Source organism: Nocardia sp. NPDC047648 (assembly GCF_040642815.1).
GTDB lineage: Bacteria > Actinomycetota > Actinomycetes > Mycobacteriales > Mycobacteriaceae > Nocardia > Nocardia gamkensis.
On sequence record NZ_JBEYSX010000001.1, the window covers coordinates 1 to 57,164 of the forward strand.

The following is a 57,164-nucleotide window of genomic DNA, read 5'->3' on the forward strand; positions in this document are numbered from 1 at the left end:
GGGCTACCAGCGGATCGCGGCCAACGTCGAGCGCCGCTTCCTGCCCTGACCCGGGATCCGAGGAACGCCGCGCGCCGCGGGCATTCACGTCGGGATCAGTGCCTCGGCCTGCTGATCATGTCTTTGGCTCGGTCCATCATCGCGGCGAACGGACCGACCAGCACGTTCGCGGTAGCCGATTCCACGCCGGGATGCGGCCTGGTCGGCGCCATCGTCTCGGCGAGTTCGACCGTCTTTCGCAATCGCCGCAGGGCTTCGTCGTCGAGTTCCTCGCGCAGCCGAGTGAATTCTTCCCGTTCTTCGTGGTCGGCATGCGCCAGCACCGCTTCACGCAGCTTCGCCAGCCGCACCTGGAATTCCATCGAGCTGATGTCGAGCGATTCCATCTCGGCGAGCTGTTTTTTCGCCTTGTTCTCTTCTTCCAGCCGTGCGTCGACGATGGAGGCGCCATCACCGATCTCCCGCCGGGCGCGGGGGTGGATGATCTCTTCTTCGGCGGTCTCGTGCACGGCGAGCAGGCGCCGCAATTCGAAGAACTTGCTCTCCCGCTCGATGGGGTCGGAGGTGTCGGCGGTCTCGATGAACAGTTGCTTGATCCGGCCGTGCTGATGGATGAGGAAATCGATCGCGTCGGTGGTGGAGTCGATCGTGGTTGCCATAGTTGATCTCCCCTCGGGCTCTCGAGTCGGGCTGACGAACTACGTCCGTCGCGGCGGTACCCGGCAGCGCGCACGCGAAACCGCGGGACCGGCCGGTCAGTTGCTGGTGGTGCCCGTGATGGGAGCGGGATAGACCGAGGTGGGCACGCTATGGCGCCACGGGCGATGGATCTCCGAACCCGGCAGCGAAGCCAGTTCCGGTATCCAGCGCCGAACATAGTTACCGTGCGGGTCGTAGCGTTCGGCCGTGCCGAGGGCTCCCCGGTACAAGTGCCCCGCCTGCTGCCAGGTGCAGCGGTCGCTCGCTGCGTCGGCATCGAGCAGCCACCGCCGGAAATGGTCGGCGCCGACTCGCCAGTCCACCCGCAGCGTCGTGGTGAGGAAACTGGCGGCGATCGCCCGGGCGCGTTCCGGCATCCATCCCTGCGCGGCCAATTGCCGCATACCCGCGTCGACGATCGGGTATCCGGTACGGCCGTCGCACCAGGCACGGGCCGCGACCGGATCGTGCGCCTGCGGGTCACGTGGTCGGTCACCGGACCGTGCGATGCCTGCGCGGGCGGCGAGGAACTGGAGCCGGAAATCGCGCCGGGCGAGCAGACGGACGAAGGCGCGTCCGTCCGCCGTCGTCATGTCGGTGCGATACACCATCTCGGCCGCGGACAGGCAACCGAAATGCAGGTAGGGCGTCAGGCGGGAACATCCCTCCCGGGTGAGGTCGCCGCTGGAGGGGTCGCGTGGTTGTTTCCGGTCGGCGGTGCAGCCCCGCCACAGCGCGCGACCGGTGATCTCGCCGCCGACGGCCAGTTGCGGTGAGACAGCGGCGTCGCCGAGTTCGTCGAACTTCGGTACGGGATCACTGTCGACGCGCGGGACGATCAACTCGGTGGGCGTGTCCAGCGGACGCCGCTTGGGAACCTCCAGCCACCGGCGAAAGTAGGTAGCGAAGTCCGGAACCGGGTCGTTCGGTCCGCGCGAGGCGCAATCGAACGGATCCACGGCGGTGAGGGTGGCGGAATGGGTGTGCAGCAGGCAGCTGCGTCGCGCCAGCCGTTCGCGCAGCGCTCGTGCTCGGCACCGGCCGTACCACGTGGCGTCGTCGGCGATGTGGACACTGTCGGCGTGCACCTGTGCCGCCACCCGATCCACCGCGTCGACGTAGTCACCGTGCCGGATCACCAGTTGCCCTCCGGCGCAGCGCAGTTCGGCATCCAGTTCGGCCAGCGCGGCGGAGAGGAAGCGCAGCTGATTCCCGGCCGGGTGGGCACTGCCGATGATCCGGTCGTCGACGACGAACAGCGGAACCACCCCGGCACCCTCGCGCACCGCGGCCAGTAGGGCTGGATTGTCGTGCACGCGCAGGTCACGCGTGAAAAGTGCGATTGTTACGGCCATTCGATGGTCATTTTCGACGACAGGCATCCGTCGCGATCGACGACGGCGGTATCGGACATTCGGCTGCGGTGCCACGCGGATGCGGGCGGGTATCGGAGTAAAATTCTTTACGCCAATGCTGAGGGACGGTGACTGTCGTGTCAAGCCAGCGACGCGATCGTCTCAGCGCGCGCGGAAGAGATCGGTGAGCCAGGGTTCCAGGTCGGCGCTGAGCGCGGGCAGATCCGGTGCGTCCGAGTCGTCGAGCGCGTCGGCGGTGAGCTGGCGAACGGCGTAGACCACGCCCATATAAGCCGTGACGGACAGCACTGGTTGCCGATTGCCGGTCGCGGCCCCCACCAGACCGCGAATGAACTCGGCGAACAGCCGGATCGAGCGCCGTCTGCGCCGCCGCACCGCAGGCCCGAGCGCGTCGATCTCCACCTGGTAGGCGCGAGCGACGACCAGGTCGTTCTGCAGGGAGCGAAGGTACCGACCGAGCGCGTCGGCCACGATGGACCGGCGGTCTCGGCCCCTGATGTCAGCGCCGGTCAGCTGGGTCAGCAGCACCTCGATGAAGCGGTCGTATCCCGCGAAGACACATTCGTCCTTGTTGGCGAACGCGTCGTAGAAGGCCGCCAGCGAGACGCCGGCCCGCTTCGCGACGTCGGTGGGCCCGAAGCCGGCATAACCGCGAGCGGCCAGCAATTCGGTGACCGCGGCCAGCAGCCGTTCCCGCTGGGCCGCCATCACCTGCTCGCGCCCCAGATTGTGCCGACCGCGCGGCAATGCCGCCGGAAGCGTGAAGAACACTCCGTCTCGCACCGGAACGATCGGTGCGTCGGCGTCGGCAGGCGCGGCAGACACCTCTGCAGACTACCGAGCCGGCCGCCGCCGCGCGCCCGGGCCGCGACCGATGCCGGGCGCGTCCGGCTCCGGCTCCCGGCGATGCTGCGCTCGATCGCTCGATCGCTCGATCGCCGACGGCACGGGACGCCCCGGCCGTCACCTCGGACGTGGCCCGGAACCGATGGCCGCCCCGGGCCACGCGCAGCGGTCAGCCGAGCGGCAACTCCAGGCAGGAGGGAGCGCCATCCGGGGAACTGATGGTGATCCGTGCGCCGACACTGTTGGCGCTGGAATACAAGGGATCCAAGCCATCGATGACCAGCATCAGCCGGTGACCGTCCGGGACGTCATAGGCGGCCGCCTGCAACTCCCACGAGACGGTGGCGGGCAGGTCCGACTCGATGGTCTTCGGCTCGTGCGTGACGATCGTCGCCGAACCGTCCTCGTCGACATCGAGCAGGTAGGCCACCACGGTCGCCGATTCGTCGGTGCTGTCCACGGTCACCTGCAGCCGGGGGATCCCGCGAATCTGCCGCGCTACACCACCGCGCGCCGCGAGTAGCGGCCCCGTCGACCAGACCAGGGCGTGGGTGCGGTCGATCTCGGCGGTCCGGTAGATCTTCGGGTTGCCCGCCCACTCCTCCTGTCCGGTCACCATGAGCTTGTCCATGGCGACGACCTCGGGCTGCTCGCCCACGATGAAACTGCGTTCCCATCCGGAAGCGACGTCGTCGGGGCTCAGCGCGCCGTCCCCACCCTCGCGCTCATCGGTCAGGGCCAGTGCTTCGCCGTCGGTCGTGACGTCGGCCCACGACGCCTTCTCCTCGCGGCGCGCAGGCTCGATGATCACGTTCTGATCGTTCCCGGAGGGCGTGGTCACGTAGGTGAACATGACCTGATTGCTGATCTCCGGCCACCCGTCGACACCGTTCTGCTCGTCCTTGAGGTAGTGATCGAGCCAGGCGTACGCCTCGAGCAGCGGCACGTTCGGCCCGGCGCCTGCCGCGGGCGGAGCGATCAAGCCGGGACCTTCCGGCGCGGCATGGTCACCGATCCACATGTTCAACCGTTTCCGGCCCGGGATCTTCTCGAAGGTCTTCAGAACCTGGTTGACCGGGAAAAGGCCCTCGTGCCAAGTGTTCGAGAAGAAGGTCGGAACCTCGAGGGAACCGACGTAACTTTCCGGAGCGCGTTCTGTGCCCCAATCGACCACCGGGTCCATGTCCTCGCCCTCGGCGAATTTCGCCAGGATCTCCAGCGCCTCTTCGTCGAACTTGTCCTCTTCGGCTCCGCCGGTCAACCCGATCAGCGCTTCGACCGCCCTGAGGTGGCGGGTGCCGTTGTCGTACAGGCTCGTGGCGAGGTTGCCCCAGGTACTCAGGGCGACGACGACGTTCACTCGGGGGTCGTGCGCGGCCACGATCTGGCTGATGCCCGAGCCGTAGGACTCGCCCATGAAGGCGACGCGGCTGGGGGCGAGCTCATCGATCGCGTAAGTCAGCACCGTGGAGCCGTCCAGCCGGTCCCGCGGACCCGCCACGTCGACCGTGCCTTCGGACGTGCCGAACCACGGGATGTTCGTTCCCGGCAGGGCGGACAAGCCGATGCCGCGTGGGGTGTACGCCAGCACGTGATAGCCCTTGGACGCCAGCACGAGGTAGGCGTACTCGAACAACGGCCACCCGAACGGCGTCCATCCGGCGGGAACGACCACCAGCGGGCACGGCCGGGTGGTGGTCTGCCGCAGCATGTGCGCCGAGAGCCCGATTCCCCCCGACGCCTCGATGCGGGGAAACGACGGCACGGCAACGTTCAGCGCCCGGCTCACCAGATCCGCGACGTCGTCGGGCACCAGCCCCTCGCCACTGCGGTTCCGCACCGCGGTCACCAGGTTCGATGCGAACTGCACCGCTTCCGGGCGCACCTGCCCCCGAGCGTCCCAAGCTCCCTCGACGGCGATCCGCGAGAGCTGTTCGGACGTGGTCCCGACGATCGGATCTCCTTGCGACATGGACGTCATCGATCCTTCCGTGCCAGTTTGCTGCGAATTTGCGGACCGCAGCAGCGTGGCATGGCGTGTGATCAGTTGTCCCAGGAATCGCCGATGCGTTTCTCGTTCGCAACAGGCCGATGACCTGCGGAAAAGTTGCAAGATTCGACTACCCGGCCGCAAGTGCGCCCGCTTCGCCCAGCCCCCGTGCGCTTCCGGTCTCCGCCACTCGGCGAACCCGGAGCGCCGAATCCGGCGCGGCCCACGCCGCACACTGCTAGCTTCCGGGCCGTGGATGACTTCTCACGCTCCTGGACAGCGTTGCGCACGGCGGTCGCCGACCTTTCGGACGAGGATTTCGCGCAGCCGTCCGGCTGCACCGGCTGGCTCGTGCGAGACCTGGTGTGCCATCTGATCATCGACGCCCAGGACATCCTGATCACCCTCGTGACCCCCGCCGAAGCCGAACCGACGCGCGACGCGGTGACCTACTGGGAGGTGGCCGATACGGCGCCGACCGGCGACGACCCGCTCGACGCGCTGATCGTGCGGCTGGCCGCGGCGTACCGGGAGCCGCGGTTGCTGAAGATTCACTTCGAGGATGTCGGCGCGGCCGCCGGGCGCGCGGCCCGCCTCGCCGACCCCGACCTGCGGGTCGGCACCCGCGATGAGGTCCTCACCGCGGGCGACTACCTGTGCGCGTACGTCCTGGAGAGCACCTTGCACCACCTCGACCTGATCGCGCATTTGCCTGGCGCGGCCGAGCCGCCCGCGGAGGGTCTCGGCCGGTCACGCGAGATGCTGGAGAAGATCGCCGGGGCCGCGTTCCCCCTCTCGTTCTCCGACACCGACGCGCTGCTGACCGGCACCGGTCGACGGACGCCGACCGAGACGGAGAAGGCCGAACTGGACGAGCTGGCCGCTCGGCTCCCTTTCGTCCTCGGGTGAGCGTTACCGCGCTGCACCACCCAGTTTGACCGGCACGGACAGCGGACCGATGGTGAAGAAGGACGGCGAGTACGGGATGTCGGCGGGGTCGATGGCGAGCTCGAGGTCCGGCAGCCTCCGGTAGAGCGAGGCGAGCGCGAGCCTGCCCTCCAGACGGGCCAGGCCCGCGCCGATGCAATAACGCGGCCCGTGGCCGAACCCGAGATGTCCGCCCCGCTGCTCGCGGGTGATGTCGAATTCGTTCGCGGTCTCGCCGTATTCGGCGGGGTCGATCCCGCAGGCCTGGTAGGCGACGCCGACCGCCTTGCCCTTGGGGATGGCCACGCCGGCCACCGTGACGTCGGTCAACGTGAACCGCCAGCTGGTCATCATCACCGAATGCCGGTATCGCACAGTCTCTTCGACCACGTCGGCCCAGCGATTCTCGGCCTTGGCCAGCGCGAGCTGATCGGGGTGTCGCGACAGCGCCAGGATGGCGTATCCGAGCATGTGCACGGTGGTTTCGTGGCCGGCGACCAGCATGATCCACAGGACGGCGACCAGTTCCTCGGCGGTCAGCTTGTCGCCCTCGTCGCGGGCTTGCACCAGGCCCGTGGTCAGGTCGTCGCCCGGCTGCTGCTGCTTGCGATCGGCCAATTCGTACAGGTACAGCATGAGCGCGTTCTGCGTCGCGAACGCCTCTTCGGGCGGAGTGGTGTGCGCCAGCAGTGTCGCCGTCCAGCGCCGCAGACGATCCCGCTCGTGCTCGGGCACGCCGAACAGTTCGCAGATCACCGCCATCGGCAGCGCTTCGGTGAAGGTGGGCACCAGGTCGACGCCGTCACCGGCGGCCACCACCTCGTCCAGCAACCGGTCGACGATCTCTTGGACCCGCGGCTCCAGCGCCTTCACCCGGCCGGGGGTGAAGGCCTTGCTGATCAGGCCGCGAAGCCGCCGATGGTCGTCACCGTCCTTGGTGGACAGGTGATCGCCCTGCACGATGGCGCGCAGGGGCCAGTCCTCCGGAATGGAACCGTCGTACATGGCCGGCCAGTGCTTGGGATCCCGGGCGAACGTCTTGTTGTCCCCGGCGAGGATCTCGCGCACCGCGTCGTGCGTCAGCGCCAGGTAGGCGGGCACGCCGCCGGGAAACTCCACCTCGACCACCGGCGCGATCTCCCGGAGCCGGATGCAGGTGTCCAGCAGATCCTCGTTCGGGGCGGGGAATGCGGGCAGGCTGGTTGTCATGGGGAATTCCCTTCTGCGCGTGAACCCTTCAGCCGTCGTAGGGACGGTCGTGCACGAGTATCACGGCGCGTTCGGCCGCGCAGCCGAGCAACGGACGGAATCCTGCCTCCAACCCGAACTCGAGCGTCGGAAAACGAAATTCCGGACCTGTCGAACAGCGAGTGCCGGCCGGAAGGGGCGAGGGCACGTCGACCGAACGACCGCCCTGCCGAGAACCGGTGTGGCGGTTAGAGTGGCGTGTTCGGATTTGTCCGCGGGACCGGCCGGGAGGAAATTGTGGAACCGAAGACAGCGCTGGGACGCAGCGTGGGAGCGCTGAACGCCGGGGTGGCTTCCCTCCTCGACCTGCCGCTGCTCGGGCGGCTGCTGGGCAAGGGATTCGTGGTGATCACCTACGTGGGGCGGCGATCAGGGCGGACGTTCAGCACGCCGGTCAACTACCGGCGCAAGGGAGACGAACTCGTCATCGGGGTCGCCATGCCGGACAAGAAATCTTGGTGGCGCAACTTCCTGGACGACGGCGGCCCGATCACCCTGCGGCTCGACGGCGCTGAGCGGCACGGGCACGCGGTAGCGCAGCGCGACGAGCGCGGGCGGGTGCTCGTGAAGGTGCGGCTGAACGACGCGAGCTGATCGCCGCGCCTCCCCCGCCGGTATCGGAAGCGCGTGCGACGCGGCCGCGACCGAGGGGTGCCACCCGGCGGCGCTAGACGCTTGCGGACGGCTTCAGCTGGGCGATGATCGCCGCGCCCATCCAGCGGCGTAGATACCGCCGCAGCTCCTCCTCGCCGCGGGGTGGATTACCGGGGGAGATGAAGAACGACTGCATCGTCCGCAGGACGTATTCGACGAGTTCGTGCAGCGACTCGTCGTCGTAGCCGTACCGCTCCCAATCGACGTCGAAGCGTTTGATCATCGTCATTCCGAAGGCTTGCGCCTCTTCGGAGGTCAGGCTTTCGGGGTGGACGTTCGAGTAGGTACTCGACAGCAGGATGCCGAGATGAGGTGTGCGACGCACCTCGGCGAGGGTGTACACCACTCCCTCGGTCATCGCTTCCACCGCGTCCTCGATACCGCTGACGTGTCCTGCCAGCCGATCGAGGAAACCGTCGACCGACGCGATCGCCGCGGCCGTCATCAGCGCATCGGCACTGGGAAAGTATCGGTAGACGGTCTGACGGATCACGCCCAGCGACTCCGCGACGTCGGCGATGCTGATCTCCGACCCCGTCCGGCCGATCAGGTCGACGGCGGCGGCGACTATGCGACGAGACGCCTCCTCGTCGTCTTTCGGCGGGCTCCCGCCCCACCCGCGCCTTCCTGCCACTGCCCGCTTCCTCGACTCGACACCTGTCGCTTGCGAACCCGCTGATCAGAGCGCCTTCCGACACCCCTGACCAAGGGCTCGACGGTATCACAAGGCGGTGTCCTCGACCCGCCCGCGATTCGAGCATCGATTCTGATCATACACAAATGCAGTTGTGTGTATGATCACGTCCAACGCGGCTCGGCGGCACCGGAACACGCCACCGGACCTGTTCGATCCCGAAAGACGAGGTACAGCCCAGTGACCGATCTTCAAGTCCGGAAGATGCGCTTCGCGTTCGCGGACTACGACGTGCCCTTCTTGTGGAACGAGGAGAACCCGGCCTTCTCCTCGATGGCCAATGCGGTGTCCTTCCTGGCGATCGGCTTCGAGAAGATGATCGTCAACATGATTCGGGAGGCGATGCCCCTGATCACCGATCCCGAGGTCGCCGAGGAAGCCGACGCGTTCGTGCGGCAGGAAGGCCAGCACTCCACCGCGCACCGCCAACATGCCAACGCCCTGATCCGGCGATACCCGGGGTTGCAGGAGACGCTCAACGAAGTGATCGCGGAATTCGACCGCCTCACCGTGAACACCTCGGTCGAATACCGGCTCGCCTACACCGCCGATCTGGAGGCGACCTTCACCCCGGTGTTCAAACTGATGCTCGACAACGACTCGACCCTCTTCCGGCCGGGAGACGACCGAGTCGCGTCCCTGTTCATCTGGCATTTCGTCGAAGAAGTCGAACATCGCAGTTCGGCGCTGATCATCTTCGACTCCGTCGTCGGCAGCGACATGTATCGGATGCGCATGGCGCCGTCGATCTTCCGTCACGTGCTGAAGGTGATCAGGGTGGCCTGCGCGGGCTTCAACCGGCACGTTCCGCTGGAGGAGCGGAAGGTCGACGCGTTGTCGATGTTCGCGTCCCACCGTCGCAAGCAGCGACTACGCACGTGGTTGCCGTTCCTCCGGGCGGAAGACCACGGTCCGATGCCGCGGGCGTTCGATCATCTCCCGCTCCGTGAGCAACTCGTCGCGTTGGTGGGCGTCGTGCGCAGTCAGCTGCCCAAGCACAACCCGGACCACGAGAAGCTGCCCGCGCTCGCCGACGTGTGGTTCCAGCGCTACGAGGACGGCTACGACGTCTCGCACTGGTACACCGCCGGCACGGTCGCCCCCTAGGAGCCGGACCGATGGCTGATCATTGCGCACCCACCTTCGACCGGCTCGCCACGGCGCTCGGCTTCTCGTGCGAGGAGGCAGGCGGACCGGTCGAGGTGCGAAACCCCTTCGCGTTGGAGAACTGGACACTGCCCGTTCTCGAGGTCACGATCGTCCTGGGCGCGGTACTCGCGCTGATCTACGCGATCGTGCGGTTGCGCCGCCACGGAGATCCCACCAACCTGGTGCTCTGGTTCGGCGCGACCGCGTACCTGTTCATCATCGAACCCCCGCTGTACTTCCCGGCGGCCTTCGGCATCGACGAACACGTCGACACGATGTTCGCGCACAACTTGTTCACCGTGGAATTCCTCTGGGGCCGATTACCGCTCTACATCGTCGCGATCTACCCGTTCATGGCCACCCTGGCCTTCGAGATCGTCCGGATACTCGGAGTCTTCCGGCAGCACGGGGTGCTCATCGGGTCCGCTTGCGTGGGCTTCGTCCACCATGCGTTCTATGAGATCTTCGACCATCTCGGCCCGCAACTGCGCTGGTGGGAATGGTCGGTCGACAATCCGATCAATCAGCCGATGTTCGATTCGGTGCCGCTGCCCAGTGTGGTCGTCTTCGCCGCCCTGTGGCCGATGTCGCTGGCATTCTGTGTCCAATGGTTCGTCGGCCGCCACGTCGATCAGGGGCAGACGTTCTCCGGGGTGCAATTGGTCTGGCGTACGGTCGTCATCGGCGTGCTCGCATCGTTGGGCACGGGCGTGTTGCCGATACCCGCAACGGTATTCGGCATGGGGAGTACCACCGTGCGCGGAGTGCTCTACGCCGCCGAACTGGTCGTCGTCACCGTCGTCGCCGTCCTGATTCTCACCCGCCGATGGCTCCGGCTGCGGCGCGACGGCGCGGACAGCGCGGCCTATTCGAACGACTTCGTCCGTATCTACAGCGTGGTGTACCTGGGCGAGATGGCGTTGCTCTGGGTGACGGCGCTGCCCGATTTCTTCGGCGCCGTCGACGGCAGGACCAGCGGGGGAGACCCGATCGGAAATCTCTGGTACACACTCGCCTGCTTCGTGGTCGCGATTCTCTGCGTGATCGCCGTGTTCACGGCGCCACGGCGGAAGACCGCGGAAAGCGCGGTTGCCACCGCTCCGGAAACAGCCGCGAGTCCCACGGCGTAGCCGGTCGGCGCGGAACCGGAGCCGCCGGTACCGCCGAGGTGGGGCGGCCCTGCCATGCGGTCGGCCCGGCCGTGGTGTGACGCCCGGCTCGCCCGGGATTTTCCGGGCCTGCGCCCGGGTTGTACGTGGGGCCGATATGAGGAGGTCATGTGGCACGGGAGTACAACCGGAATCCCGCGGCGGTCGCCGCCCTGTCGCCTGAGCAGTACCACGTCACTCAGGAGAACGGGACCGAGCGGGCGTTCACGGGCGAGTACTGGGACAACCACGAGCCGGGCATCTATGTGGATGTGGTCTCCGGTGAGCCGTTGTTCGCCTCGGTCGACAAGTTCGACAGCGGATCGGGATGGCCGAGTTTCACCAAGCCGATCGACGCCGGGAACGTGGTGCAGAAGCGGGACTTCAGTCATCTGATGGTCCGCACGGAAGTGCGTTCGGCGCACGGAGACAGTCATCTCGGGCATGTGTTCACCGACGGTCCCCGCGAGGCGGGCGGCTTGCGGTACTGCATCAACTCGAAAGCGCTGCGGTTCATCCACCTCGACGACCTCGAGGCGGAAGGCTATGGGCAGTACAGGACTCTCTTCGCGAAGGAGGAGGCGTGAGCGACACGCGGAAGGCCATCCTGGCCGGTGGATGCTTCTGGGGCATGGAGGACTTGATCCGCAAGCAGCCGGGGGTGGTGTCGACACGCGTCGGCTACACCGGTGGGCGCAACGACCATCCGACCTACCGGAACCACCCGGGCCATGCGGAGGCCGTGGAGATCGTCTACGACCCGGCCAGGACGGACTATCGGGAACTGCTGGAGTTCTTCTTCCAGATCCACGACCCCTCGACGAAGGACCGCCAGGGTAACGACATCGGGACCAGCTATCGGTCGGCGATCTTCTATCTCGATGAGGACCAGAAGCGCGTCGCCCTGGACACCATCGCCGACGTGGACGCCTCCGGGCTGTGGCCCGGCAAGGTGGTCACCGAGGTCACCCCGGCGAGCGAGTTCTGGGAGGCCGAACCGGAGCATCAGGACTACCTGTTGCGCTACCCGGACGGGTACACCTGCCACTTCCCCCGCCCGGGCTGGAAGCTGCCGAAGCGGCAGACCACCGCGCAGTAGAACGCGCGGACTCGGCGGCGCCGCACCCCGGTAACCGCCGAGACGTCCGAGCCGAAAGCATGCGACTGCGCCATCCTCCCGGGTGGCGCAGTCGCCGCGTTCAGGCCCGTGCCGGGGAATTGCCGGGGCGGAGGCGGGAACGCGAGATCGTCGTTCCATCCGGCGGACGGAAAGACTTGCGGTAGAGAGTTTTCGACCGGCTCCGACTCCCCCGCCATGGGGAGAAGACGCATGCGTACGCCGATATGATCGTCGGCGCCTGGATGTCCGGACCTTCATGCCAGTCGACCCGAGGTAGGCAGATGACGCGCAGCGGCGCAAGGTTTCTCGATGTGGTGGGTAGCCGCCGGATGGCGGTGGCGACACTGGCCACGATCACCGGCTTCTACTATCTGTTCGTCGCGTTCACCAACTGCGTGGACACCGACACCAATCGCAACGGGGTCGCCGCCGTACTGTCGATGAAGGCGACGATCCACAATCCGGGAACGGACTGGCGCGCGATCACCAACGGCAACGTCGCGCTCGTCGCCTACATTCTGGTCGTGATCTGGGAGTTCCTGATCGCCTTCGTGCTGCTGGCCGCGGGAGCCGCGTGGGTCCGGGTGCTGACCGGACGGCCGCGCCGGCTTCGAGCCGGTCTCGATGCGGCCGTGCGGCTGTCCAGCCTGGGCTGGACCATGGCGGTGCTGCTGTTCCTGGGCGGGTTCCTGACCGTCGGCGGCGAATGGTTCCGCATGTGGGCCAACGACGATGTGAACGCCTCCTCGGCCGCGCTGCAGAACTTCCTCATCGCGGGCATCGGCCTGATCCTCGTTCACCTACCCGACGCTCAGCCTGGCCCCGGACCCGAAAGCACCTCGACGGCAACGCAAGCGGACCAGGTTCTGCCGCGATAAGCGGTGACCGACGGCCGCGTCAGCGACCGTTGCGGTCGAGTTCGCTCAGCTGCTTCTGCAGGCGTTCGAGGGCAGCGCGGATCTCATCGATCTGCCTGTTCAGGTCGGCGATCTTCGCTTGATCCACCGGCGGCGGCCCTTGCGTCTGCGGTTGCCCCGACGGCGGCGCCACCGGCTGCTGGCCCGGTGGCAGTGGAGCGCCGGGGCCGCCGCCGGGTGGTGTGGCGAGCCGGCCGGTGCCGGGGCCGAACACCTGGTCGAGCGCCTCGGCGAGAGTCGGCGCGTACCCCACGAGGACGCCGCCGGTGCCGGGTTCGCGATAACTGACCAGCACCCGCGCCAGCTGCGGGAAGGTCGAGGCGTTCGGCGCCGTCGAGATCCGCTCGGTGAACAGCGGCTCGGCGTAGAGCACGCCGCCGTCGGCGATCGGCAAGGTGAGCAGATTGCCGTATTGGATCCGGTTCGAGCGCTCGAGCAGGGTGCGCTCTGATGCCACCCTGGTGTCGGAGATCATCGAGTTCTGGATCTGCTGCGGCCCCTGGGTGAGGGTGTCGGTGGGCAGTTGCAGGACGGTGATCTTGCCGTAGTTCTCCGGATCGGAGCGGGCGGAGACATAGGCGGAGAGGAATTCCCTGTTGTAGCCGACCATCGCGCTGGCCAGCCGGAACGACGGCTCCGCGCTGCCTTGGCCACCGAGCAGGACGTAGAACGGCGGTTGGTGCGGGTTGGTCTCCACGGTGGGATCACTGGGTACCGACCAGAAAGCGTTGGTGGTGAAGAACTCCCGCGGTTCGTCGACGTGATATTTGGCGAGCATCTCGCGCTGGATCGTGAACAGGTCCTCCGGATACCGGAAGTGGGCGCGCAGTTGCGGGGTGATCGATTCCTCGGGTTCGACCGTGCCGGGGAAGACCTTCATCCAGGCCGCCAGGACGGGGTCGTGCCGGTCGATCTGGTAGAGCCGCACTGTGCCGTCGTAGGCGTCGACGGTGGCCTTGATGGAGTTGCGCACGTAGGAGACCTGCCGAGCCGATCCCCGGTCGGTATCGTCACCCGGTTCGAGCGCTTCGAGCGAGCTGCGTTTGGCGTAGGGGTAGCCGTCGATCGAGGTGTAAGCGTCGACGATCCAGACGATACGGCCGTCCACCACCGCGGGATAGGGATCGTTGTCGGTAGTCAGCCACGGTGCGACGAGTTCGACGCGGTGGCGCGGATCGCGATTGAAGATGATCTTCGACCCGGGACCGATCGCTTTGGAGAAGACGATGTTGCGCTCGGTGTAGGTCGCGGCGAAGGCGAGTCGATCGAGCCAGTTCCCGATCGGGACGCCACCGGCGCCGGTGTAGGTGTACGTAGTGGTGTCGGTGTCGTACTCGCGTGGCTGCGTGCCGCCGCCCACGATGGCATAGTCCGGACTCGCATGGGCGATCACTTCGCCGAAGTAGACGCGGGGCTGATCCACTCGGATCACCTGATGCCCGGCGGCTTGGGAAGCGATGTCGCCGACCGCGTAGATCGGGTATCCGCTGTTGCTGCTGGCGGCATCGCCCGCGGCCTCGCGGACCGCCGCGTTGACCCGGTTGGCCGGTGCGGCGACGAACCCGTTGCCGTGCGTGTAGACGGTGTGGCGGTTGACCCAATGGCGCTGGTTACCGCTCAGCGCGCTCGGCGTCAACTCCCGCGCCGCGACCACGTAGTCGCGCAGTTGACCACCGATGCGGTAACGGTCCAGGTCCAGATGCGATGGGAAGCTGTAGAAGTTCTTCAGTTGTTGCTGCTGGGTGAACGTCCGGGACAGCACGTTCGGGTCCAGCAGCCGCACGTCGGCGAGCGTCGTGACGTCCGAGGGAACCTCCGACGGCGGCTTGGTTCCGACGCCGGAATACGGCTGGTACTCGACTCGGTCGCCGCCGATCCCGTAGGCCTGCCGGGTAGCGGCGATATTGCGTTCGATGTAGACGCGCTCCATGTCGGCGGCGTTCGGGCGGACGGAGAACTGCTCGACGGCCAACGGCCAGACGGCTCCGACCAAGATCGACGACAACAGCAGCAGCGCGGCGGCCATCGCCGGGATCCGCAGATCGCGCAGCACGATCGCCGCGAAGACCGCCGCCGCGCAGATGAGCGCGATCGCGAAGAGAATCAGGCGAGCGGGCAGCACCGCGTTGATGTCGGTGTAGCCCGGGCCCGCGAACGTGGGTTCCTTGCTGCTACTGGAGAGCAGCGAATACCGGTCGAGCCAATAGGCGACCGCCTTCAACACGATGAAGCTGCCCGCGAGTACCGCGAGCTGGACGCGGGCCGCGTGGGTCAGGCCGCCCGCCTTTCCGGACAGCCGCAGCCCCCCGAGCAGGTAGTGCGTCGCGAGCCCGGCGACGAAGGCCAGCAGGACGGCGACGAACAACCAGTTGACGACGAATCGGTAGAAAGGCAGGTCGAAGACGAAGAACCCGACATCGTGCCCGAATTGCGGGTCCGACACACCGAACGACCCGCCGTGGACGAACAGCTGGACGGTCATCCAGCTCGACTGCGCGGCGAGGCCGCAGATGAGTCCCACCGTGACAGCGACACCGAGACCGAACCGCCGCGGACGCCGGATCACCATCGCCCGAAACGGCCGGAGGCTGTCCTCTTCCCCGGACTCCGGCAGGAACAGTGGCCGGAACCGGAACGCGAGCCACATCGCCACGAACAGGACACCGCCGATGACGAACGCGATGACGAAGAACAGCGACAACCGCGTGAGCAGCACGGTGAGCCAGACACCACGGAAACCGACTTCACCGAACCACAGCCAGCTGACATAGCCCCTGATCAAACGGGGCACGATCAACAACGACACGACGAACACCGTGGCGGCGATCACCAGCACCCGGGTGCTGCGATGCCACCGCCGCAGGCTGGGGCCGTCGCGTGCGCTCATTTCCCACTCCCGTGGCTGCCGCCCGGCCGATGACGGTACGGCCGACGCGAAACCGCTGAGTCCGATACTACCGGGGTGGGGAAAACCGTTCGGGCCGGTCGGCCGGGCGCTCGATCAGCTCCCACAGGTACGCCACGTGGTCGGCCATGTCCACGTCCGGGTCGTACAACCATTGCGTTTGCAGGCCGTCGAGGAGGGCCGAGGCGATGACGGCGAAGCGCCCGGGGTCGAGATCGGCGGGTAGGCGGCCGGATTCGCGGAGGTCGGCGACGGCGCGGGTGAGGGCGTCCCGGACGGTGCGGTAGCGGTCGCGGAAGTACTCGTGGGCGGGGTGGCCCGAGCGGGTGGCCTCGGCGGAGAAGCGAGTGTAGAGCTCGACCAGGCCGGGGACTTCCGCGTTGTGCCGGATCAGGCCCAGCAGTGCGGCGGGCAGGTCGGGTGGCGTGGCCGGGGTGGCGAAGGCCGCACGGTCGGCCTCGTCGCGACGCGCCAGGATGGCGGCGAAAAGCTGCTCTTTGCTGCCGAAGTAGTGCAGTAGCCCGGTCTGGCTCAGGCCGACGGCCTCGGCGAGTTCCCGCACGGTCGTCCGGCTGTATCCGACGCGTGCCACGATCTCCAGCGCCGCCTCCAGGATCTCCTCACGTTTGGCGATCCCTTTCGAATACGCGCCGCGCCGAACCACGCCGTGACTGTACTCGGAACAGCCCGGCCACGAAAACCGAATGGCATACTGTTTTCGGTACCGGTTTCGACCCGAGGAGCCTCGATGACGAGCAAGCCCGACCTCGCCGATCTGACGCCGGAGCAGCGCGCCGCGCTCGGCAGCGGCGCGGACTTCTGGACCACCAAGGCGATCGGTCCCGTCGCCTCGGTGACCATGACCGACGGCCCGCATGGTGTGCGCAGACAGGCGGGGTCGACCGATCACCTCGGGCTGGCCGAGAGCCTGCCCGCCACCTGCTTCCCGCCCGCGGTGGGGCTCGCGCAGAGCTGGGACACCGACCTGGTGCGCCGGGTGGGTGCGGCACTGGGCCGGGAGGCCCGCGCCCTGGGCGTGGACGTGCTGCTCGGGCCGGGCGTCAACATCAAGCGGGATCCGCGCGGCGGCCGCAATTTCGAGTACTACTCGGAGGATCCGCTGCTCACCGGCCTGCTCGGCGCGGCGTGGGTCACGGGGCTGCAGAGCACCGGAGTGGGCGCCTCCCTCAAGCATTTCGCCGCCAACAACGCCGAGCACGACCGGATGCGGTCGAGTTCCGACGTCGACCCGCGCCCGCTGCGCGAGATCTACCTGCGCGGGTTCGCCCACATCGTGCGCACGGCCCGGCCGTGGACGGTGATGTGCTCCTACAACCGGATCAACGGTGTGCCCGCCGCGCAGAATCGCCGGCTGCTCACCGACGTTTTGCGCGGTGAATGGGGCTTCGACGGTGCGGTGGTCTCCGACTGGGGCGCGGTGGCCGACCGGCCCGCCGCCGTGACGGCCGGACTGGATCTGGAAATGCCGGGCGGCAGCGGCGTCTCCGACGCCCAGGTGATGGCGGCGATGGAAGCGGGCACCCTCGACCCGGCGGACGTCGATCGTGCCGCGCGGAACGTGGCGACGCTGGCGGCGCGAGTGGTGGCCGGTCGCGCTACGGCCCACACCGTCGACACCACCGATGACCACCATCGCCTGGCCCGCGAGGTCGCCGCACGCTGCGTCGTCCTGTTGCGGAACGACCGTGGCCTGCTGCCACTGACACCGGGGCGCTCGCTGGCGGTGATCGGCGAATTCGCGACGGAACCTCGATATCAGGGCGGCGGCAGCTCACACGTCAACCCGGCCCGGCTCGATGTGCCGCTGGACGAGATCCGCGCGCTCGCGGGCTCCGGAACGGTCTCCTACCGCCGGGGTTTCGCCACCGACGACACGGACGCGGACAACGACGCGTTGCGCGCGGAAGCCGTCGCCGCCGCGGCGACAGCGGACGTCGCGGTGCTGTTCCTGGGCCTGGCGGCCACCCAGGAATCCGAGGGCTTCGATCGTGAGCATCTCGAGCTGCCCGCCGAGCAGCTGGATCTGCTGGACGCGGTGGTGCGGGTACAACCGGACACGGTGGTGGTGCTCGCGCACGGCGGCGTGGTGCGGCTGGGCCCGGTGGCCGCGTCGGCGCCCGCCATCCTGGACGGCGGGCTGCTCGGCCAGGCCGGGGGCGGCGCACTCGCCGACGTGCTGTTCGGTGTGGTGAATCCGTCGGGGCGACTCGCCGAGACGGTGCCGGTCCGCTTGCAGGACACCCCGGCCTATCTGAATTTCCCGGGCGAGAATTCGCACGTGCGCTACGGCGAGGGCCTGTATGTGGGCTACCGCTGGTACGACAGCCGGGAGATGGACGTGTGCTACCCGTTCGGGCACGGCTTGTCCTACACCACGTTCGATTACTCCGATCTGACACTCACCGCGAGCGAAGCGGGCATCACGGTGCGCGTCGGCGTCACCAACACCGGTTCCCGCGCAGGACGCGAGGTGGTGCAGGTGTACACCGCGCTGCCCGGCTCCTCCGTCACGCGTCCGGCCCGCGAGCTGAAGGGCGTCGCGGTGACCGCCGAACTGGAACCGGGTGCGCGCGAGGAGATCTCGATGCTGCTACGCCGCGACGATCTGGCCTATTGGGAGACTCGCGTCGACCGCTGGATCGTGGAGGGCGGCGCCTACCGGGTCTGGGCAGGCGCTTCCAGCCGGGACCTGCGCGTCAGCGGGCTGGTCGACGTCGCCGGAGAAGAACTGCGGATCCCGATCACGGCGGAGTCGACCCTCGGGGAGGCCTTGGCCGATCCCAGGGCGGCGGCCGCGCTGGCCGACGTGTTCGGCGGCATGGCCGAGAGCATGGGCGACGCCTCGGCACTCGGGGTGGACATGATGCGGATGATCGCCTCCATTCCGCTGAATCGCCTCACCGGCTTCGGCGTCGACCCGCAGAAGCTCGACGCGCTCCTGGCCGCCACCGGCGACTGATCGCCCGGACCCGTTCATCCGGCGACGGCGGGCGCGCCCACGGCGGGGGCGCTGCTGAGCGGCGCTGTCGCGCGGTGCAGTCCACGGCGGTCGTAGGCGTACGTGGCCGTGACACCGAGGACCAATCCGATTCCGAGGCCGAGCAGCGTCATCCACAGCCCGTGGCCCAAACCAGCTCCGGCGTGGGCGTCGAAGAACATGATGGCGCGCACGGCCAGGTAGATCTGGTGCATCGGCTCGAAGGCGGCCAGCTTCGCGATATAGACCGGCGTCGCCTCCAGCGGGACCGTGGCGGCCGACGACGGCAGGCCGAGGACGACGAACAAGATCAGGTTGACCAGCAATCCGGCGGTGCCGAAGGTGGCCAGGACGGCCAGCGCGGTCACGCCGACGGCGACGATGGCGAGTATTCCGTAGAGCCACAACAGCAGGGGGCTGCCCAGCGGAACACCCAGCGCGGCGGCCACGGCGAGGAATATCCCGGACAGGATGGGCGCCGCGGTGAGGACGACCGCCCATTTCACCAGCAGTGTCCGGAATCGGGAGATCCCGGTGGCCGGCTGGTGGACGAACCACGGACCGTACTCGGTCGGCGTGAAACCGAGTACCGAGTCGACGAGCGTGTGGATGATCATGGCGCCGGTGAAGCCCGCCAGCAGCAGGATCAAGGTGTAGAAGAAGGCGACGAGGCCTTGGCCCGCACCGTCGTCCATGGGGCGGTACGGCGCGGTGACGATCTGCACCGGGTCGGCGAGCATCAACCTGGCCGCGCCGGTGAGCTCGACCGGCGCTCCCGGCCCCGCCGCGAGGGCGGCGTTCACCTGGCCGGTCAGGTTCTTACCGACGGTCTCGTCCACCTGGTTCAACGCGCGATCGGCGACGCGCTGCATGATGCCGGTGGTATACGGACCGATGCGCGGATTGGTATGGACCGTGATCACCGGCCGCTCGATCTCCCCGGGGACCACGGCGGCCGCGCCGAGAATGGCCAGACGCTTGGTGAAGTCGGACGGGATGACGATGGCGCCGTACACCTCGCCGTCCTGCAACTGTTCACGCGCCTGGGCGATGCCCAGGACGCGCAGGTCGATCTTCTCCGCCGGGATCCCGGCGACCAGCGCGTCGGTGACCTGGGCGCCGACGTTGGCGGGTTTGCCGTCCAGCGTGTCACCCACGTCCTGATTGACCAGGGCGATCGGGAAGTCGTGCAAGTTCTTCTCGGTATTGCCCGCGTAGCCGAGGTACATGGTGGCGAGCAGCGCCGCGAACACCGTCAGCACGGCGATCGGGGCGGTGAAGGTCCGAACCGTCATGCGAGTAAATGTAGTCACCGCCTACAAAGTAGGCAATGCCTACATTTTGTTATCCTGCAAACACCATGCCGATCACTCGAAGCCGGTCTTACCACCACGGCGACCTGCGCGCCGAACTGCTGCAGCGGGCCGAGGCGACGCTGCGCGAGTCCGGCGTCGACGGCCTTTCGCTACGCGGGCTGGCCCGTGACGTCGGAGTCAGTCATGCCGCTCCGACCCGGCATTTCAAGGACAAGCAGGCATTGCTCGACGCCATCGCGGTGTCGGGCTTCCAGCGTCTGGCCGCCGCCTTGGAACAGACCGCGGCCGGGAGAGCGATCGAGGAGCGCTTCCGCGCTCTGACCCGGACCTATCTCCGGTTCGCCACCGAGAATTCCGCGCTCATGGCGCTCATGTTCGCCCGCAGGCACAGCCCTGCCGCGGGCGATGTGATGTCGCGGGCCGTGGACGCGGCGTTCGCTACGCCGGTCGCGCTCATCGCCGAAGCGCAGCAGCGCGGTGAGGTGATCGCAGGCGACCCGCGGCGCATCGCGCTGTCCGCGGTCGCCGCACTGCAGGGCCTGGCCACCTTCGTCGGCTCGGGCGTGATCGAAGTGGAGGCCGCCGACGAACTGCTGGACGAGACCACGACGCACATGATCGAGGGTCTGCGTCCGAGGCCGTGATGCTCCGGGCACGCCCGGAGCTCTCGGTCAGTACGCGATGAACAGGATCTCGTCTCGCGAGTAGTCGTGTCCGGGGTGCTTCTCCGCCAGGTGCGCTTGCGTCTTCGCCACGAGATCGTCCTCGTCGGTTCCGACGATCGATTCTCCGCAGGGGCAGTTCAGATTTCGCTTCATCAGCGTTCCTTCCTCCTCGAATCGCCAGTCTAAGTCCTCACCGCGTGACCGCCCCGCCGGGTCAGCCACGAGACCACTCGTGGCCCCAGTAGCTGTCCGCGGTGATCTCCTCGGCGCTGTAGGTGGATTCGTCGACCAGCACGCCCTCGGTGCCGTATTCGAGATCCCAGCCGCCGGGTGTGCGGACGTAGAAGGAGATCATCTTGTCATTGGTGTGGCGGCCCAGGGTCGACGACAACGGATAGCCTGCCCGCATGACGCGGTCCAGCGCGCGGCCGACGGCGTCGAGTTCGTCGACCTCGACCATGATGTGCACCAGACCCGGACCGTCGGAGCGGGTGCCGGGGATCAGGGCGAGGCTGTGGTGACGCCGGTTGACACCGAGGAATCGCACGCGAATCGGGCCCACCTCGGGCGGGGTGGGCACCCGGAACGATCCGCGCGGCAGGAATCCGAGCACCTCACAGTAGAAGCGGTTCGCCTCCTCGAGGTCGGGCACCGGCAGCACGACATGGCCGAGCCCCGATCCGGCCGTCACGAAGCGGTTGCCGTGCGCGGTCACGACCGGGCTGTGGTCGAGCACCGGGCCGTGGAAGACCTCGACGGTGAACCCGGCGGGATCGGTGAAGGTGAAGGCGTCTTCGACCCGCAGCGCGTCGACCTGATCCCGGCCGAGCGGTGCGACGGCCACGCCCGCCCGCTCCAGTGTGTGCCGTACCAGGGCCAGGGCGCGGTAGTCGCGCACCTCCCAGCCGACGGCGAGCACGCGGTCCTGTTGCGCGGGAACGAGTTCGAAGCGGTAGGCATGCTCGTCCATCCGCAGGTACAGACTGTCCGGATTCGGGCCGGTGCCCTGCGCGAAGCCCAGAACGTCGAACGCGAAGGCCCGCCAGGCCGCCACATCGGCGACGGCGATCCGGACATAGCCGAGCGAGGCGATATCAGCCATTGATTCGTCGTACTCCTCAGGAATAGGTGACTTGCACCGTGTCGGTGATCGGGACCGCCTGGCAGGCCAGCACGTACCCCTCGGCCAGATCGGCCTCGTCGAGAACTTCGTTGTGCCGCATCTGCACCCGCCCCGAAACGATCCGGCAGGTGCACGCGCTGCAAGCGCCCTCGCGGCAGGAGTAGGGCGCTTCCAGTCCGTTGGTCAGCAGGACGTCGAGCAGCACCTGCTGGCGCGGCCAGGGAAGTTCGCGTGTCTCGCCGTCGAGATCGACCGCCACGGTGGCGCAATCGCCGGAGTCGAGGACTTCGGGCGTGCCGCTGTCGAACGGATTGCCGTTGAGCGACACGAACTTCTCCACGTGCACGCGCTCGCGTCGCGCCCCCAGCCCGATCAGTGCGGCGCAGACGGCGTCCATGAACGGACCGGGACCGCAGACGAACGCCTCGCGATCCGGCCACGGTCCGGCCAGCGCCGCGAGCTGCGCGCGGCTCGGTAGCCCTTGCACGCTCTCCAGCCAGTGCACCACGACCAGGCGGCCGGGATACCGGGCGGCGAGGTCGGCGAGGTCGGCGGCGAAGATCACCGAGCGCTCGTCGCGGTTGGCGTAGATCAGCGTGCAGTGCCCGGACCCGGCAGCCAGCGCCGACTTCAGGATCGACAGCACCGGGGTGATGCCGCTGCCCGCCGCGAACAACAGCAGGTCGTAGTCGAGCGAGGCGGGGGTGAAGACGCCCGCGGGCGGCAGCGCGTCGATAACCATGCCCGCTGTCGCGTTGTCGCACAACCAATTCGACGCGTATCCATCGGGTGTTCGCTTGACGGTGACCTTCAGCGGACCCTGCTCGTGCGGCGCGCTCGACAAGGAGTAGCAGCGGCTCACCGAGCCGGTCAGCTCGCTCGGAATCCGCAATGTCAGGAACTGACCCGGGCGGTATGCGATCGACGGCCGCTCCATGACGACATCCAGCTCCAGCGATACCGCATCGTCGGTTTCCCGGATCACCCGCGCCACACGCAGGGGCAGAACCGCTCCGGGGCGGCTCGCGCTGTCGCCGGGGATACCGGTCGGCGCCACCGCGGTCGCTCGAGTCCTGTCCACTGTCATGTCCCCTCTTCGGTCGTCCACGGCGTTCGCCGCGCTCACGGCACGTCCCCGTCCCGGGTGCCGACTTCGATGCGCCCGCCCGCGACCGCGGCATCGATGCTGTCGCGCAGCGCGGCGCAGGTCCGCACGCGCGCGCTGTCGGCCCCGGTGAACTCGGCGCAGGCCGTCACCGCGCTCGCGGTCCACTGCACGCTGGTGTGCTGCGGGCTGAATTTCTCGACCAGCACGCACGTCGCGCAGGTACGGCAGGTAACCGGTTCCATCGCAGTCCGTTCAGGCCTCGGCGCCGGCGCGCTGCTCGGCGAGATTCTCGGCGACCTCCGCCTCCCACGCCGTGACCGCACGAGTGGTGTCGACCTCGAACTCGAAGCGGTCGGTCATCTTCGGGTCGATCTCGGCCACGTCGGTGTAGAACTGCTCGTACCAGCGGCGCAACTGGTAGACGGGTCCGTCCTCCTCGCACAGCAGCGGATTGTCGATGCGAGTCTTGCGCTGCCAGATCGCGGCGTCCTGTTCGAAGCCGCGGCCCAGACCACCGGCGAACTTCGCCGCGATGTCGTCGGCCTGCTCCGGCGACACGCCGTGCGGCTTCTTCACGATGGCGCCGTATTGCAGCACGAACTCGGTGGGAGACACCGGGTAGTGACAGTTGATCAGGATGCCCTCGACCGTCAGGCCCGCGCTTTCGCTGCGCAGGTGATCGATCATGTAGGAAGGGCCGTAGTAAGAGGCGTCGGAGTGCAGGACGTTCTTGCCGCCCAGTGCCTTCGCGGTCTCCCCCATCATGTCCTCGCGTGACACCGAGGTCATGTACTGACTGGCGATGTGACCTTCGAAGACGTTCTTGAAGTAGGTCGGGAACCCGAAGTGCACGTAGAAGAAGTGCGCCATGTCCACCACGTTGTCGATGACCTCGCGGCAGTTCGCGCCGTCGATCGTCATGGTGTTCCAGGTCCAGTCGGTCCATTCGTCGCTGAACGCGCCCTCGATGCGCGGGATGGCGACGTGCTCCGGCGGCGGATTGCCCTCCGGGTCGTTCCAGACGAACAGCTGCTTGTTCTGCTCCAGCGTCGGCCACGACCGGGTCCGCGCGCGGGGTGGCACCCGGCGGCCGTAGGGGATGCCGGTGCAACGGCCGTCGCCGCCCCAGCGCCAGTCGTGGAACGGGCAGGCGATCGAGTCCCCCTTGATCCGGCCGTCACCCAGGTTCCCGCCCATGTGCCTGCAGTAGGCGTCCAGGACGTGGAGCTCTCCGCCCGCGCCGGCGAAGACCACCAGTTCGGTGCCGAAGATCTCGACGGTATGCGGTTTCCCGTCCCGGAAGTCCTGCGCCAGCCCCAGGCAGTGCCAGCCGCGCGCGTACCGGGCGGGCGGAGCGCCCGCGTCGATCACTCGAACCTCGGTGTCGGTAGTCATCGGTTCCTCCACAATTCACGCACGTTTGTCACCTCGATATTTCGGTTCGGCATGCGGGGCGGAAATGCGCAGTCCCACTGGCCGGGAGGCGCTCAGGCCGGATCGAACCGTCCGAACGCGGAGCGGTAGAACAGCAGCGGCGGCGCCTCGCGATGCTCCGACAGCGCCGTGACGCGCGCGATGACGATCGTGTGGTCACCGCCGTCGACCTCCTGCTCGAGCTCACAATCGAGCCAGGCCACGGCGCCGGCCAGCCGCGGCGAGCCGTTCGGCGACGGCTCCCAGTCGACTCCCGCGAACTTGTCCGTGCCGCTGCGCGCGAGCTGCCCGCAGATCTCCTGCTGGTCGTGGGCCAGGATGTTCACGCAGAACCGCCCGACCTCGCGGATGCGCGGCCACGACGTAGACGTGCGCGCCGGGCAGAAGCAGACCGCGGGCGGCTCCAGCGACAGTGCCGAGAACGACTGGCAGGTGAATCCGGCAGGCCCGGCCGCCGCCCGCGCGGTGATCACCGTGATGCCGGTGCAGAAGCGACCCAGCACGGCTTTGAAGTCGCGCACGTCCAGCGGCGATCCGTCCATCTCGAGCACCGGTTCCATCGGGCCTCCTATTTCGATCAGGCATATACCTGGTAGCTATGACAGCAGCCACCGCCGGAGGGAGGTCAAGATCGGAGTCCGGTCACCGAGACGGAGATCCGTGGAAGCTACGTAGTTCTCCCGATTCCTCCCGGCCGCGAACCCGTCAGTGTGATGGGAGACACAAACGATCGGGCACGTCGTGCCTGGTCGACGTAGCCCGAATGCGACCGACGGAGGTTCGAATGACCGTCACCCTGCTACCCGATGCCGAGCCGCACACCGCCCGGCTCTCCCACCGCGGCCGGCCCGACGGGGCCGACCCCGGCTCCGCCGACGTGCCGGTATCGATGATCGAGCGGATGACCCTCATCCTGGACGCGTTCGACGCCGCGACCCCGACGCTGACGCTGCTGGGCCTGGTGGAGCGCACCGGCCTGCCGCGCTCGACAGTCCATCGGATCCTCGATCAGATGATCCGGCTGCGCTGGCTGGCCCACACCTCCGGCGGGTACCGGCTCGGCATGCGCACCCTGGAACTGGGCGGGCTCACCGCCGATCACAACGAGATCCGCGACGCCGTCAGCCCGCTGCTGCACGAGCTGTGTCAGCGCACCGGCATGGTCGGCCATCTGGCGGTGCTCGACGGACGCGAGGTCGTCTACCTGGACAAGGCCGGTGGCCGCTTGGCCGCGCTGCTGCCCACCCGCCTCGGCGGCCGCATGCCCGCGCACTGCACCGCGCTCGGCAAGGCGATGCTGGCGGCACTGGAACCGAGCATCGCCGAAGCGGCGTTCCATACCCGGCTGCCGCGCCTGACCGCGCACACCATCACCGAGCCCGGCGCGCTGCATCGCGCCTTAGCCCAGATCCGGCTGCGCCAGGGCGTGGCGCTGGACCGGGAGGAATCGATGGACGGAATCGCCTGCGTCGCGGCGCCGTTGCGTGGCCGCGGCACGGCGCCCGCGGCACTGTCGCTGTCCGGGCGGGCCGAGGCGATGAGTTTCGACAAGCTGGCACGGGTGCTGCTCGAGATCTCCCACGAGGCAGGACGGACATTGTTCCCCCGCCGGGCGCGCTGGCGATAGCCCGAGTCGGAATATGCCTGAGCGGTACAGTCCGATCATGACCGATGGCGGCAGACCCGCGGTGCCCGACCTGCCTACCACCGCGTGGGCCGTGCTCGGAATGCTCTCGCACGCCGATGAACTCTCCGGCTACGACTTGAAGAAATGGGCCGACTGGAGTCTTCAGTTCTTCTACTGGAGCCCGTCGTTCAGCCAGATCTACGCCGAACTCAAGCGTCTGGAAAAGCACGGCTACGCCAGTTCCCGCACGGTGGTGCACGAGGACGGCGTGCGCGGCAAGCGGATGTACGCCATCACACCGGAAGGCCGTGCCGCCGCCGCGAACTGGGTCAACCACGCGCCGGTCGAGGCGCCGGTGCTCAAGCACAGCGTGATGCTGCGAGCGTGGCTGGGCAACCTCGCCGAACCCGATCGGATGCGCGAAATCCTCACCGAGCACATCACATACGCCGAGAAGATGCGTAAACGCGCCGAGGCCGACGCGGAGGGCGCGGAGGCGAATCCGGACTGGGCCTATCCGGAATTGGTGCTGCGCTGGTGCGTGCGGCACTACGAGGCCGAGCGCGATTTCGCGCGAGAGTTGCTGGCGGATATCGATCGCCTCACTGAGTGAGACGCAGCCTGGCTGTTCCGGTCCCGTCATATTTCTATCAGGCATATGGAGGTGGCGGATGATGACCGGTGAACTGGACTCGGCGCCTGCCGCGGTGGCGGCGATCGCGAGCGGCGGCATGGCACTGGTGGTGGACGACGCGGACCGCGAGAACGAAGGCGATCTGGTGCTGGCCGCCGAGCACGCGACCGCGGAGAATATCGGTTTCCTGGTGCGGCACACCAGCGGCGTGCTGTGCGTGCCCATGATGGGCGGCGATCTGGACCGGCTGGAGCTGCCGCCGATGACGGCGGTCAACCAGGATCCGAAAGGCACCGCCTACACGGTCTCGGTGGACGCGGCGACGGGGATCGACACCGGCATCTCGGCCGCCGACCGCGCCCACACCATGCGCCTGCTGGCCGATCCCGCCGCAACACCCCGGGATCTCACCCGTCCCGGGCACGTATTCCCCTTGCGGGCGCACCCGCGCGGCGTCCTCGGCCGGCGAGGGCATACCGAGGCCGCCGTCGATCTGGTCCGGATGGCGGGACTACGCCCCGCCGGAGTCATCGCCGAGGTGGTGCGCGACGACGGGTCGATGGCCCGGCTCCCCGAGCTGCTTTCCATGGCCCGGGTGCACGGAATCCCGATCATCTCCATCGCCGACCTGGTCGACCACCGCCGCGGACTCGAGCCGGGCGTGCAGCGCGTCGTCGAAACTCGGCTGCCGACCCGTTTCGGCGAGTTCCGGCTGGTCGGCTATCGCGATGAGACGAACCACGCCGAACATCTCGCGCTGGTGCTCGGCACGCCGGGCGAGGGCGACGTGCTGACCCGGGTGCACTCGGAATGCCTCACCGGTGACGCGTTCGGCTCGCTGCGCTGCGACTGCGGCGAGCAGCTCGACGCCGCCATGCGGGCCGTGGCCGCCGAAGGCCGCGGGGTGGTGGTGTACCTGCGCGGGCACGAGGGACGCGGCGTCGGACTGCTCAACAAACTGCGCGCCTACCAGCTCCAAGACGCCGGCGCCGACACGGTCGACGCGAACCTGCGGCTCGGGCTGCCCGTCGACGCCCGCCACTACGGCGCCGCGGCACAGATCCTCGCCGACCTGGGCGTGCGGTCGGTCCGGCTGCTCAGCAACAATCCGGCCAAACAGGCGGGTCTGACCGCCCACGGCATCGCCGTCGAACGGCGAATTCCCTTGCAGGCCGGTACGACCGAGCACAACGTGCACTATCTGCGCGCCAAGCGTGACCGGATGCGCCACCAGTTGACCGAGGTCGACGACGCCGCTGTCGCCGTCCGATGAACCGGAGCGGTTCGGTTCCCCCGCCCCCACGCCCGCGGGCCGGGCCGGCACGTCCACCGGAGTCGATTTTGTCCAGAATGCTCCTGCGCGCCACGCGCGGTACCTAGTGTTGACACCCATGGCGCGGCGTCCCATCGGCAACCTCCCTGCCGAGGTCACCAGCTTCGTCGGGCGCCGGGAGGAACTCGCCGCCGCGAAGCGGCTGCTGCCCACGACGCGGGTGCTGACGCTGCTCGGCCCGGGCGGTGTCGGCAAGACCCGGTTGTCCCGCCAGGTCGGCGCGGTGGTCGCGCGCGCGTTCCCGGACGGAGTGTGGTCGGTCGAGCTGGCCGATGTGCACGATCCCGACCTGGTGACGGTGACCGTCGCGGAGGCCCTGGCGCTGCGCGACGACACGGCGGCGCCCTTGCGGCGGCTGACCGAGTTCCTCGCGGACAAACGGTTGCTGCTGATTCTCGACAACTGCGAGCACCTGATCGACGCGTGCGCGCGGCTGGTCGGCAGGATCGTGGCCACCACCCCGGAGGTACGGGTGCTGGCGACCAGCCGGGAGGTGCTGGGGGTGCAGGGCGAACAGGTCATGCCCGTGGCGCCCCTGCCGCTCGCGGCGGGGGAGAGCGCGGACAGCGATGCGATGCGGCTGCTCGCCGAACGGGCGGGCGCCGCCAATCCCGGCTTCGTGGCCACCTCGGCGAACCGGGGGGCGCTGGCCGCGATCTGCCGCAGGCTGGACGGCATTCCGCTCGCGCTGGAACTGGCCGCGTTGCGGTTTCGGATGTTCACTCCGGAGCAGATCCTCGCCCGGCTCGACGACACCATGGGCCTGCTCAGCGCGGGACCGCGACTCGCGCCGGAGCGTCAGCAGACCATCGAGGGTGCGATCCGCTGGAGTTATGACCTGTGCACGCCCGCCGAACAGCGGTTGTGGGAGCAGCTGTCGGTTTTCGCGGGCGGCTTCGACATCGACGCCGCCGAGGCCGTGTGCCTACCCGCCCCCGGGGCGCGGACACTCTTCGACGCGCTGACCGGCCTGGTCGACAAATCCGTGCTGACCCTGCGCTACGACGGCGATATCGGCCGGTACTCGATGCTGGAGCCGATCCGGCAGTTCGCCCACGACCGGCTGGCCGAGCGGGGCGACGAACCCGCGGTGCGCGCGCGTCACCGCGACCACTACCGGCGGCTGGCGTTGCGCGGCCGGACCGCGTATTGGAGTTCCGACGACGTCACGTGGTTCCGCGCACTGAACCGCGAGCACGCGAATCTGCGCGCGGCTCTGCAATCCGGCCTCGTCGACACACCGGAGTCGGCACTGGAGATGGCCGCGGTGCTGCGGCCGTTCTGGGAGCACAACCGCTTCCTGACCGAAGGGTATCGCTGGCTGACCGATGCGCTGGCGAAGTCGAGCGAACCGACCGAGCTTCGCGCACGCGGACTGTCCGCGGCCGCCTCGCTGGCGGCGCTGCTGTCCGACCGCGGGTCCGCTCGCCAATTGGTGGACGAATGCGTGACCCTGGCACGCAAACTCAACGCCCCCGACATTCTCGCCGAGGCGATGCTCGATTCGGCGCTGCTGGCCTTCAACGACGGCGACACCGCCCGCGCGCTCGAATTGGCCGAAACCGCGACGCATCTGGCGGCCGAATGCGGCCATCACGCCATGGAGATGGACAGTCTCGCGTTCGCGTTCGTGTGCGCGCTGGTGCTCGCCGACGCGCGCTCGACCGTTTTCGCCGAGCGGCTGCTCGCGGTCGCCACCGAACGGGGACCGTCTCTGCTCGGCGGGCTGGCACAGTGGTCGATGGGCCTGGACCATTGGCGACGCGGCGATCAGGCCGCCGCGACCGACTATCTGGCCCGGTCCGTCGAAATGTTCAGCCTGTTCGAGCGGTGCGTCTGGCTCGCCTCCGGATTCGAGGGGCTGGCGTGGACGGCGGTGGACCGAGCGGACTTCGAGCGAGCCGCGCGCCTGCTCGGCGCCGCGGAGATCCTCGCGCGCAGCACGGTGCGCCTCGCACACGCCATCACCGGCGTGCTCGGTGACAAGATGCGTGGTCGCGTCCGAGAAGCGCTGGGCGAACGCAGGTTCCAGGAGATCTTCGACAGCGGTGCGGCGCTGTCGCTGGGCGAGGCGATCGACTACGCGCTGGGTCGCACGCCCGCCGCGGCGCGTCCGCCGCAGCCCGCTGCGGTCGGCTCCGAGGCGGCCGACGTCCTCACCCGGCGGGAGAAGGACGTCGCCCGGCTGATCGCGGCCGGGCACAGCAACAAACGCATCGCCGCGGACCTGGTGATCTCGGTGCGCACCGCCGAGACCCACGTCGAGCACATCCTCACCAAGCTCGGCTTCACCTCGCGAACCCAGGTCGCGGGATGGGTCCGCGATCACGGGCTGTGACCGACGTGGGCGGCGGCGATCAGAGCCCGGCGCCGAGGAAATCGACGACGGCGCGTTCGAACGCCGACTTGCGCTCGATCTGCACCCAATGACCACAGCGGGCGAAAACGCGCAGATCGGCGTCGGGGATCTGCCGTGCGGGCAGCAGCGACGCCTCCACCGGTGTCACTCGATCGTCGCGCCCCCACAGAATCAGTGTCTGCGGGCGCAGTCCGCGCAGCCGTGCCCACAGCGGAACCGGTTCGGCGAGAGCGGGATCGGCGAACGTCGCGTAGGCGTCGCGCAGCGCGGCGAGGGCGGCCGGATCCGAGGCCGCGGCGAGCCGGGCTTCGATCAGGTCCTCGGTCAGGGTCCCCGGATTCGACACCATGGTGCGCAGCCAGGGCACGAGGCGCTCGCGATTGGGGTCGGCGCTGAACTCCAGCAACCGCGTGATGCCCTCGGACGGTTCCGGTCCCAGGACATTCACCCCGACGCCGCCGGGCGCCATCAGCACCAGCCGATCGATCCGCTCGGGATGTTCCAGCGCCAGCAACGTCGCGACGGCGCCGCCCATCGAATTACCCAGCAGGTGGACGCGGTCCAGGCGGAGATCGTCGAGCAGCCCGAGCACCGCGTCGGCGGAGATGCGCAGGTAGTTGCGTTCGTACGCCGCCGGGCGGCCGCTGGCGCCGAAGCCCGGCTGGTCGACGATCAGACAGCGGAAACGCTCGGCCAGCACCGGCAGGTTCGCGCCGAAGTTGGCCCAGCCCGAGACTCCAGGCCCGGAACCGTGCAGCAGCACCAGGGGCACACCGGCCCCGGCCTCGTGGTAGCGCAGTTCGTACCCGCCCGTCGTGCTCCAGCGCGTGGTGTTCTCGGCGGTGAACGTCATCAGATCATCCGATCCGTGACCGGCAGCCCGAACGCGTTGCGGCCGTAAAGGACCAGCGCGCGCTCGACATCGTTGATGACGTGCACGCTTCCGGCGTGCGCGTCGCGCCAGTGCCGCTCGATCGGATTGGGTTTGCGGATGGCGTGGCCGCCGGAGTTGTCGAACAGCAGGTCGATGGCCTCGATGGCGCGTTCGGTCCCGCGCACCTGATCGCGGCGGCTGCGCACGCGCAGTTCGAAGGGGATCTCCTCTCCCGCTTCGGCATAGCGCAGCTGCTCGCCGATGTTGCGCTCCATCTGGAGGACGGCCGCGTCGATCTCCGAGGCCGCGCGAGCCACCCGGACGTGCGCGAACGGGTCCTCGGCGGCCTTCTGCCCGCCGTAGGAGACCCGTACCCGCTCGCGCATCCGCTCGATGTGCGCTTCGTAGGCGCCTTGGGCGGCGCCGATGATGGGGGCGGTGATGGTGTTGGAGAACACCGCGCCGAACGAGATCCGGTAGAGCGGGGCGGTATTCACCTCTTGACCGGGGCCGCGCAGCTCCGCCTGCTCACTCGCGCGGTAGGTCCGGTGGGCCGGCACGAACGCGTTCTCGATGACGATGTCGTTGCTGCCGGTGCCGGACAGCCCGGACACATGCCATACGTCCTCGATGCGGTAGTCGGTGCGCGGCACCAGGACGGTCAGGTACTCCGCTCCCCCTTCGTCGTTCGGCACGACCGCGCCGAGGAAAGCCCAGCGGGCGTGATCGCATCCGGAGGAGAAGCTCCAGCGGCCGCTGATCTCGAAGCCGCCTTCGGCGGGCGTCAGCTTGCCGGTGGGCGCGTACGACGAGGAGACCAGCGTGTCCGGATCGGCGCCCCACACGTCCTCCTGCGCCCGCAGCGGGAACAAGGCGAGCTGCCACGGGTGCGCGCCCAGCACCGACGACACCCACGCCGTGGACGGGCACGCGGTGGCGATAGCCCGGATCACCTCGTAGAACGCGACCGGGGACGATTCGTCGCCACCGAAGCGAGACGGCTGCAGCATGCGGAACACCCCCGCGTCGGTCAGCTCTCGAATGCTCTGCTCGGGCACTCTGCGCTGCCGGTCGGCGTCGGCGGCTCGCTCTCGGATCGCGGGCAGCAGATCCCGTACCCGATCGAGCACCTTGTTGGTCATATGCGGTAGTCCTCCTCGTAGTGCCGTCTTTCGACGCTAGGCCGGTGCGGCGGCGTCGGCCCCGATCCATCCCGATGACCGGAACCCACCGGCGGGATCAGTCGGTGCGAGCCGCGGCGGCGCCCGCGCGGCGGCCGAAGAAGGTGCCGTCGCCGAGCGAAGTGCCGCTGATGTAGCCCTCGCCGTGCAGGTTGCTGGCGGCCCGGCCAGCGGCGAACAGCCCGGGGATCGGCGCGCCGTCGATGTCGAGCACGGCGCCGTCGAGCGAGGTGTGCAGACCGCCGAGGGTGAAGACGGATGCGCCGGTCCCGCGGCGATCACCGGACTCCGACGGTGGCCGCACCCCCGCCCGCACGTCGATCGCGGCGAGCGGTGGCGCGAGGGGCCGCAGCCAGCGCGGCGCTTTCCCGAATTCGGGATCCACGCCGCGGGAGGCGAAGCTGTTGTACCGGCGAATGGTGTCGGCCAACGCGGCCGCCGGTAGGTCCAGCAGATCGGCGAGTTCCTCGGCGGTCTCGGCCACGTGGGTCGGCCGCACGCCCCACCGCTGGGGTTCCGGTACTTCCTCGAAGGCCCGTTCGTCGAGCACGACCCAGGTCCGCATGTCCTGCCGGAACAGCGCCGCTTGGCCGATCCGGCCGGGATAGGTGTCCTCGTTGATGAACCGCTGCCCGTTCCCGTTCACCACCATGCCGCGCGCGGCCAGGCCGGGAACGAGCGAGATGCCCACCTGGCCGGTGGCCATGTGCCGCACGGCCGCGCCGAGCGCCTGTGCCATCCGGATCCCGCTTCCGTCGTCGGTGCCCGCGCTGACCTTGGTGTGTCCCAGCAGTTTCGGCGCGTGCGCGGCCAGCATGGCGTCGTTGTCGACGAATCCGCCGGTGGTCAGCACGACGCCGCGGCGGGCACGGACGGTCAGCTCTGTGCCGTACCGCCGGGCCACCACGCCGACGACCGTGCCGTCGTCCGCGACGATCAGGCAGGTCGCCCTGGTGTCGGAAAGCATTGTGGCACCGGCGGATCGAGCGGCCCCGGCAAGGCGGTCCATCAGCAGCTTGCCGCCGAAGTCCGCGGCGGCCGGGCGATGGCCGCGGGGCGCGGGCGCGGCGAGTTCGGCGAACGGCCCGCTGTTCTCCCCCAGCCACATGAGCCCGTCATCGGTCGGCGGCACCCAGGCCGGCGCGTCCCACAGCGTGGGGTTGAACGGCACACCGCGGTCGGCGAGCCAGTGGAAATGCGCGACGCTGTCCTCGCAGTAGCGAGTGATCTTGTCCAGGTCGGCGCCCGGTCCGAGCGCGGCCGACAGGAACGCGGCCATCGCCGCCGGGTCGTCGTCGAACCCGCAGGCCCGCTGGATCGGTGTGCCGCCGCCGAGATAGATCTCGCCGCCGGAGAGGGCGGATGCGCCGCCGGGACCGCTCATCCGATCCAGCACCAGGACCTGCGCGCCGCCCGCCGCCGCCTCGAATGCCGCGGCGGAACCGGCACATCCGTAGCCGACCACCAGCACATCGGTCTCGATGTCGTAGGCGCGCACGTCGGCGGCCGCGCGGGGCGCGACCGAATTCCGATCACTCATGTAGTCGACCTTCCTGCCCCGCGCTCGGTGGCCGCGGGCCCATCTTGGTGAGCGACCCTCGGGTCCCGGTGATCGGGACTGTGCACCAGCACGGGGGCGTCGGGTGGCGATGGTGTGTGAACGGCGTCACGTCTGCGTGGGCGCCAGCGAGGAGGAAGAATTCATGCGGGTCCTGGTCACCGGAGTTTCCGATCCGACCGGTCGCGCGGTGGCGCGCATGCTGCTGGCCGCGGGCCACGACGTGGTCGGGCTGGATCGCGAGCGCCACCGGTACGTCGATCCTCGGGTCGAGGTGATCACCGGTGACCCGGAGGGGCCTGCGATCTGCGCGCAGGCCGTCGCCGACTGCGCGGCGGTGGTACACCTGGGCGGTTCGCTCGCCGCGATCACGCGAGCGGCCCGAGCGGCGGGGGCGCGCATCGTGGTTCCCGTAGGCGCGGGATCGGATGCGGTAACCGAGGAGGCGGTGCGGTCCAGCGGGGCGCAGGCTCTGATCGTGCGCACCGCGCCGGTCGCGGGCAGGCGCGTCGAGGGCGCGAGCGGGCGAAACCTGCTGCGGCTGCTGGGTTCCCGCCCGGCGGGCGGATTCCAGGTGCTGCACACCGACGACTTCGAACGCTTCCTGGTACTGGCCGTGGGATCGGGACGTACCGGCGTCGTGGAGCTGGCCGCGCCCGGCGTGGTTTCGGCCGAGGACGCGCGCCGCATCCGTGCGGCGGCGGGAACACGGCGGCCGCGGCGGAAGTCGCGCACGCGGCCCGTACCGCAGGTGGATTCGACGGCGGCGCGCGACGAGTGGGGATTCCGCTGCGGGTGGACCGCGTCGGAAGTCGCGGCGGATATCGTTCGCGGACTGGCCGGCCGCAAGGTCGACGGCGGCGAACTCGTCGCTCGCACCGGCGCGATCCCGCTGCCCGGCTATCTGGTGCCTACCCGCGCGGCCACGTCGGACGGCCACGCCCTGGTGTCGGTGGCGCCGGAAGGTCTCGAAGGCGAATTCGACGATCGCGTCGACCCGGCCTATCCGGTGCACACCGCGACGAATACCTCCGAGGCGCTGCCCGGCCCGCTCACGCCGCTGACCGTTGACCTGCAGGCGGGCGCGATTCGGCTGGCCAACGCGGCGATGGGCCGGATGATCGCGCTGGAGGGCATCGCGCTGGAGCACTGGACCAGCCGGGTCACCACCGTGCTCGGACACCACATCTACATCAACGCCTCCATCGGGGTGCTGGCCGCGGAGAACATGCCGGGCTGGGACGAGCAGAGCATCCGTCGCGACGTCTACGGCAACATCCCGGCCGAGATCTCGCTGACCCCGCACGGCAAACCACCCACCCCGACCGGTTTCGCCAGTACCCGCGCCACCTGGCGCGCCGCGGGCCGGGTGCTGCGCACGGCGCTGCGTTACCGGGAGACCACCGACGGTATCAACGCCGCCGCGCACCAGGAGACGTTGAGCGCCGCGGCGATCCGCGAGCTCACCGACGAGCAACTGCACGCTCGGGCCCTGCTGTGGCGGGACCGGCTGAACCACTCGTGGGCGGCGGCGTCCATCGGCGTGATGATGACCGGCGCGGCGACGGCCATCCACTCCCGTGGCAAGGATTCCGCGGACGTGCCCATCGACCTCGAGCGGTTGGAGTCGGCCAGGACCATGCTCGCCGTGGAACGGCTCGCCGCGCTGTGCCGGGCCGACACCGCGTTGCAGGACGCTGCGCACTCGGGCGATGTCGCCGCGGCGCGGGCGATCTCCCCGGCGTTCTCCGCCGCGCTGGACGAGGAACTACACCGGATCGGGCATCGCGGGCCGGGCGAGTGCGAGCTGATCAACCCGACTTTCGGCGACCGTCCCGAACTGCTGGTCACCGCCGCGGCCCGAGCGGCCGCGATGCCCGCGCCCAAGCGGGAACCGGTCGACTCGTCCCCGAACCGCACCGCCCGGATGGCGGCGGGTGCGACGATGGCGCGCGAACGCGTCCGCGACGCCGTCGTCCGGTACACCCACTGCCTGCGCCTCGCCGTGCGCGAGCGGGCGGGCCGGCTGATCCGGGACGGGCGGCTACAGCGGGCCGAGGACGCCTGCTTCCTCACCCTCGACGAAATCCTTTGGGCGCCCGCCGATCTGACCGAGCGCGTAGCACGGCGGCGGGCGGAACTCACCCGGCTACAGGGCATCCGGATGCCGGACGTGATCGCGGGCGATTGGGCACCGCTCTCGGATGCGGACGCTTTGGCGCCCGGGGAAAGCCTGACCGGCATCGGAGTGTCCTCCGGCGTGGTGGAGGGCACCGTGAAACGCGTGCTGTCCCTCGACGACGACATCGAACCGGGCGACATCCTGGTCGCGTCGGTCACCGACACCGGGCACACCGCGATGTTCGCCTACGCGGCCGCGGTGGTCACCGACATCGGCGGATCCGCTTCGCACGCCGCCATCGTGGCCCGGGAATTCGGCATCCCCTGCGTCGTCGACACCAAGACCGCCAGCGCGGCCCTCGCCGACGGGCAGCGGGTGCGCGTGGACGGGTCGGCCGGCACGGTCACCCTGCTCGCCGACGCATGAGCCGGGGCCGGGGGCGCGCACCCCGGCCCCTTGCCGGTTCGGCGCCGCCGGGCCGCGACCCTATGGAAGGAATGATCCAGTGACGATTTCGCGTGCTGTTCGCGGGGCGATGACCGGTGTCGCCGCCGCACTGATCGCCGTATTCCCGTCCACCACCACCGCATTCGCGGGCCCCGCCCTCGTGCACACCGCGCACGAGCGTTCCATGCAGCTATCGGCGGCGCCGAACGCCAGGGACATCGGCGACTATCCCACCCAGGGCAACGGCAAACTACGGACCGGCGTCGTCTTCCGCACCGACGCCCTGGACAAGCTCACCGCAGCCGACCAGCAGAAACTGGTGGCCGCGGGCATCACCGCGGTGATCGATTTCCGCAGCCCGGCCGAGTCGGGGGCCAATCCCGACAAGCTTCCCGCGTCGATTCCCGCCCTCGCGCGTCCGGTGTACGACCCGGGCAACGACTTCTATCTGATGGTGGGCAAGGCGGTACAGGGCGGCCCCGCCGTGCAGCAACAGATGTTCGGCGACGGCAAGGCCGCGGGCATCATGCGCGACTACTACCGCTGGCTGGTCAGCGACGCCACGGCACGCGGCCGGTTCGGCGACGCCATTCGGGATGTCGCGAACGCCACCGGGCCGGTGCTGTTCCACTGCACCGCGGGCAAGGACCGTACCGGCTGGATGACCGCGATCCTGATGACAGCGCTCGGCGTCCCGAAGGGGCAGGTGTACAAGGATTATCTGGAGTCGAACGACAACCTGGCCGCGGGTAACAAGGCGCTGATGGACGGGCTGGTGGCCAAGGGGCTGGTCACCGATCCCGCGCTGTTCGATCCGATCCTCGGCGTGCAGCGCGACTTCCTCGATGCCGCGTTCGACCAGGCCGCCGCGTCCTTCGGTTCGTTCGACCGGTTCGTCTCCGAGGGGCTCGGCGTGGACGGTCCGACGCTGGAGGCGCTGAAAGCCAAGCTGCTGTCGCGGTAGTCAGGGTCGTCGGCGGGTCGGGTGGATCGTGGGTCCCCCGGCCCGCACCAGGTCGCCGGTCCGGTACATCCGCTCGCCGGGTGCAGCGGATCGGCGACGAACCGGGCCGCGGTCAGGCACCCGCTCAGTTGTTCCGGGACACGGCCGCGTTCACCGGCCGCACCGATGCTCGCGACTCGAACCGGTGATCGATGATCGCCCGCCGATGGCATACGAGGGCGGTTGCCTCCACTGAAGCGCGCGAGGTGCGGTCATCGTGTGGGCCGCCGCCGACGCGGCGAACGAGTCGCGTCCCTCACCGCGGTGTGCTCGCCCGCCCAGCGGCCTTCGACCGAATGCCCGCCGAAGACCCGTGCAGCGCTAGAAGTCCAGCTTCATTGATCTCCTACGCGATTCCGGCGCCGAAGATGCGTCGACCGCCGAGGGCGGGGCGAGTTCGCGGTTCGGTTTCGGCGACGCTGTCGCCACCGAGCCGGCGGGCCGCCATATCACCCGGCCGCTCCAGCGGGGCACGATGACAGCCGCTCTCCGCACCGACGCCCCTATCGCTGCGCGATCAGCACCTCGCGCAGTCGCGCCAACTCCACGGTGGTCAGCCCGCTGCTCAGCAACCATTCGGCGGCGCCGCCGTGGTCGGCGGACAGGTTGGCCAGGAAACGTCGCATCACCTCGGCCTCGACGCCGAGAATGCCGGTGCTCACCGGGGGCAGTCCCGCGTAGGACGGGAGCGCGTCGAGCCGGTCGCGGACCCGGTGCATGCGTTCACCGGTCAGCGCGTAGTCCGCCGCGATCGCCTCCGGCGGCACGCCGACCGCGTCCAGGAGCACCGCGGCGAGCAGGCCGGTGCGGTCCTTGCCCGCGGCGCAATGGAACAGCACCGAGTGACGGCCCGCGTCGACGACCAGCCGCACGGCCGCGACGATGGAGTCGGCGCTGCCCGCCAGCAGCTTGTCGTACAGGTCCACCAGATCGACCCGGCTGGAGTCCGGCACCAGATCCCGTGCCGCCAGCGAGGATTGCGGCGACTTGCGCACCGGCAGGCAGACCCGCCGCAGGTCGGCGGTGGCCAGCAGTCCGTAGCCCTCGCGCTCGACTTCGTCGGGCAGCCGCAGATCGATCAGCGTGCGCAGACCGATCGGGCCGAGCAGTTTCGCCATATCGGCTTCGGTGAGGTTCTGCGGCGTGCTGGAGCGGTAGACCACCCCGAATCGGGTGGTTCCGCCGCCTTGCACGGGTAGCCCGCCCAGGTCGCGCACGTTGTCGATCTGGGCGAACTCGACCCACCGGTCACCGGGCACAGTGGATTCGCCCGCGAGGTCAGTGGGCACGGCCGGCCGCCGCCTCGTCGGCGCGGCTCAGGCCGCACAGTCCGATCAGGTCCTCGTGCAGCTCGAACCACACGGTGTGGTAGCTGTCCAGCACGGGCCGGGCGACCCAGGAGTGGTCGCCGGCCGCGATCCGCTCGATCGCGTGCGCGAACCGGCCGGAATACCGTGCCAGCCGCGGTGCGAGGTCGCCGATCCGCCGCAGGAGCGGTTGCACGCCGCGGTGCAGTTCGGTCAGCCGGGTCAGGACCGCGCCGTCGTACTCGGCGTCGGCGTGGTCGTTGACGGTGGCCGGATCCTTCATCTGCCACGCGGTCACGATCTCTTTCAGAGAGCCGTTGAAAGCACAGAATTCGGCGTAGACCGAGGCGATCGCGGCGCGGTCCACCGCCCGTCGTTCCGTCGCCAGCAAACCGTCGAGGTGCTGTCTGCCCTCGGGGGTGAGACGCACACCGATCGGCGTCGCGGCGCACCAACCCGCGGTCACGAGCTCCTCGCATCGGACGGCGACGGCCTCGGCCGACGCGCCGGTGCCTGCGGCTAGCGCGTCGTGGGCGGCCCGGCCTTTGATACCGATCAGCCGCAGCAGATCGAGGTCGGCGACCTGCGTCACCGCAGGCGGGAGTGCCGCGGTTACCTCTGCCGGGGCGTCGGCCACGCGCGCGTCCAACCACGCCGCCAACCCGTCGATGTCGGTGCCCGCCCACCCGGCCAACCGGCTGACGTCCGCGAGGGTGCTCCCGTCGACGGGTTTGCCTTCGACTCGCCCCGGCCATACCGTGCCCGCGCCGCCGTCCACGGTCACCACCCGGCCGGTCAGCGCCGCGACGACGCCGGGACCGCAGCCAACCACACACGGCCTGCCGATCTCGCGGCCGACCAGCGCGGCGTGCGAGGTGACACCGCCCAGTTCGGTGACGATCGCCCGGGCGGCGATCATGCCGTGCAGGTCGTCGGGGCTGGTGGTCGGGCGCACCAGAATCACGTCCTCTCCTGCCTCCGCGCGGCGCTCCGCCTCGTGCGGATCGCTGACGACGACCCCGGCCGCCAATCCGGGACAGGCCGATTCGCCGCGCGCCAGCGGCGTCCCCGTGTACTCGCCGCTCGCCGGGCGCAGCACGGCACGCACCTGATCGGCGGTGATCCGGGCCAGCGCCTCCTCCGCGCCGATCAGGCCCTCGTCTGTCATGGCCACCGCGGCCCGCACAGCCGCGCGCGCCGAGCGCTTGGCGGGGCGGGACTGCAACAGCCACAGGGCGCCGGATTCGACGGTGAATTCGATGTCCTGGATATCGCGGCCATCGCGTTCCAGCAGGCCGGCCGCCGCGACGAGTCGGCTGTGCACCTGCGGCAACAGGGTGGCCAGCTCGTCGAGCGGCCGCGGGGTGGTCCGGCCGGACACCACGTCCTCACCTTGCCCCCCGACAAGCCATTCGCCGAACATCGCGCGCTCACCCGTGTTCGGGTTGCGGCTGAACAACACACCGGTGCCGGATTTCTCGTCGAGATTGCCGAAGACCATGGCTTGCACCGTCACCGCGGTTCCCAGGGTTCCGGACACGCCGCGATTGCGCCGATACGTCTGCGCGCGAGGCGAATCCCAGGACCGGAACACCGCGCTGATGGCCGCTCGCAGCTGTTCCCAGGGATCCTCGGGCACCGCACCGGCCGGGTCGCCCAGCACGGTTTCGCGGTACTGGGTGCGAAACCTTTCCCGGGTGTCGACGGCGTAGTCCGGGTTCCCGGTCTCCGCCGCCAGCGCTGCCGCGACCGCCTCGTTCATGCCGAGGTTCAGCACCGTGTCCATCATGCCCGGCATGCTCACCGCGGCGCCCGAACGGACCGACACCAGCAGCGGCCGGGTGCCGGACCCGAAGACCCGTCCGGTGCCGCGCTCCAAGGTGGCGATTCCGGCCCGAACCGCCCGCCAGATGTCCTCGCCGATCACCCCGCGCGCCGAGAAGTCGGCCCAGCCCTCGATGGTGATCACGAAGGCGGGCGGCACCGGAAGACCCAGCGCGCGCATGCGGTTGACGCTCCACGCTTTCCCGCCGATGCTTTCCCGCGACAGCGCGCAGGCGCCGTCGAGTTCGACGACCGGCGCGGCGCCCGCTGCCTCGTCGTTTCGCTCCGCTAGCTCTGCTCCGGCGGTCATGTCACTCCTTTGCGATCACTGCGCATTCTGCGCCTCGGTGCGATTCGGACCTCGGGCACCCGACCGGGCGCGAACCGCGGCGCGCTCACCTGTAGCTCTGTTCGAGCCTGCCGTGCGGTCCATCATCGGCCGTACCTGTGGTCCCGCTGAGCAGGATCGAGACGCCGGAAACCGGCGTCTGTCGCGGGTGCGGGCACTGCGCTGAACGACGTTCCCGGTCAGCGGGATATGTGGCGGCGATCGGACCGGATGAAGCGGCCGGTGCGGCACCATCGCGGCATGGATCGACGGCGTGCAGCGACCGGTGAACTCGCCACGGTTCCCGCGGTGCTGGCCGACCGGGCACGGCGCGACGGCGCGCGGGTAGCGGTGGTGGGGACGGAGGGCCCGCTCACGTACGCCGAACTCGCCACGGCTGCACGGCGCGTCACGCGGGCGGCGATGTCGCGATCGCTGGCACCCGGCGATCGAGTGGCGATATGGGCACCCAATACCGAGCGATGGGTCATCGCGGCGCTCGGCGTGCTCGGTGCGGGCGCGACCCTCGTACCGATCAGCACGCGGCTACGCGGTCCCGAAGCGGCCGACATCCTCGCGCGCAGCCGGTGCCGCATGCTGCTGACCGTTGGCGATTTCCTCGGCAACGACTATGCGGAGATGCTGCGGGAAGCGGGTCGTACGCTCCCGGAACTGCGGACCACCGTGAAGCTGGACGACACCGCTGAAGCCGATGATCTCTCGTGGGCTCGGTTCCTCGCCCTCGGCGGCGAAGTGCCCGTCGCCGCGGCCGATGCGCGGAGTTCGTCCGTGGACCCGGAATCGGTCTCCGACATCCTGTTCACGTCCGGCACCACGGGTGTGCCGAAAGGTGTACCGGTCACCCATCGGCAGACCATCGAGACGTTCACCCACTGGGCCGATACCGTCACTCTCTCTGCTGACGACAGATACCTCCTGGTCAACCCGTTCTCCCACACCTTCGGCTTCAAAGCGGGGATCATCGCGTGCCTCTTGCGCGGCGCGACCATGGTGCCGGTGGATCGATTCGATCCGGAACAGGTGCTCAGCGTCATCGAGCGCGAGCGGATCACCGTGCTGACCGGGCCTCCCACCCTCTTCCACGACCTGCTCGCCCACAATCGGCGCGGGACCCATGATCCGAGTTCACTGCGTCTGGCGGGTACCGGTGGTTCGAGTGTGCCGACCGGCTTGGTGGAGCGCATTCGCCGTGACCTGAGTGTCGACAAGGTCTTCACCGGATACGGACTGACCGAATCGACCGGCGTCGCCACAATCTGCTCACCCGACGCACCCGTGCGCGTCATCGCCGTCACCGTAGGAAAAGAGCTGCCGGGTACGCGGATTCGTGTCGTGGACAGTTCCGGGCGGACCGTGCCGGTCGGTGAGCCCGGCGAAATCGTGGTTCGCGGTCCCAATGTGATGCACGGTTACCTCGACGACCCGCGAGCAACAGCGGCCGCGATGGATTCCGCGGGCTGGCTGCACACCGGCGACATCGGCACCATGGACGCCGACGGCTACCTGCGCGTCACCGACCGCAGCGCGGACATGTTCATCGTGGGCGGATTCAACGTCTATCCCGCCGAAATCGAGCAGATCCTCCGCACGCATCCCCGCGTACGAGACGCCGCCGTGGTCGGCGTTCCCGACTCCAGGCTCGGCGAGGTCGGCTTCGCCTTCGTCGTCCCGGCCGGACCCGCCGAGATCGAGACCACGGAGATCATCACGTGGACCCGGACCCGAATGGCCGGCTACAAGGTCCCCCGTCACTTCGAGTTCGTAGCGGAACTACCCCGAAACGCCGACGGCAAGGTGCTCAAGCGCGTTCTGCGCTCACATCGGGCACAAACCTGAGCGATGCTCGAGATGCGCCACATGAGGATCGACCCGCACACCAGCCGGATACGGCAACTGACCGAGGCGTCGCCCGGGAAATACCGAGACCAGCCGAACTCGCCGGCGCCGCACGCGAAACACGCAGTCGGGCCGTTCGCGCCACCTGACACCAGCGTAGAACCGCTCGGCCGGTAGGTGGCCGGTGCCGTAGCACTCACCTACCGGCCCAATGGAACTCTCCGGCCACCTGCCGGACGTACTGTCAGGCGACTTCGTTCTTCATCTGAGCGGTGAGGATCTTCTGGTAGCCCGCGCCGAAAATCCGGGGCAGCCAGTCGATCACGTGGGCGTCCGTGCCGATCAAGATCTTCGCTTTGTTCTTTCGGATGCCGTTGACGATGACCCGGGCGGCGTGCTCGGGGGTCGTCTTGGCCAGGCGGTCGAAGTTGGCGGCCAGGGCGTCGCGGTCGCGATCGCCGCCCGCGCGCGCTTTCCAGGCGATCTCGGTCTTGATCATGCCCGGGTGCACGCTGCTGACGCCCACCGCGTGACCGGCGATGTTCATTTCCTGCCGCAGCGCGTCGGTGAAGGCGCGGATAGCGAATTTCGTTGCGCTGTAGGCGCCTTGGCTGGGGCACGCGGCCAGGCCGAACATGCTCGACACGTTCGCGATGTGCCCGTCACCGGAGGCGATGACGTGGGGCAGGAACGCCTTGGTGCCGTAGGCGACGCCCCAGAAGTTGATGCCGACGATCCATTCGAAGTCGGCCCAGCCGAGTTCTTCCACGTTCGCGGTGAGCGAGACTCCGGCGTTGTTGACGACCAGATTGATCCGGCCGAAATCCTCGGCCACCTCGTCGGCGTGGCGATAGACCGCATCCCGGTCGGTCACATCCAGCTTGTAGGCGCGGGCTTGCGCGCCCTCCTTGCCGCACAGCGCGGCGGTCTCGGCGACGTTCTCCACGTTGCGGCCCGACAGTGCCAGGTGGGCGCCGCGGCGGGCGAGTTCGATCGCCAGTGCCCGGCCGATGCCCGCGCCCGCGCCGGTGATCACGGCGGTTGCGCCCTCGAAGTTCTTCACGGTTGATTTCCTTGTCTCGCTCGGCGGTCGGTCCGCCGGGTTGCCCTGCCGGACGTCGTCACAGGGAGGTGTAGCCGCCGTCGGCGACGAATTCCGAGCCGGTGCTGAAGCTCGACTCGTCACTGATCAGGAACAGCACCAGGTTCGCCAGCTCCTCCGGCCGCCCGGCCCTGCGCATCGGCTGATTGCCCGACATGCCCTGCGAGCGCGTGGAATCGGCGGTCATCTCCGTGGCCACCACGCCGGGATGCACCGAGTTGACCCGGATGCCGTCGGCGGCGAACTCCTGTGCGGCCGTCTTGGTCATGCCGCGCACGGCCCATTTGGACGCGGTGTAACCGAGGATGTTGGAGAAGGCGATGATGCCGCCGATCGAGGAGATGTTCACGATGGAGCCGCCGCCCGCCCGGCGCATCGACCCCAGCACCGCCTTCATGCCGAGGAACACCCCGACCTGGTTGACGTCGATCACCTTGCGGAAGTCGGCTTCCGACAACTTCTCGATCGGATCGACGTGCACGATGCCCGCGTTGTTGACCAGACCGGAGACCGGCCCGAAAACCTGCTCGGTGTAGGCGATCACGTCGTTCCACGCCGACTCGTCGGTGACATCCAGCGGCAGGAAGGTCGCGGCGTCGCCCAGCTCGGCGGCCAGCGCCACGCCTTCGTCCACCAGGACATCGGTGATCACCACCGTGGCGCCCTCGGCGACCAGCCGCCGCGCGAAGGCCGCGCCCATCCCCCGTGCGCCGCCGGTGACGATGACGTTCTTACCGTCGATCCGTCCCATCAACGCTCTCCTTCCACTGCGTGCCGCGCGGTCGCGCCAGGCTGGTTGTCGGCGAGGTGACCGGCCGCGATGTAGCCGAACACCATGGCGGGGCCGATGGTCGCGCCCGCACCCGCGTAGTCGTTGCCCATCACCGAGGCGGAGTTGTTCCCCGCCGCGTACAGGCCCGGGATCGGCCGGTCGTCGGAGTCGAGGACGCGAGCGTGCTCGTCGGTCACCAGACCGCCCTTGGTGCCCAGATCGCCCGGCACCATCTCCACCGCGTAGAAGGGGCCCTGCTCGATCGGGGCAAGACACGGATTCGGCCGCACGGTCGGGTCGCCGTAGTAGCGGTCGTAGGCGGAATCGCCGCGCCGGAAGTCCTCGTCGCGGCCGGCGCGGGCGAAGCGGTTGAAACGCTCCACCGTCGCGGTCAGCGCCGCGGGCGGCACACCGATCTTCGCCGCCAGTTCGGCCAAGGTCTCGGCCTGGTCGATGATCCCGGCATCCGCGTACTTCTGCGGGAGCGGACGTTTGGGGAAGTTCCCCAGGAACAGATACCGGTCGCGGAAGCGCTGATCCATGATGAAGTACGCCGGAATGTGCCCGACGCCCGCCGCTTCCTGCTCGTACATCCTGTGCACCACGTTCACGTACGGGGCCGATTCGTTGACGAACCGTTCGCCCGCGTGGTTGACCATGATGCCGCCGGGCTGGGAGCGCTCGGCCAGGCAGAAGAACGGCGGCCCGTCGGGATTGCGCACCGACGGACCCCACCAGGCGTCGCCCATGAGATCCACCGCGCCACCGGCCTTCTGACCAGCGACGATGCCTTCACCCACGTTCTCGGTGGCGCCCACCGTCCACTCGGTGGACTGTGGCCCGCTCATGTACTGCTCGCGCATCCGCAGGTTGTGCTCGAAACCGCCCGCCGCCAGCACCACACCGCGGCGCGCCTTGATCACCACCGGCGTGCCGTCGTGCTCGGCGCGCACACCGACCACCGCGTCCGCCTCCGTGATCAGGTCGGTCAGCGGCGTGTTCAGCCACACCGGCACTCCGGCGTCACGCAACGACAGCCACAGCCGGGCCGCGAGCGCCTTGCCCAGGCTCAGCGGCAGCCGTCCGCGCAGCTTGTTCCCCACCGCCTGCATACCGACCCTGATCGCGGTGCGCTTCCCGGCCCAGGTGCGGGCGATCATGTTCAGATCGTGGAAGTCGCTGACGGTGAACGCGATTCCCTTGGGGCCCGACATGGTCGGCTGATTGATCTTGTGCAGATCGCCGCCGAGCAAGCGTCCGTCCAGCGGCGCGGGTTCGATGCTGCGCCCCTGGGCCAGACCACCGGGGAACTCCGGGTGATAGTCGGAATAGCCGCGGTCGTAGACGAACTCCCAGTATCGGCTGCGAGCGCCGAGGTAGCGCATCATCTCGGGGCCGCGTTCGAGGAAGGCCCGCTGTTTGGCCTCCGGAACCCGATCGCCCACCACCGCTTTCAGATAGGTGCGGGCCAGTTCCGGGCTGTCGGGCACCCCTTCGCGCTGCAACACCGGGTTGTTCGGGATCCAGATACCACCGCCCGACCGTGCCGTGGACCCGCCGAAGGATCTGCTCTTCTCGATCAGCGTCACCGACAGTCCGCGGTAGGCGGCCGTCAGAGCGGCCGTCATGCCCGCGGCGCCGGAGCCGACGACCACCACATCGAATTCGAATTCCTGAGTCATCGCGTCGCTTCCGTCAGTAACCGCAACCGGTCAGCATGCCGCCGTCGACGACGAATTCGCCTCCGGTGCAGTAACTGGCCGCGTCCGAGGCCAGGAACACCGCCACGTGGGAGACCTCGACGGGCTGCCCCCAGCGCGGGATCGGCAGGCTCGCGAAGAAGCCGTCGCCGTCGACGCCGGAGGCTCCGGACACCGCCGCGGTCATGGGAGTGGCGATGCCACCGGGGTGCAGCGAGTTGACCCGGATACCCAGGTGCCCCAGCTCGCGAGCGGCCGACTTGGTGATGCCGCGAATGGCGAATTTGCTCGCGCTGTAGGCGGACAGACCGGCCGCGCCGACGAACCCTTCCACCGAGGAGACGTTCACCACCGCTCCGCCCCCGGTTTCGGCGAGCGCGGGCGCGGCGGTCTTGATGCCGAGCCAGGTGCCGGTCACGTTGACGTTCATGATCGTGGTGAAGTCCGCCAAGGCCATCTCGGCGATCGGGACGAACCGCAGGATGCCCGCGTTGTTGACCACCGAGTCGAGCCGCCCGTAGTGGGTGAGAGCCTCGGACACCGCCGCGGACCAATCCGCTTCACTGGTCACATCGTGGTGCACGTATCGCACCGCGGAACCCAGTTCCGCGGCCAGCGCCGTTCCCTCGTGGTCGAGCAGGTCACCGAACACCACGCGCGCGCCCTCGGCCACGAACCGCCGCACGTGCTCGGCGCCCATCCCCCGCGCCCCGCCGGTGACCAGCGCCACCTTGCCGTCGAGTTGTCCCACCGAATTCCGTCCTCTCACCGTCGCTTGCCCACCGACGCTAGGTCGCCCGTCGAGGCGCGGCACCGGACCGTCCCGGCCACCGGGACTAGGGCCTGACCTGAGAAGTTCCGGCGGACATATTTCGATTAGGCATACCGCCGCCGGCTGTCCCGCACCGGGACCAGACACCCCGACGAAACCCGAAAACGCCCGATCGGGCGCTCGATAAGGAGACCGGATGAAGTTCTCGATGATCTTCGAAGCCCAGATGGCCGACCCCTCGCGCGAGCACGAGCACCAGGTGCTGCGCGACTGTGTCGAGCAGGCGGTGCTCGCCGACGAGATGGGGTTCGACACCGTGTGGGCGGTCGAACACCACGGGCTGAAGTGGTACGCGCACATGAGCGCCCCGGAGGTCTTCCTCACCTGGGTGGCCGCCAAGACCGAGCGGATCCGGATCGGGCACGGCGTGGTGTGCATGCCGTTCAACTTCAACCACCCGGTGCGCGCGGCCGAACGCGCCGCGATGCTCGACGTGCTGTCCGGCGGACGGCTCAACCTCGGCGCGGGCCGCGGCGCGACGCCGGTGGAGACCTCCATGTGCGGTGTCGACCCCGAGCGCACCTACCAGGAGGTCGAGGAGTCGCTGCGGATGATCGGCAAGGCGTGGCAGGATCCGGAAGCCGAATTCGAGTACAACGGCGAGCTGTTGCAGGTCTCGCCGCATTCACTGCTGCCGCGGCCGGAGCAGTTGCCCCATCCGCCGCTGTTCATGGCCTGCACCAAGAAGGACACGCTGAAGATGGCCGCCGACTACGGAATCGGCGCGCTGGTGCTCGGTTTCGCGGGCGTGGAGGAGATCGCGGAACTGCGGCGCACCTACGACGAGGCGATCGCCGCGCGCACGGGTGAGCGTTTCGTGTCGACCGTGGTGAACGATCATTTCGCGGCGCTGTGCCCGACCATCGTTCTCGACGACCGGGAGAAGGCCCAGCGGATCGGCGCCCGCGGGCAGCGTTTCTTCGCGCAATCCATCAAGCACTACTACGGCGCGGGCCCGGCGCCCGACGAGGCCGTCGACCCGAACGCCGACGAGCTCGCCGCGATCAAGCAGGCCGCCGACGACCATGTCGCCTACCTGCACGAGGCCAAGATCCCGGTGCAGACCGGCGCCACCTCGGTCTTCAACGCCGACCACGCCTACGGCAGCCCCGAGGACGCCATCGCCTACGTCGAGCGTCTGCAGGCCGCGGGCGCGGACGAGATCCTCTGCCTGATCCAGATGGGCACGGTGCCGCAGGAGGCCTGCCTGGAGACCATCCGGCACTGGGGCGAGAAGGTCATCCCCCACTTCCGCAACAGCTGATCTCGGCGATCGCCGACGACAACGAGGAGTTCGACATGGTTGACCTGAGTGGGAAGGTCGCCCTGATCACCGGCGCGGCCCGGGGACAGGGCGCCGCCGAGGCGCGGCTGTTCGTGCAGCGCGGCGCCCGCGTGGTGATCACCGACGTTCTGGAGGAAGAAGGCGCCCGGCTGGCCGAATCGCTCGGCGCCGCCGCACGTTTCGTGCGGCACGACGTGGGCAGCGGCGAGGACTGGGAAGCCGCCGTGGCCGAGGCGGTCTCGGCGTTCGGCAAGCTGGATGTCCTGGTGAACAACGCCGCGATCTACACCGCGAAGCCGCTGGCCGAGACCACGCCGGAGGAATTCGAGCGCGTTCTGCGCGTGAACCTGATCGGGGCGTTCCGCGGCATCCGGGCGGCGGTCGGTCCGATGACGCGGGCGGGCGGCGGCTCGATCGTCAACATCTCCTCCCAAGCGGGCCTGGAAGGGCTGATGGGTCACGCCGCCTACGGCTCCTCGAAATGGGGACTGCGCGGCTTGACCAAGACCGCCGCGCTCGAGCTGGGCCCGGCCGCGATCCGGGTCAACTCGGTGCACCCCGGCCCGATCGCGACGCCGATGGTCCCGTACCTGACCACCGGGCCGGGCAGCTTCCCGTCCTTGCCGCTGCAACGCACCGGCGTACCGGAAGAGGTCGCCGAACTGGTCGCGTTCCTGGCCTCCGACGCCTCGGCCTACATCACCGGCGCCGAGGTGACGATCGACGGCGGCTTGGCGGCGGGCAAGTTCCTGCCACCTGAGGCACAGCACTAGCGAAGGAGCGAGCCGGATGCCGCTGACACCCGAAGCGCAGGTGGTCGTCGACGCCGCAAGCGCCGCGTTTCCCGCGTTGGGCACCGAAGTGCTCGACGCCACCGAGGCACGGCGGCTGCTCGCCGCGCGTGCCGCACCGGCCGCGGAGCCGATCCCGGTCGCCCAGGTGTGGGAGCGGCGGATCCCCGGTCCACCGGGCGCACCCGAGGTCCGGGTCCGGATCTATCGGCCCGCCGGCGCCGTGGCGCCGGCTCCGACGGTGGTCTTCTGCCACGGTGGCGGGTTCGTGATCTGCGGCCTCGACAGCCATGACCGGTTCTGCCGGGCCATGGCGGTCGGAGCGGACGCGGTCGTGGTGTCGGTGGACTACCGGCAGGCGCCCGAACACCGGTTTCCCGCGGCGGCCGAGGACGCGTACGCGGCGCTGTGCTGGGTCGCCGACCACATCGGCTCGCTGGGCGGCGATCCCGCCCGCCTCGTGGTGGCGGGGGACAGCGCCGGCGGCAATCTCGCCGCCGTGACGGCGTTGATGGCACGAGATCGCGGCGGCCCCGGGATCGCCCGGCAGCTGCTGCTGTATCCCATGCTGGACCCGGCCTGCGACAGCGCGTCCTACCGGGAGAACGCCGAGGGCTATTTCACCACCGCCGCGCACCTGCGCTGGTACTGGCGCCAATACCTGGGCTCGCACGACGGCGCCGACCCGTACGCCGACCCGCTCGGCGCCGACCTGTCCGGACTCCCGCCCGCGCACATCGTCACCGCCGAATTCGATCCACTGCGCGATGAGGGCGAAGACTACGGGCAGCGGCTGCGGCGAGCCGGTGTCGCGGCCGAGATCCGCCGATACGACGGGATGTTCCACGGCTTCATGAGCATGGCCGACACCCTGTCCGAGGCGGCACTGGCGAACACCGCCGCATACTCGGCCGTTCGTGCCGCCTACCGTCCCTGATCGAGCCCGCACACACCGTTACGGAGCACAAATGACGATCCAGCGAATCGGCCCCGCCTACCCCACCGACGACCTGCCCACCACCGTGGCACTGCTGACCGCCGTCTTCGGCGCCGGGCCCACCGTGGTGGACGGCGACCGCTGGGCCCAGTTCGACAGCAACGGCGTCCGGGTCATGCTCGCGGGCACCGACCGTGACGACGACACCCCGTTCCTCGCGATCAAGGTGGACGATCTGGATCTCGCGCTCAACCGGTTGCGCACCGAGGGTTTCGAGGTCGCGCAACCGGTCACCGGACCGCACGAGCGCCGCGCCGTCATACGACCGACACCCGGTTCCGTCTGGCACATCGCGCTCTACGAACCGATCACTGCCCAGCCGTGACGCCGAGCCGACGCGGACACCGGACCAGCGGTGCGAGCGCGGCTCGGCCGAGCCCGCTCATTCGGCGCGGATCACCGTCGGTTCTTCGGATTGCACCGACGGCGCGGACTTCCTCGTCCACTTCCCTCGTTTCGGGCGCTTCCGATCCGGCGCGGCCGGATCGGACGCGACGGTGCCGAACGATTCGGACGGCGGCCGCCGCATAGCGCGGTCGAACGTGCGGGCCGAGGCAGGCCATGGGTTGGTGACGCGCCCACTGTCGTGCTTGTACCAACACGGTCCCATGGCGGGCCAGACCGTCTTCGCGACAGCTCGCTCGATCCACTCCTGGTGTGTCCGCATCGCGGAAGCGCGGACTTCGATCGTGGGGGCGCCGATCCGGTCGCGCCAGCGCAGGCAACGAATGATGTAGTCGATCTGGCATTCCTTCATCCCCGGATTACTTCCCGCGGGATTGAAGCTGTTCGGTCCGGCGATCAGGAAGGCGTTCGGAAACCCGGGGACCGCCACCCCCAGCAGCGCTGTCGCGCCCGAGCGCCATTGGTCGTGCAGGAGGACTCCCCCGCGTCCGCGCACGGTGATCGGAACCAGGAATTCCGGAGCGCGGAAGCCGGTGGCGTAGATGATGACGTCGGCCCTATGGTGCGCGCCGTCGGTGGTGAGCAGTCCGTCGCGGGTGATCCGGGCGATCGGGGCGGTCACCAGCTCGACGTTGTCCCGGGTCAGCGTCGAGTAGTAGTCGCTGTCGAAGATGATGCGCTTGCCCCCGAGCGGATAGTCGGGGGTGAGTTTCGCGCGCAGCCGTGGGTCCTCGATCCGGCTGCGCAGATACCGTCGGGCAGCCCATTCGGCGGGACGCGCCGACCAACCCCGGCGCATGATCGGCGCGAGCACGACGTCGGCACCGTAGTACAGGGCTCGGCGGTAGAGGCGGTGGGCGCCGGGCAGCCGCAGCACCGCCCGGGCGAGCGGTCCGAAATCGGCCGGCGGTTTGGGCAGTACCCAGTGCGGTGTGCGCTGGAAGACGCGGACGTGGCGGGCGGTCGCGGCCAGGGTCGGCAGCATCTGTGCCGCGCTCGAGCCCGTGCCGATCACGGCCACGTCCACCCCGCATAGGTTCTGGCCGTGGTCCCACCGCGCGGAATGGAAGGATGGTCCGGCGAAATCCTCGCGTCCGGCGATGTCGGGCACGTTCGGCCGGTGCAGCTGTCCGACGGCGAAGATCACCACGCGCGCGAACACGCGCTGTCCATCGGAGGTGGTCAGTTCCCAGCCGCCCCGGTCTTCCAGATAGGTGGCCTCGTCGATCGCGGTGCCCAATCTCAGGTGCGGCGCCAAGCCGTGGTCGGCGGCCACCTGGCGCAGGTACTCCAGGATCTCCGACTGGCGCGGAAACCGGGTGCGCCGGCTGCGGTAAGGGGCGAACGAGAACGAATACAAATGGGACGGCACATCACAGGAGCACCCCGGATAGGTGTTGTCCCGCCAGACCCCGCCCACGTCGCCGCCCCGCTCGAAGATCACGAAATCGGTGATCCCGGCCCGTCGCAACCCGACTCCCATCCCGATGCCGCCGAACCCCGCGCCGACGACAGCCACCTCGCAGGTCATCGCGTTTGCCACCCCGCCTCCTTCACAGCGCATAGTCAACATTGAGCTACCTGAACTCTTCGTTGGCTGAAGCGCTGCGGATGGCAAGATCGTCGAGCTGGGTCTTCGGCCTCCCATGACAAGCCAGAAGTGCGCGGCCCCACCGCAAAAGGCTTCGTGACACGATCAGCGGGACGATGACCGGCGAACCGTCCACGGCCGCTCGGCAACCTGCGGCGCACAGTTCGTTCCCCGATTTCCGAGCCGAACAGCACACCTTTCGCTATTCAGGGGAACGGTGTGGATCCGCATCGTTGCAGGCCGGAGGACCTGTCGGCTTCCCGCCGAATCGCGCACGCGGTCCCGCGCCCTGCTACCCGCGCCACACCGGCGCGCTCCGTCGCCGAGCGCGTGACCGCGAGTACAGGTTCGTCGGGGCGCTCGGCAACGGCACGTCACAATTCGCGATCCGAGCGATCTATTTCGTCGACCGAGACCGAAATCGGCTGAGGCACACCGAGGAAGAGGAACACGCCACCGGCGCCGACTCCGGGTCACCGCGGCGACGTGAACCGGGGCCGCCCGCCCCGCTTCTCACGCCGTAGTTGTTGCGGTCAGGTCGTCGAGCAGAATCATGACCTCCCCTTCCCGCTTCACCACCTCGCCGAGCCGGATCGTCAAAGCGACGAGGGCGCTGTCGTCCACGGGGTCGGCCGGTTCGTGCTCGAGACGCTGCCATTCACCGGCGGCGGAGACACTGCCGAGGATCAATTCCCGCTCGCCGTCTCCGGCGCCGCGCAGTCGCGCAGACACCCTGATCGAGGCGTGCGGCGAACGCACCCGCAGGCGCAGGGCCGTCAGCCGTCCGGCGATCGAGAACGCCTGCCCGGGTTTGGCCACGAGATCGACCTCGAGATCGTCGGTCGCCGACCGGACCAGCAGGACGAGCGCCCGGTGGTCGGCGCCCGCGACGCCATCGGCGTACACGCCGGGCCGCTTGCTCGGCGCGCCTTCGGCGAATGTCGTGAGATGCGTCCGGTCCGCACCGGTTCCGGCGATCTCCCACTTGTCCTTGCTCTCGAAGTCGTCCAGGAGCACCTCGACCGAAGCGTCCGACATCCCCGCCGTCCCTTCCTCCGCGCCGGACATTTCTCCGGCCCCGCGCAAACCCTACAAGTCACCGAATGTGGTTGCCGCGCCGCAACGGTGGATTCACCCGCGGCACATCTGCGCGCCGGTTTCACCGAGCGGATGCGCCCGGGTATCAGCCGGACACGACGTCGGGTCCGGCCACTACCGGCACCAGGTGCGTTCGTGCGAAATCGCCGAGCTGCTCGTCGGTTCGGAGTTCGGTGAGACCGTGCGGCGCGAGGATCAACGAGTGGACGATCCGGCACACGATCTCGGCGCGAGTGGTCAGATCCGTCGCGGGCGGGAGGATCCCCCGCTCGACGGCACGCTGGAGCGCGACATCGGTGGTGTGCACGGACATCGCGAACGGACCCGCGCCGTCGACGGTGAGCTTGAGGACCACGCGCGCCGGCTCCAGCGCCAGCATGCGTTCGACCAGCGGGTTCGTGCGCCAGCGGGTGATGACGGTGACGAAGATGTCGGCGACCAGATCGCCGAGGTCGTCGTGACGTTCGGCGATCTCGGTGATCTCGGCGAGCACCGCGGCCACCTCCCGACTGATCACGGCTTGCACCAGGTCGTCGCGGCCTCCGACGTGGCGGTAGACCGTCACCCGGTCCACACCCGCCTTCCGGGCCACTTCCTCGATCGTCGTCTTCTTGACGCCGACCTGCTCGAACTGCACCAGAGCCGCGTCCAAGATCCGGGTGACCAGGGTTCCGGCGACGTTTTCGCTGCTCGCGGCGGCCTTCGAGGCGGTGGGCATAGGCCAACGCTAGCAAAACCGCCCCCTCCTGCAACATTCGAACCGAGTTGTTGCTGCAACATTGCAATACGATTTGTAGCTATGTAGGGTCGGGGCATGGCTGAGCAGGCAGGCGCGTCGGAGCGCCCGTATCGCGACGAAGCGCATGCCATCCATGCGCGCGACGTCCATTTCGATTTCGATTCGGTGCCCATGCACTACGTGCCCGGCGAGGCCTTGGCCACCCACATCGTCAATGTCATGCACCTGGTGCTGCCGGAAGGCGAACGGGCCATGGCGCAGGCGCTGGCCGAGGCCCTCCCGCACATCGACGACGAGCGGTTACGGGAGGAGGTGACGGGATTCATCGGGCAGGAGACCATGCACGCGAGCAGCCACGAGGCCGCGCGCAGGCATCTGCAATCCATCGGCCTGGACGTCGAGTCGTATGTCAGCAAGGTCGCCTGGCTGGTCGATCGCATCCTGGGCGACCACGGCCTGACCGGGCGCGCCCGGGAGGAGTGGCTCAAGGAACGGCTCGGCCTGTTCGCGGGCATGGAGCACTACACCGCGGTCCTCGGGGAATGGCTGCTCAACGCCGACATCCTCGAAGCCAAGGGCATGCACCCGGCGATGCTGGACCTGGTCCGGTGGCACGGCGCCGAAGAGGTGGAGCATCGCAGTGTCGTCTACGACGCGTTCATGCATCTCGACGGCAGCTACGCGCGCAAGGCCCGCACGGCGCTTCTGGCCAGCGCGACGTTGCTGCCGCTGTTCATCGTCTCGACCGCCTATCTGTACCGCAAGGACCCGTCGCCGCGGAAAGGCCGGTTCTGGGGTCTGCAGTTCTGGAGCGCGACCCGGCGCGGCGTCATCCCGAAATGGACGGTCTTCTTCACCGAGATGCCGCGGTACCTGCGGCCGGGCTTCCATCCGTCCCAGTTGGGGCCGATGGACAACGCCCTGCGCTATCTGGCGCACTCGCCTGCCGCGCGGGCGGCGAACCGATGAGCGGCGCGCCTACCGTGACCGACCGCCCGGCGCCGCCGGGACTGCGGCTGATCGGCGATGTCATGGACCTCTACCGGAAGGTGTTCGTCACCGGACGCGCCGCGCCGCTGCTGTCGCGCCCGAACATGGTGCGCGGCACGGGATTCGACTTCGACACCACCATCGCCGCGATCGATCGGCCTGCCGCCGACGTGGTGGGCCTGACGTTGCGCGCCGCCGGTGGCGGTCCGCTGCCCGCGTGGCGGCCGGGCGCTCACGTGGACGTCTTCCTGCCCTCGGGACGCCAGCGTCAGTACTCGCTGTGCGGCGACCCGAGCGACCGGTTCCGGTATCGCATCGCGGTGCGGCTCATCCCGGAGGGCGGCGGCGGGTCCCGCGAGATACACCGATCGCTGCGAGTCGGCGACAGTCTGCGGATTCGCGGGCCGCGCAACGCATTCACCTTCGTCGAGGCGCCGTCGTATCTGTTCCTGGCCGGTGGCATCGGCATCACGCCGATCAAACCCATGGTCCAGGCCGCGGGTGCCCGTGGGCGCCTGGTGTACGTCGGCCGCTCGCGCGCCACCATGCCGTTCCTCGCCGACCTCCCCGATGCCGAGGTCAGGCCGGACGACGAATTCGGACCACCGGATGTCGCCGCACTGTTGTCGCGCGCCGAACCCGGCGCGGCGGTGTACGTGTGCGGGCCGCCGCCGATGCTGGAGGCGGCGCAGCGGTGCATGTTCGACCTCAACCCGACCGGCTCGCTGCATACCGAACGGTTCTCCGCGCTCCCGGTGGCCGACGGCGCGGATTTCGACCTCACCTTGGCCCGCACCGGCGCCACCGTCCGGGTCGCGGCCGACGAAACGGCGCTCACCGCGATCCACCGCGTGCTGCCCGATACCCCCTACTCCTGCCGCCAGGGTTTCTGCGGCACCTGCAAGGTCGCGGTCGTCTCCGGCGCCGTCGACCACCGTGACCGCGTGCTCACCGCCGCCGAACGCGAGAGCCAGATGCTGGTCTGCGTCTCCCGCGCCGCGGGCGAACGCCTCGTGGTCGACCTCTGAGACCGCCACACGAAAGGGACAGCGTTGTCTATCCGTCGCCGATCGAGCGAGACGATCCGATGAGCGTCTCGACCGGCCACCCCGCACCGTCCGCGGTGTCGACCTTCGATGTGCACGACCCTGCCACCGGCGCGGTGGTCGGCACCTACCCGGTCCACGACCGCCATGCCGTCGATGCCGCCGTGGCCACGGCTCACCGGGCCGCGGCCTGGTGGCGTGACCTCGGCTTCGCCGGGCGCGCGCGGCACCTGGACGCCTGGCGCGGCGAGATCGCCTCGGGCCGTGTGGAATTGGCCGAGGTGATCCACCGCGAGATGGGCAAGCCGATCTCCGACGCCAAGCTCGAGATCGCCATGGCACTCGAACACCTGCGGTGGGCGGCGCGCAACGCCGAGAAGGTACTCGGGCGCCGTAGCGTGCCGTCGAGCCTGCTGACGTTCAACCACGCGGCCACGGTCGAATACCGTCCCCTCGGGGTGGTCGGCGTCATCGGCCCGTGGAACTACCCGGTCTTCACTCCGCTCGGTTCCATCTCGTTCGCGCTCGCCGCCGGAAACGCCGTGGTATTCAAACCCAGCGAGTACACCCCCGGCGTCGGGCTGTGGCTCGCGCAGGCCTTCGCCCGCACCGCGCCCGCCGAGCCGGTGCTCCAGGTGATCACCGGGCTCGGCGATACCGGGAACGCGTTGTGCCGCAGCGAAGTCGGCAAGATCGGGTTCACCGGCTCCACCGCCACCGGCAAGCTGGTCATGGCCGCCTGTGCGGAGAATCTCACGCCGGTGCTGATGGAGTGCGGCGGCAAGGACGCGCTCATCGTCGACGCCGACGCCGATCTGGCAGCCGCCGCCGACGCGGCAGTCTGGGGCGGGTTGTCCAACGCGGGGCAGACCTGTCTGGCCGTCGAGCGCGTGTACGTCCATGCCGATGTCTACGACGAGTTCCTCGCGAAGCTGGTGGCGGCGGCGGCCGAGATCGAGGCGGGCGGGGAGGGCTCGCGCATCGGACCCATCACCATGCCGAAACAGCTTTCGATCATCCGCCGCCACATCGAGGACGCCGTCGC

The 57,164-nt window shown here is 69.0% G+C and carries 50 protein-coding genes (1 of these 50 running past the window's edge); 23 read left to right on the forward strand and 27 right to left on the reverse strand.

What is annotated here, in order from left to right:
* Window positions 1-95: 95 nt before the first annotated feature.
* From ABZ803_RS00005 to ABZ803_RS00020, 4 genes are all read right to left on the reverse strand, one after another.
* Window positions 96-659, reverse strand: coding sequence for a hemerythrin domain-containing protein (locus ABZ803_RS00005; RefSeq protein WP_357030522.1), 564 nt, complete (start codon window positions 657-659; stop codon window positions 96-98).
* A gap of 96 nt (window positions 660-755) precedes the next feature.
* Window positions 756-2,054 carry an FAD-binding domain-containing protein gene (locus tag ABZ803_RS00010; protein WP_357030525.1) on the reverse strand — a complete coding sequence of 433 codons (1,299 nt, stop codon included), beginning with the start codon at window positions 2,052-2,054 and terminating at the stop codon, window positions 756-758.
* 162 nt (window positions 2,055-2,216) lie between these two features.
* Window positions 2,217-2,900: a TetR/AcrR family transcriptional regulator gene (locus ABZ803_RS00015; protein WP_357030528.1), complete on the reverse strand. Its 684-nt coding sequence runs from the start codon at window positions 2,898-2,900 to the stop codon at window positions 2,217-2,219.
* Between the two features lie 190 nt (window positions 2,901-3,090).
* Window positions 3,091-4,893, reverse strand: coding sequence for a CocE/NonD family hydrolase (locus ABZ803_RS00020; RefSeq protein WP_357030531.1), 1,803 nt, complete (start codon window positions 4,891-4,893; stop codon window positions 3,091-3,093).
* 270 nt (window positions 4,894-5,163) lie between these two features.
* Between ABZ803_RS00020 and ABZ803_RS00025 the strand changes: the two genes are divergently transcribed.
* Window positions 5,164-5,820 (forward strand): maleylpyruvate isomerase N-terminal domain-containing protein, encoded by a 657-nt coding sequence (locus tag ABZ803_RS00025; RefSeq protein ID WP_357030534.1) that lies wholly within the window; start codon window positions 5,164-5,166, stop codon window positions 5,818-5,820.
* Between the two features lie 3 nt (window positions 5,821-5,823).
* Here the strand turns inward: ABZ803_RS00025 and ABZ803_RS00030 are convergent, their stop codons facing one another.
* Entirely contained in the window at window positions 5,824-7,047 is a 1,224-nt protein-coding gene (locus ABZ803_RS00030) for a cytochrome P450 (RefSeq protein ID WP_357030537.1), read from the reverse strand.
* A gap of 276 nt (window positions 7,048-7,323) precedes the next feature.
* On the opposite strand from ABZ803_RS00030, the gene ABZ803_RS00035 reads away from it, so the two are divergent.
* Window positions 7,324-7,680: a nitroreductase/quinone reductase family protein gene (locus ABZ803_RS00035; RefSeq protein WP_357030540.1), complete on the forward strand. Its 357-nt coding sequence runs from the start codon at window positions 7,324-7,326 to the stop codon at window positions 7,678-7,680.
* 73 nt (window positions 7,681-7,753) lie between these two features.
* Here the strand turns inward: ABZ803_RS00035 and ABZ803_RS00040 are convergent, their stop codons facing one another.
* Entirely contained in the window at window positions 7,754-8,374 is a 621-nt protein-coding gene (locus ABZ803_RS00040; RefSeq protein ID WP_357030543.1) for a TetR/AcrR family transcriptional regulator, read from the reverse strand.
* 240 nt (window positions 8,375-8,614) lie between these two features.
* Here ABZ803_RS00040 and ABZ803_RS00045 point away from each other — a divergent pair, with 240 nt between their 5' ends.
* The 5 genes from ABZ803_RS00045 to ABZ803_RS00065 all read left to right on the forward strand — a co-directional run bounded on the left by ABZ803_RS00045 (window position 8,615) and on the right by ABZ803_RS00065 (window position 12,729).
* Window positions 8,615-9,541: a metal-dependent hydrolase gene (locus ABZ803_RS00045; RefSeq protein ID WP_357030546.1), complete on the forward strand. Its 927-nt coding sequence runs from the start codon at window positions 8,615-8,617 to the stop codon at window positions 9,539-9,541.
* An 11-nt stretch (window positions 9,542-9,552) separates the two neighbouring features.
* On the forward strand, window positions 9,553-10,713 hold the full coding sequence (locus ABZ803_RS00050) for a hypothetical protein (protein WP_357030547.1): 1,161 nt from the start codon (window positions 9,553-9,555) through the stop codon (window positions 10,711-10,713).
* Window positions 10,714-10,862: 149 nt separating this feature from the next.
* Window positions 10,863-11,318 (forward strand): peptide-methionine (R)-S-oxide reductase MsrB, encoded by a 456-nt coding sequence (gene msrB / locus ABZ803_RS00055; RefSeq protein WP_357030550.1) that lies wholly within the window; start codon window positions 10,863-10,865, stop codon window positions 11,316-11,318.
* Window positions 11,315-11,830, forward strand: coding sequence for a peptide-methionine (S)-S-oxide reductase MsrA (gene msrA, locus ABZ803_RS00060; RefSeq protein WP_040871578.1), 516 nt, complete (start codon window positions 11,315-11,317; stop codon window positions 11,828-11,830). The genes msrB and msrA overlap by 4 nt, the downstream gene beginning before the upstream one ends.
* A 302-nt stretch (window positions 11,831-12,132) precedes the next feature.
* The gene (locus ABZ803_RS00065; RefSeq protein ID WP_357030554.1) at window positions 12,133-12,729 is read left to right on the forward strand and encodes a DUF2165 domain-containing protein; all 597 of its coding nucleotides are present in this window, start codon (window positions 12,133-12,135) and stop codon (window positions 12,727-12,729) included.
* 19 nt (window positions 12,730-12,748) lie between these two features.
* On the opposite strand, the gene ABZ803_RS00070 is transcribed toward ABZ803_RS00065, so the two are convergent.
* Together ABZ803_RS00070 and ABZ803_RS00075 are read right to left on the reverse strand one after the other, a co-directional pair.
* On the reverse strand, window positions 12,749-15,655 hold the full coding sequence (locus tag ABZ803_RS00070; RefSeq protein ID WP_357030557.1) for a UPF0182 family protein: 2,907 nt from the start codon (window positions 15,653-15,655) through the stop codon (window positions 12,749-12,751).
* 67 nt (window positions 15,656-15,722) lie between these two features.
* Complete coding sequence (locus ABZ803_RS00075; RefSeq protein WP_357030560.1) at window positions 15,723-16,337, reverse strand: TetR/AcrR family transcriptional regulator; 615 nt, start codon at window positions 16,335-16,337, stop codon at window positions 15,723-15,725.
* An 84-nt stretch (window positions 16,338-16,421) separates the two neighbouring features.
* Between ABZ803_RS00075 and ABZ803_RS00080 the strand changes: the two genes are divergently transcribed.
* Window positions 16,422-18,653, forward strand: coding sequence for a glycoside hydrolase family 3 C-terminal domain-containing protein (locus tag ABZ803_RS00080; protein WP_357030563.1), 2,232 nt, complete (start codon window positions 16,422-16,424; stop codon window positions 18,651-18,653).
* Window positions 18,654-18,667: 14 nt separating this feature from the next.
* Here ABZ803_RS00080 and ABZ803_RS00085 read toward each other — a convergent pair whose 3' ends face one another.
* Window positions 18,668-19,966, reverse strand: a complete 1,299-nt coding sequence (locus ABZ803_RS00085) for a DUF3533 domain-containing protein (RefSeq protein ID WP_357030565.1) — start codon at window positions 19,964-19,966, stop codon at window positions 18,668-18,670.
* Between the two features lie 65 nt (window positions 19,967-20,031).
* On the opposite strand from ABZ803_RS00085, the gene ABZ803_RS00090 reads away from it, so the two are divergent.
* A complete protein-coding gene (locus ABZ803_RS00090) occupies window positions 20,032-20,631 on the forward strand; it encodes a TetR/AcrR family transcriptional regulator (protein ID WP_357030568.1) in 600 nt (199 codons plus the stop codon).
* 27 nt (window positions 20,632-20,658) lie between these two features.
* Here ABZ803_RS00090 and ABZ803_RS00095 read toward each other — a convergent pair whose 3' ends face one another.
* From ABZ803_RS00095 to ABZ803_RS00120, 6 genes are all read right to left on the reverse strand, one after another.
* The gene (locus ABZ803_RS00095; RefSeq protein WP_063917340.1) at window positions 20,659-20,805 is read right to left on the reverse strand and encodes a hypothetical protein; all 147 of its coding nucleotides are present in this window, start codon (window positions 20,803-20,805) and stop codon (window positions 20,659-20,661) included.
* A gap of 61 nt (window positions 20,806-20,866) precedes the next feature.
* Window positions 20,867-21,754 carry a VOC family protein gene (locus ABZ803_RS00100; RefSeq protein WP_357030572.1) on the reverse strand — a complete coding sequence of 296 codons (888 nt, stop codon included), beginning with the start codon at window positions 21,752-21,754 and terminating at the stop codon, window positions 20,867-20,869.
* 16 nt (window positions 21,755-21,770) lie between these two features.
* Window positions 21,771-22,862, reverse strand: coding sequence for a ferredoxin--NADP reductase (locus ABZ803_RS00105; protein ID WP_357030575.1), 1,092 nt, complete (start codon window positions 22,860-22,862; stop codon window positions 21,771-21,773).
* Between the two features lie 35 nt (window positions 22,863-22,897).
* On the reverse strand, window positions 22,898-23,125 hold the full coding sequence (locus tag ABZ803_RS00110; protein ID WP_357030578.1) for a hypothetical protein: 228 nt from the start codon (window positions 23,123-23,125) through the stop codon (window positions 22,898-22,900).
* A 10-nt stretch (window positions 23,126-23,135) separates the two neighbouring features.
* Complete coding sequence (locus ABZ803_RS00115) at window positions 23,136-24,278, reverse strand: Rieske 2Fe-2S domain-containing protein (protein ID WP_357030581.1); 1,143 nt, start codon at window positions 24,276-24,278, stop codon at window positions 23,136-23,138.
* A gap of 92 nt (window positions 24,279-24,370) precedes the next feature.
* A complete protein-coding gene (locus ABZ803_RS00120) occupies window positions 24,371-24,877 on the reverse strand; it encodes a flavin reductase family protein (protein ID WP_357030584.1) in 507 nt (168 codons plus the stop codon).
* Between the two features lie 224 nt (window positions 24,878-25,101).
* On the opposite strand from ABZ803_RS00120, the gene ABZ803_RS00125 reads away from it, so the two are divergent.
* From ABZ803_RS00125 to ABZ803_RS00140, 4 genes are all read left to right on the forward strand, one after another.
* Window positions 25,102-25,944, forward strand: coding sequence for an IclR family transcriptional regulator (locus ABZ803_RS00125; protein ID WP_357030587.1), 843 nt, complete (start codon window positions 25,102-25,104; stop codon window positions 25,942-25,944).
* Window positions 25,945-25,981: 37 nt separating this feature from the next.
* The gene (locus tag ABZ803_RS00130; protein ID WP_357030590.1) at window positions 25,982-26,557 is read left to right on the forward strand and encodes a PadR family transcriptional regulator; all 576 of its coding nucleotides are present in this window, start codon (window positions 25,982-25,984) and stop codon (window positions 26,555-26,557) included.
* Between the two features lie 61 nt (window positions 26,558-26,618).
* The gene (locus ABZ803_RS00135; RefSeq protein WP_357030593.1) at window positions 26,619-27,851 is read left to right on the forward strand and encodes a bifunctional 3,4-dihydroxy-2-butanone-4-phosphate synthase/GTP cyclohydrolase II; all 1,233 of its coding nucleotides are present in this window, start codon (window positions 26,619-26,621) and stop codon (window positions 27,849-27,851) included.
* Between the two features lie 118 nt (window positions 27,852-27,969).
* A complete protein-coding gene (locus ABZ803_RS00140) occupies window positions 27,970-30,249 on the forward strand; it encodes a LuxR C-terminal-related transcriptional regulator (protein WP_357030596.1) in 2,280 nt (759 codons plus the stop codon).
* 19 nt (window positions 30,250-30,268) lie between these two features.
* On the opposite strand, the gene ABZ803_RS00145 is transcribed toward ABZ803_RS00140, so the two are convergent.
* The 3 genes from ABZ803_RS00145 to ABZ803_RS00155 form a co-directional block, all read right to left on the reverse strand.
* Window positions 30,269-31,123: an alpha/beta fold hydrolase gene (locus ABZ803_RS00145; protein WP_357030599.1), complete on the reverse strand. Its 855-nt coding sequence runs from the start codon at window positions 31,121-31,123 to the stop codon at window positions 30,269-30,271.
* Window positions 31,123-32,286: a 3-hydroxy-9,10-secoandrosta-1,3,5(10)-triene-9,17-dione monooxygenase oxygenase subunit gene (hsaA, locus tag ABZ803_RS00150; protein WP_357030602.1), complete on the reverse strand. Its 1,164-nt coding sequence runs from the start codon at window positions 32,284-32,286 to the stop codon at window positions 31,123-31,125. Before hsaA ends, ABZ803_RS00145 begins: the two co-directional genes overlap by 1 nt.
* A 97-nt stretch (window positions 32,287-32,383) precedes the next feature.
* On the reverse strand, window positions 32,384-33,865 hold the full coding sequence (locus ABZ803_RS00155) for an FAD-dependent oxidoreductase (protein ID WP_357030605.1): 1,482 nt from the start codon (window positions 33,863-33,865) through the stop codon (window positions 32,384-32,386).
* A 163-nt stretch (window positions 33,866-34,028) separates the two neighbouring features.
* Between ABZ803_RS00155 and ABZ803_RS00160 the strand changes: the two genes are divergently transcribed.
* Together ABZ803_RS00160 and ABZ803_RS00165 are read left to right on the forward strand one after the other, a co-directional pair.
* Window positions 34,029-36,431: a PEP-utilizing enzyme gene (locus ABZ803_RS00160; protein WP_357030608.1), complete on the forward strand. Its 2,403-nt coding sequence runs from the start codon at window positions 34,029-34,031 to the stop codon at window positions 36,429-36,431.
* 79 nt (window positions 36,432-36,510) lie between these two features.
* Window positions 36,511-37,416, forward strand: coding sequence for a tyrosine-protein phosphatase (locus tag ABZ803_RS00165; protein ID WP_357030611.1), 906 nt, complete (start codon window positions 36,511-36,513; stop codon window positions 37,414-37,416).
* A 542-nt stretch (window positions 37,417-37,958) separates the two neighbouring features.
* On the opposite strand, the gene ABZ803_RS00170 is transcribed toward ABZ803_RS00165, so the two are convergent.
* Together ABZ803_RS00170 and ABZ803_RS00175 are read right to left on the reverse strand one after the other, a co-directional pair.
* Window positions 37,959-38,744 (reverse strand): tyrosine-protein phosphatase, encoded by a 786-nt coding sequence (locus ABZ803_RS00170; protein ID WP_357030614.1) that lies wholly within the window; start codon window positions 38,742-38,744, stop codon window positions 37,959-37,961.
* Window positions 38,734-40,896 (reverse strand): pyruvate, phosphate dikinase, encoded by a 2,163-nt coding sequence (locus ABZ803_RS00175; RefSeq protein WP_357030617.1) that lies wholly within the window; start codon window positions 40,894-40,896, stop codon window positions 38,734-38,736. Before ABZ803_RS00175 ends, ABZ803_RS00170 begins: the two co-directional genes overlap by 11 nt.
* A 279-nt stretch (window positions 40,897-41,175) precedes the next feature.
* On the opposite strand from ABZ803_RS00175, the gene ABZ803_RS00180 reads away from it, so the two are divergent.
* Window positions 41,176-42,771: a FadD3 family acyl-CoA ligase gene (locus ABZ803_RS00180; protein WP_357030620.1), complete on the forward strand. Its 1,596-nt coding sequence runs from the start codon at window positions 41,176-41,178 to the stop codon at window positions 42,769-42,771.
* 244 nt (window positions 42,772-43,015) lie between these two features.
* Here ABZ803_RS00180 and ABZ803_RS00185 read toward each other — a convergent pair whose 3' ends face one another.
* Genes ABZ803_RS00185 through ABZ803_RS00200 form a run of 4 tightly spaced genes read right to left on the reverse strand, consistent with a single transcriptional unit; the run spans window position 43,016 to window position 47,096 of the window.
* Entirely contained in the window at window positions 43,016-43,834 is an 819-nt protein-coding gene (locus tag ABZ803_RS00185; protein ID WP_357030623.1) for an SDR family oxidoreductase, read from the reverse strand.
* Between the two features lie 58 nt (window positions 43,835-43,892).
* Window positions 43,893-44,624, reverse strand: coding sequence for a glucose 1-dehydrogenase (locus ABZ803_RS00190; protein WP_357030626.1), 732 nt, complete (start codon window positions 44,622-44,624; stop codon window positions 43,893-43,895).
* Complete coding sequence (gene kstD / locus ABZ803_RS00195) at window positions 44,624-46,327, reverse strand: 3-oxosteroid 1-dehydrogenase (RefSeq protein ID WP_357030629.1); 1,704 nt, start codon at window positions 46,325-46,327, stop codon at window positions 44,624-44,626. The genes ABZ803_RS00190 and kstD overlap by 1 nt, the downstream gene beginning before the upstream one ends.
* A 13-nt stretch (window positions 46,328-46,340) precedes the next feature.
* Window positions 46,341-47,096 (reverse strand): glucose 1-dehydrogenase, encoded by a 756-nt coding sequence (locus tag ABZ803_RS00200; protein ID WP_357030632.1) that lies wholly within the window; start codon window positions 47,094-47,096, stop codon window positions 46,341-46,343.
* 217 nt (window positions 47,097-47,313) lie between these two features.
* Here ABZ803_RS00200 and ABZ803_RS00205 point away from each other — a divergent pair, with 217 nt between their 5' ends.
* From ABZ803_RS00205 to ABZ803_RS00220, 4 genes are read left to right on the forward strand one after another with little or no spacing between them, the layout of a single operon-like run.
* Window positions 47,314-48,441 (forward strand): LLM class flavin-dependent oxidoreductase, encoded by a 1,128-nt coding sequence (locus ABZ803_RS00205; RefSeq protein WP_357030635.1) that lies wholly within the window; start codon window positions 47,314-47,316, stop codon window positions 48,439-48,441.
* 35 nt (window positions 48,442-48,476) lie between these two features.
* Window positions 48,477-49,235, forward strand: coding sequence for a glucose 1-dehydrogenase (locus ABZ803_RS00210; protein ID WP_357030638.1), 759 nt, complete (start codon window positions 48,477-48,479; stop codon window positions 49,233-49,235).
* 16 nt (window positions 49,236-49,251) lie between these two features.
* Window positions 49,252-50,190 (forward strand): alpha/beta hydrolase, encoded by a 939-nt coding sequence (locus ABZ803_RS00215; protein ID WP_357030641.1) that lies wholly within the window; start codon window positions 49,252-49,254, stop codon window positions 50,188-50,190.
* Between the two features lie 31 nt (window positions 50,191-50,221).
* Window positions 50,222-50,575 carry a VOC family protein gene (locus ABZ803_RS00220; RefSeq protein WP_357030644.1) on the forward strand — a complete coding sequence of 118 codons (354 nt, stop codon included), beginning with the start codon at window positions 50,222-50,224 and terminating at the stop codon, window positions 50,573-50,575.
* 57 nt (window positions 50,576-50,632) lie between these two features.
* Here ABZ803_RS00220 and ABZ803_RS00225 read toward each other — a convergent pair whose 3' ends face one another.
* The 3 genes from ABZ803_RS00225 to ABZ803_RS00235 all read right to left on the reverse strand — a co-directional run bounded on the left by ABZ803_RS00225 (window position 50,633) and on the right by ABZ803_RS00235 (window position 54,062).
* On the reverse strand, window positions 50,633-52,198 hold the full coding sequence (locus ABZ803_RS00225) for an NAD(P)/FAD-dependent oxidoreductase (protein WP_357030647.1): 1,566 nt from the start codon (window positions 52,196-52,198) through the stop codon (window positions 50,633-50,635).
* Between the two features lie 561 nt (window positions 52,199-52,759).
* On the reverse strand, window positions 52,760-53,284 hold the full coding sequence (locus ABZ803_RS00230) for a hypothetical protein (protein WP_357030650.1): 525 nt from the start codon (window positions 53,282-53,284) through the stop codon (window positions 52,760-52,762).
* A gap of 145 nt (window positions 53,285-53,429) precedes the next feature.
* Window positions 53,430-54,062, reverse strand: coding sequence for a helix-turn-helix domain-containing protein (locus ABZ803_RS00235; protein ID WP_357030654.1), 633 nt, complete (start codon window positions 54,060-54,062; stop codon window positions 53,430-53,432).
* A 96-nt stretch (window positions 54,063-54,158) separates the two neighbouring features.
* Here ABZ803_RS00235 and ABZ803_RS00240 point away from each other — a divergent pair, with 96 nt between their 5' ends.
* From ABZ803_RS00240 to ABZ803_RS00250, 3 genes are all read left to right on the forward strand, one after another.
* The gene (locus ABZ803_RS00240; protein WP_357030657.1) at window positions 54,159-55,052 is read left to right on the forward strand and encodes a metal-dependent hydrolase; all 894 of its coding nucleotides are present in this window, start codon (window positions 54,159-54,161) and stop codon (window positions 55,050-55,052) included.
* Window positions 55,053-55,114: 62 nt separating this feature from the next.
* On the forward strand, window positions 55,115-56,101 hold the full coding sequence (locus tag ABZ803_RS00245) for a PDR/VanB family oxidoreductase (RefSeq protein ID WP_357032574.1): 987 nt from the start codon (window positions 55,115-55,117) through the stop codon (window positions 56,099-56,101).
* 59 nt (window positions 56,102-56,160) lie between these two features.
* Window positions 56,161-57,164 carry the 5' portion of an aldehyde dehydrogenase family protein gene (locus ABZ803_RS00250; RefSeq protein ID WP_357030660.1) on the forward strand. Its footprint extends 499 nt past the window's final position, so the window shows 1,004 of its 1,503 coding nt (coding positions 1-1,004); it begins with the start codon at window positions 56,161-56,163; its stop codon lies beyond the right edge, outside the window.

Excerpts from the sequence above, each read along its gene's own strand:
- ABZ803_RS00005 (WP_357030522.1), bottom strand. The coding sequence starts at position 659 with ATGGCAACCACGATCGACTCCACCACCGACGCGATCGATTTCCTCATC.
- ABZ803_RS00010 (WP_357030525.1), bottom strand. The coding sequence starts at position 2,054 with ATGGCCGTAACAATCGCACTTTTCACGCGTGACCTGCGCGTGCACGAC.
- ABZ803_RS00020 (WP_357030531.1), bottom strand. The coding sequence starts at position 4,893 with ATGTCGCAAGGAGATCCGATCGTCGGGACCACGTCCGAACAGCTCTCG.
- ABZ803_RS00030 (WP_357030537.1), bottom strand. The coding sequence starts at position 7,047 with ATGACAACCAGCCTGCCCGCATTCCCCGCCCCGAACGAGGATCTGCTG.
- ABZ803_RS00050 (WP_357030547.1), top strand. The coding sequence starts at position 9,553 with ATGGCTGATCATTGCGCACCCACCTTCGACCGGCTCGCCACGGCGCTC.
- ABZ803_RS00065 (WP_357030554.1), top strand. The coding sequence starts at position 12,133 with ATGACGCGCAGCGGCGCAAGGTTTCTCGATGTGGTGGGTAGCCGCCGG.
- ABZ803_RS00070 (WP_357030557.1), bottom strand. The coding sequence starts at position 15,655 with ATGAGCGCACGCGACGGCCCCAGCCTGCGGCGGTGGCATCGCAGCACC.
- ABZ803_RS00080 (WP_357030563.1), top strand. The coding sequence starts at position 16,422 with ATGACGAGCAAGCCCGACCTCGCCGATCTGACGCCGGAGCAGCGCGCC.
- ABZ803_RS00085 (WP_357030565.1), bottom strand. The coding sequence starts at position 19,966 with ATGACGGTTCGGACCTTCACCGCCCCGATCGCCGTGCTGACGGTGTTC.
- ABZ803_RS00090 (WP_357030568.1), top strand. The coding sequence starts at position 20,032 with ATGCCGATCACTCGAAGCCGGTCTTACCACCACGGCGACCTGCGCGCC.
- ABZ803_RS00095 (WP_063917340.1), bottom strand. The coding sequence starts at position 20,805 with ATGAAGCGAAATCTGAACTGCCCCTGCGGAGAATCGATCGTCGGAACC.
- ABZ803_RS00100 (WP_357030572.1), bottom strand. The coding sequence starts at position 21,754 with ATGGCTGATATCGCCTCGCTCGGCTATGTCCGGATCGCCGTCGCCGAT.
- ABZ803_RS00105 (WP_357030575.1), bottom strand. The coding sequence starts at position 22,862 with ATGACAGTGGACAGGACTCGAGCGACCGCGGTGGCGCCGACCGGTATC.
- ABZ803_RS00110 (WP_357030578.1), bottom strand. The coding sequence starts at position 23,125 with ATGGAACCGGTTACCTGCCGTACCTGCGCGACGTGCGTGCTGGTCGAG.
- ABZ803_RS00115 (WP_357030581.1), bottom strand. The coding sequence starts at position 24,278 with ATGACTACCGACACCGAGGTTCGAGTGATCGACGCGGGCGCTCCGCCC.
- ABZ803_RS00120 (WP_357030584.1), bottom strand. The coding sequence starts at position 24,877 with ATGGAACCGGTGCTCGAGATGGACGGATCGCCGCTGGACGTGCGCGAC.
- ABZ803_RS00125 (WP_357030587.1), top strand. The coding sequence starts at position 25,102 with ATGACCGTCACCCTGCTACCCGATGCCGAGCCGCACACCGCCCGGCTC.
- ABZ803_RS00130 (WP_357030590.1), top strand. The coding sequence starts at position 25,982 with ATGACCGATGGCGGCAGACCCGCGGTGCCCGACCTGCCTACCACCGCG.
- ABZ803_RS00135 (WP_357030593.1), top strand. The coding sequence starts at position 26,619 with ATGACCGGTGAACTGGACTCGGCGCCTGCCGCGGTGGCGGCGATCGCG.
- ABZ803_RS00140 (WP_357030596.1), top strand. The coding sequence starts at position 27,970 with ATGGCGCGGCGTCCCATCGGCAACCTCCCTGCCGAGGTCACCAGCTTC.
- ABZ803_RS00145 (WP_357030599.1), bottom strand. The coding sequence starts at position 31,123 with ATGACGTTCACCGCCGAGAACACCACGCGCTGGAGCACGACGGGCGGG.
- hsaA (WP_357030602.1), bottom strand. The coding sequence starts at position 32,286 with ATGACCAACAAGGTGCTCGATCGGGTACGGGATCTGCTGCCCGCGATC.
- ABZ803_RS00155 (WP_357030605.1), bottom strand. The coding sequence starts at position 33,865 with ATGAGTGATCGGAATTCGGTCGCGCCCCGCGCGGCCGCCGACGTGCGC.
- ABZ803_RS00160 (WP_357030608.1), top strand. The coding sequence starts at position 34,029 with ATGCGGGTCCTGGTCACCGGAGTTTCCGATCCGACCGGTCGCGCGGTG.
- ABZ803_RS00175 (WP_357030617.1), bottom strand. The coding sequence starts at position 40,896 with ATGACCGCCGGAGCAGAGCTAGCGGAGCGAAACGACGAGGCAGCGGGC.
- ABZ803_RS00180 (WP_357030620.1), top strand. The coding sequence starts at position 41,176 with ATGGATCGACGGCGTGCAGCGACCGGTGAACTCGCCACGGTTCCCGCG.
- ABZ803_RS00190 (WP_357030626.1), bottom strand. The coding sequence starts at position 44,624 with ATGGGACGGATCGACGGTAAGAACGTCATCGTCACCGGCGGCGCACGG.
- kstD (WP_357030629.1), bottom strand. The coding sequence starts at position 46,327 with ATGACTCAGGAATTCGAATTCGATGTGGTGGTCGTCGGCTCCGGCGCC.
- ABZ803_RS00205 (WP_357030635.1), top strand. The coding sequence starts at position 47,314 with ATGAAGTTCTCGATGATCTTCGAAGCCCAGATGGCCGACCCCTCGCGC.
- ABZ803_RS00210 (WP_357030638.1), top strand. The coding sequence starts at position 48,477 with ATGGTTGACCTGAGTGGGAAGGTCGCCCTGATCACCGGCGCGGCCCGG.
- ABZ803_RS00215 (WP_357030641.1), top strand. The coding sequence starts at position 49,252 with ATGCCGCTGACACCCGAAGCGCAGGTGGTCGTCGACGCCGCAAGCGCC.
- ABZ803_RS00220 (WP_357030644.1), top strand. The coding sequence starts at position 50,222 with ATGACGATCCAGCGAATCGGCCCCGCCTACCCCACCGACGACCTGCCC.
- ABZ803_RS00230 (WP_357030650.1), bottom strand. The coding sequence starts at position 53,284 with ATGTCGGACGCTTCGGTCGAGGTGCTCCTGGACGACTTCGAGAGCAAG.
- ABZ803_RS00235 (WP_357030654.1), bottom strand. The coding sequence starts at position 54,062 with ATGCCCACCGCCTCGAAGGCCGCCGCGAGCAGCGAAAACGTCGCCGGA.
- ABZ803_RS00240 (WP_357030657.1), top strand. The coding sequence starts at position 54,159 with ATGGCTGAGCAGGCAGGCGCGTCGGAGCGCCCGTATCGCGACGAAGCG.
- ABZ803_RS00245 (WP_357032574.1), top strand. The coding sequence starts at position 55,115 with ATGGACCTCTACCGGAAGGTGTTCGTCACCGGACGCGCCGCGCCGCTG.